The following is a 45,810-nucleotide window of genomic DNA, read 5'->3' on the forward strand; positions in this document are numbered from 1 at the left end:
AGTGGTGGGTGCCATAGAGCAGCAACAGGTAACATAGCAATTTTTGTTGGTGGAGAAAGAAAAGCTTTTGAAAAAATTTTACCCGCTCTTTCATCAATGGGGAGAAAAATACTTCACACAGGGGAATTAGGAAGTGCTTCAATACTTAAAGTAATAACAAATTATCTTGCATCTACGCATTTAGCTGCGTTGGGAGAGGCATGGGCGGTTGCAAAAAAATCAAAATTAGATCTTACCAAAACCTTCAAAGGTATAGCAGTATCCTCAGGAAATTCTTTTGTACATGAAACAGAAAGCCAAGTTATTTTAAATGGATCATATAATATAAACTTTACAATGGATTTGGTTGAAAAGGATGTTGGTTTGTTTAATCAATTGGCAAAAAAATTGGAGACAAATTTAGAAATTTCACCTTTAGTACTGGATATTTTTAAAGATGCAAAAAAAAAATATGGTTCTAGAGCTTGGTCTTCTATGGTTGTTAAAAGATTTGAGGATAAATTAGGTATTAATTTTAGAGCATCAAATTTTCCTGAAGAACTAATTGATAATGAAAAAGAAGAAAAAGGTTACGAAATATAATTGCTAACATGTTGGACAGAAAAAAATTTTATATTGATGGCAAATGGGTAGATCCAAATAAAGATAATGATTTTGATGTTATCAACCCATCAAATGAGGAATGTTTTGCAAAAATTTCTCTAGGATCAAAAGAAGATGTTGATAAAGCAGTTATAGCTGCAAAAAATGCGTTCGAAAGTTGGAGAGATGTACCAAAAGATAAAAAGATTAATTTGCTTGAGACGCTACTAGCAATTTATAAAAAAAAATTTGATATTATGTCTGAGGCTATATCAACTGAAATGGGTGCTCCAATTGATTGGGCAAAAGAAGTTCAAACTGCATCTGGTCAAGCACATCTTGAAGACTTTATTTTAAGATTAAAAAATTTTAATTTTGATAAGCAATTTGATAAAAAATCTAATAACCATATCTGTTATGAGCCAATAGGTGTTTGTGGATTAATAACTCCTTGGAACTGGCCAATAAACCAAATTGCACTCAAAGTAATTCCAGCTCTTGCAACAGGTTGCACAATGATACTTAAGCCCTCTGAAATATCTCCTTTATCGGCAATGGTCTTTGCAGAAATGATTGACGAAGCTAAATTTCCAAAAGGTGTATTTAATTTAATTAATGGAGATGGTGCTGGAGTAGGAACTCAATTATCTGGTCATCCTGATATAGATATGATTTCATTTACTGGTTCTACAAGAGCTGGGAGACTTATTTCAAAGAATGCAGCTGATACTATTAAAAAAGTTTGTTTAGAGCTTGGTGGAAAGGGAGGCAATATAGTTTTTGCAGATGCATATCCAAACGCTGTGCGGGATGGAATTAGAAATGTAATGAGTAACTCTGGTCAATCATGTGATGCCCCTACAAGAATGTTAGTAGAAAAATCTATTTATAAAAAAGCTGTTGATGAAGCAATTGATGAAGCAAATAAAATCAAAGTAGATTTAGCTTCAAAAAAGGGAGATCACATAGGACCTGTAGTATCTAAAATTCAATACGATAAAATTATTAAGTTAATTAAAAGTGGCATTGAGGAAGGTGCAACACTTTCAGCAGGTGGGCCAGAATTACCCAATGGGTTAAATAAAGGCTACTTTATAAAACCAACTATATTCACTAATGTTACAAATGAAATGACAATTGCAAAAGAAGAAATTTTTGGTCCAGTGTTATCAATTATTCCATTTAACACTGAAGATGAGGCTATTAAAATTGTAAATGATACCTCTTATGGTTTAGGAAACTACTTACAAACTGAAGACAAAGAAAAAGCAAAAAGAGTTGCAAAAAAATTAAGATCTGGCTGTGTATATATAAACGGTAAAAGCGCTGATGCTGGTACACCTTTTGGTGGATACAAACAATCCGGAAATGGTCGAGAGGGGGGCGTTTGGGGTCTTGAGGAGTTTTTAGAAGTAAAAACAGTTACTGGTTGGAATTAGGTTTATTTTTTAAATATTTTAATCTTCCTATAATTTCATCTCTATCCATATAATATCCCTGCAAATGTCGATGACCAGAATTTGGATCATATTCAGTTCTTCCATGTAATAATCGTCTATTATTAAAAGAAAAAATATCTCCTGGTTCTAACCTAAACTTTATTTGAAACTTATCATCGTGCAAAAGATTACCAAATCTATGATGTGCTTTATAAACTTTATCCATCAAATCTGGATGGCAATCTAATGCATCCATTGTTGCAACACTAAATCTAATATCATGATAATCCTTATCTTTAGTAAGCGATACAGCAGGAGCATAATAACTTCTAACTGACTCTTGTGTATAATCCATATCTCTAAACTTTAGATGAACATTTATTAAAGTATCAAATATATCTTGCTCATTTTTTCTGAGATAATCAGCAACTGCGAAACCATCAACCGCTGATGACTCTCCACCTTCTGCTGAATTTATTAAACAATGTAAGAACTGGTAACCCGGGGGGGTTTCAAACCATGGTAAATCCATATGGTTTCTCAAAGCATGAGCTGTATAAGCAGAGTTGTTTGGTTTTGGAATATTAATCACCTCAAATGGTGTTTTGAAAAAAGTTTCACGTGTGTGGCTTATCCTATTTAATACTTTAAAACCTGATTTTTTTTCAACAGGTGCATTTTTAACGATTGCGATACCTGTATGATGAAGGAGTTCTAACCATTTTACTAAGCCAGCCTCAGAATTCATTATTTCTTCATGCTCAATTTCAATCGATTTAAGATTTTGTTGAAGAGAGTTATCCCAGAGTTTGTATGGTGAAATATACTGAGAATTATTTTTAATAGTATAGCAATTTTCTCTCAGCCAGTTTTGATCATAATAACTTGTGTGATTTCCCTCACTCCACTCAATTTCTAATTTACCCGCACTATTTATAGAATATTTCTTTGGATTAATTTGGTTTGATACCTTTAGGATATTAAACATTCTATGTCGTGAATCTTTATCATGAGCTGTGGGGCAATTATCTCTTAACCACATGTAATTAAATTTACTTTTTTTTCCATCGTCCCAAAGAACTTCAAGGCAATTTGAGTTCTTTGTTATATTTTTAATAGTAAAATTTTGCATTAAGTTTTATAATTTGATTTCTCTCTATCTAGTTTTCTTAAAAGTGCAGCCCATTCTGTTTTGCCATCATAATTATAATCATCAGATTTGTCCATATTCTCCCAAAAGAAGGCTGCCTTTTGCTTGTCGATTTCGTGAACTTTTAATCCCATAGATAAATTTTTTACCTGAACTGTGCATGCTTGTTCTAAATAATATGCCCTAAAAAAAGCTTCAGATGCGGTTTTGCCAACAGTATAATATCCATGGTTCCTTGTAATTAATATATCGTGTTGCTTTATTAAAGACATAAATTTATTTCCGTAGTCTTTATCCTCAACAAATTCATAGTCCACGTATCCAATTAAATGATTAAGATAGACTGCAGCTTGCGATAAATACATTAATCCTTCTTTAGTTCCACCAACTGCCATTACATCGTTTGCATGTCCATGGACATAAAAATTTACATCTTGCCTTGCATTGAATATCCATTTTGCAAGATTATTACATCCATCGTTAAGCCAGGGATTATCATTTTCAATTGCTTTGCCTTCTTTATTAATTTTAACAAGTGATGACGCTGTTATTTCCTCATAAAACATTCCATAAGGATGAACAAAAGAGTTATCTTTATTTTCAATTGAACGAGCACCGGCACATTGATTAGCAAGATCTGTCATGCCATACATGTGAAGAATTCTGTAAAGAGCAGCTAATTCACATCTAACATTAAAATCTTTATCACTCATGTTTGTAAAATTATTATATTTTTAACTAAAATAAATTGAAAAAATTATATTTCAATTAAAAGTTGTATTTATTTATTTTGTATCACTCTCCTCAAGCTGTTAAATATTGTGTGAAAATGTCGAAGATTGAAATTAATAATGTTTATAAAATTTTTGGTAGCAATCCAAAGTCAGTTCTACCAATGGTTAAAGAAGGATCATCAAAAGAGGAAATTTTAGAAAAAACTGGCCATACAGTTGGCTTGGATAATGTTTCCATGAAGATTGAAGAAGGCGAAATATTTGTTTGTATGGGTTTATCTGGCTCTGGTAAATCTACTCTGATCAGACATTTAAATAGATTAATTGATCCAACTGAGGGTGAAATTTTAGTTGAAGGTACTGATGTAATGACTTTAAGCCAACAAAAACTAATTGATTTTAGAAGGCATAAAATGAGCATGGTTTTTCAAAGATTTGGTTTATTTCCTCATAAAACTGTAATTCAAAATGTCGGGTATGGTCTAGAGATACAAGGTATTTCTGACGAGGAAAGAAAAAAAATTTGTATGAACAAAATTGAGGCTGTTGGGCTTAGTGGATTTGAGAATCAATATCCTAATCAATTATCTGGTGGAATGCAGCAAAGAGTTGGATTAGCAAGAGCTTTAGCAACTGATACTGATATTATGTTAATGGATGAAGCATTTTCTGCTTTAGACCCATTAATAAGAAGTGATATGCAGAAACAATTATTAGATTTACAAGAACAGTTAAAAAAAACTATTGTCTTTATTACTCATGATTTAGACGAGTCACTTAGATTAGGTGATCATATTGGAATACTTAATGCTGGAAAACTTGTTCAGGTTGGTAGTCCGGTTGATATAATAATGAATCCTGCAGATGAATATGTTGCTGCATTTGTCAAAGATGTGAATAGAGCCAAAGTTATAAAAGCTAAGGTTATCATGACTCCAAAAGAAAAAGTTAATGGTATTGATAAATCTAACCTTTTAAAAGTTCAAGAAGATCAATTTATTGAAGAATTTTTACCACAAGTTGTTTGCACTAATGCAAATTGTGAAGTCGTGGATAAGAAAGGTAACATTAAAGGCTATATTACAAACAAGGAATTAAAAGACTCTCTAACAAAAGGTAAGTAAAAATTTATACTTTTAATTTCTTATCTTCTATATCCATAAAAGGGAAATGAGAATTTTCATAAAAAATATTAATTGCTTTTTTTAAAATAGTAATATCATCGAGCAATCCAGCATATAAATAATATTTATTCCATTTTTCTACATAAGTGAGTACAGGAGCAGCACACTTTTTACAAAAATGTTTTTTTATTTTTTTTTCACTTCCGCCATTATGCTCATAAATCGATAATTTGCTCATCTCTATATCAATAGCATTCTCTCGTAATTCAATAATTGAAATCATCCCACCTATTTTTTTTCTACAATCTTGGCAGTGGCAGTTAAAAACTCTTGGTATTTCATCAAGTTTAACTGTGAAATTAATTGCTCCACAAATACAACTCCCTTTTTTATTTACAAATATTTTTTCTGCCATTGATATATAGTCTCATATAATTTTATTTTTTAAAATAAAAAAAGTGGTAATTTAAATAATGAGCGCTCAAAATAATAATCCAAGAGGTATAGTACTTGTCATTATTGCAATGTCTTTATTTGCTATGCAAGACGCACTTATCAAGTTTGTTTTTGAAAAATCAGCTTTATATGAAATATTTTTTGGTAGATATGTTGTTGCATCCTTTTTATTATTTTGTTTTGTGGTAATTGCCAAAAAAAAGGTTTCTCTTAAAACTCAATATCCTTTTTTAACAATTTTAAGAGTTGTTCTGCACTTTCTAGCTTTTTCTGCATTTTTTATATCTTTAACTTTTATGCCTCTTGCAACTGCAAACGCATTATTTTTTTCAAGCCCTTTCTTTGTTTCAATATTTGCAAAATTTTTTTTAAAGGAATTTATAGGTATAAGAAGATGGTCAGCAATTGTATTTGGATTTATTGGTGTATACGTGGTTCTAAATCCAAACTTTTCAGAATTTGAATATAAAAATTTACTTCCGGTTTTGAGCGCATTTTTATATGCATCTTCTATGGTTATAACAAAATACACATCAGTAAAAGATGATGTATATACTCAATTATTTTATTTTTATTTAATCTCTATATCAATTTTAATAGTTATATTTTTAATAATGGGACAAGGGCAATTTAATAATTCGAGTTATGATCCAACAATGCAATTTATATTCAGAGATTGGTTTTCAAACTTTGATTATACATGGAAATTTATTTTATTTTTTGGTGTTGCTGCTTCTGTTGCGTTTATATGTATTTTTTCAGCATATATAGTTGCATCTCCATCAGTCGTTTCTTTATTTGAATATTCACTGATAATTATGTCAATGATACCTGGTTACTTGTTATTCAATGAAATACCATCAGTAAGAACTTTTATTGGTGTAGCTTGTATTATAAGCGCTGGTGTTTATATTTATTTCAGAGAAAAAGTTAGAGATCAGTATATTGCTACTGAAACTCCAGTAAGAAGATGAAAAAAAATTATATACCCACAATTAATATTTCAGCTTTATTGAGTGGAAATTTTAAAAATAAAAAAGAGATGAAAATTTTGAAAGAAATTGAAAAAGCATCCATTAATGTTGGTTTTTTTCAAATAGTTGGACATGGAATAAGTAAGAAAAGTATTAAAAATATTACTGCAGTTGGGAAAAATTTTTTTGCTTCAACTAAAATAAATAAAATGAAATTAGCTCCTAAGAAATGGAATAAATCTAATAAAAATTTATATAGGGGATACTTTCCAAACGATGTTAATGGTAAAGAAGGTTTGGATATTGGAGATCTGAAAGTTTCAAAAAAATATGCCTCAAAAATTAATAATCAATATATTGAGTACCTAAATTTAAATAAATCTTTAAGTAAAAGCTCAATTAATGTTTTGAAAGACTATTATGATGATATATTTAATCTAGGCGAAACATTATTCAAAAGTATTATTAAAATTTATAATCTTGATATTAGAAATTCAAAAGTTGCTTTTAAGAGACAAAAAACACTTAGTACTTTAAGATTTAATTATTACCCAAATCAATCTAAGCCTGTTGAAATATCTAAGCAAGATGGTGTAGCGCTTGGATGTGAAACCCATGTTGATAGTGGAATTTTTACAATTCTCTATCAAGATAAGAAAGGTGGTCTTCAGGTTCAGAATAGACGAAATAAAAAATGGTATGATGTACCATTCAATAAAAATGCATTAATAGTAAACACTGGTCTTGCATTGGAATATTTAAGTAAAGGAAAATTTAAAGCCACTAATCACCGAGTATTATGGAATAAAACGAAAAGACTTTCTATTCCATTTTTCTTTGAGCCTTCATATGACTTTAAAATGAATAAATCTTTTTTCACTAAAAAACCAAATAACACAACTGGAATTATATTTGAAAAATTTTTAAATAAATCCTTAAAAAAATTTGTTGAATATCAAAGATAATTATCAAATCTTATTAGCTGTATCAGTTACGACCTGTAATAATTTTTTTCTTTTCTCATCAGAAACAAATGGTACTGAAAAAAATCTTTTATAAGTAATATCGGAAATACCACATAAATTAAAAACACCTCTTTTCAATCGTTTAGTTGGCATATTTAAAAAGAAAGTTCTAATAGCAAATTGAGGGGAGCCATAAGTACAAAATATAATTGCTTTTTTTCCTTTTAAGTTACCAACTGGATATCCATAGTTGCCAACTAGTTTTTTAAAAGTAAAAGCCCAAGGTGGTGCAAGAACTTTATCTATCCAACCTTCTGCTATTGCCGGAAGTCTGAAATTCCAGATTGGAGCTATCATTGTAATAATATCACTTTTTTCAATTCTTTTTCTATGATCTAAAACAACTTTGTCTGGTTTTTCTCCAGCAAAAACAGGATCAAATTTTTCCTTATACAAATCTACACAATCTACTTCGTGGCCTTTTTCTTTAAGACATTTAATAAAAGTATCTCTTATAGCAGCATTAAAAGATTGATCGTTATAATGACTGTAAACTAAAAATATTTTTTTCATTTTCCCCAAATACTATCTAGCTTTTTTTCTCGTCCACATCCTTTTTTATATAATAAATAATTTACAAAGTTTTCTTGATAATAATTTTGATGACTGTCTTCACCTTTATAAAATTTATCATATTTTCTAACATACGTTACCACTTTTTTATCAAAATCCTTTTCAATCTTTTTAAGACTTTCAATTATTTGTTTTTTTTGTAAATCATTCTTATAGAAAGCAACCGATCTGTAGCTATATCCTTTATCACAAAACTGTCCTTGCGAGTCAAAAGGATCAACATTTATCCAAAAAATTTTTAATAACTCTTCAAAATTAGTTAATGATTTATCATAAATAATTTCAACAGTTTCAAAGTGACCAGTATCCCCATAGGTTACCTCTTTATAAGTTGGGTTTGTTGTGGTTCCCCCTGAGTACCCAGATATAACTTCAATTACACCATCTACTTTTTCAAATGATTCTTCCATACACCAAAAACAACCTCCACCAAAATACGCTTTATCAATCTCTTTGCTAGTTGAATTTGTACTAATTAAAATTGCAAATAAAAAAATTAAAATCTTCCTAAGCATTTTATTACAATTATTTTTTAAGAACTGGAAAAACTGGGTTCATTTTTTCAAAAATTTTTTGATACTCCTGTTTAATGCATAAATTTTCAAAATAGTTCATATTATTTTCAGATGCAATTTTTTTTGCTTCCCTGTGCTGTATCCCGTATTGTAACCAGAGTGTTTTTGCACCTATTTGAGCTGCTTGTTTTGCAATTTCGGGAGACTCGTTTGATGGACGGAAAACATCGACAATATCAACCTCAATTTTTATATCTTTTAAATCTCCGACAACTTTTTCTCCATGAATAATCTCATCTTTTGCAAAAGGGTTTACTGGAATTACTTTGTATCCAAAATCTTGCATATATTTCATAACTATGGTTGATGGCTTTCTTTTTAGATTTTTTGGATCTTCTTTTTTTTTTAAAGAACTAACACCGATCATTGCGATTGTTTTAGAATTTTTTAAAACTGTCTCAATATTTTCCATTTTATTTATTTTTCCAATTTGGTTTTCTTTTTTCAATAAATGCTGAAATTCCTTCTTTGGCATCTCTTGCCATCATGTTAAGTGTCATCATCTTGCTAGTGAATGAATATGCTTTGCTCAGTGGCATCTCTAATTGTTTATAAAATGCTCTTTTACCAATTTTAATTGTTAAATTTGACTTTGAGGCAATTTTTTTTGCAATTTTTAAAATTTCTTGATTAAGTTTATTTTTAGGAAAACAATCATTTATTAATCCAATTTCTTTTGCATAATTTGCTTTTATTGGGTCACCAGTTAAAAGCATTTTCATCATTACTTTTCTATTTACTTTACGACTTACAGCAACCATTGGAGTACTGCAAAATAATCCAATATTTACACCCGGTGTTGCAAAAATTGCATCTTTTGTACTAAATGCTAAATCACAACTTGCTACTAATTGACAACCTGCTGCAAAAGCCGCTCCATGAACTTTCGCGATAACTGGTTTTCTTCCTTCAACTATTTGAACCATTAATTTTGAACAAAGATTAAATAATTTTAAATATTTATCTCTTTTTTTTAAACCTCTTACCTCTTTTAAATTATGACCAGCACTAAAACCTTTTCCTAAACCTTCAAGAATAATAACTTTCGTTGAATTATCTTTATCCAACATTTTAAAAACTGCTAATAAGGAATTAAGAGTATAAAATGATAAAGAATTGTATGTCTTAGGATCGTTAATAGATACCAAACTGATACCACTTTGAATTTTTTTTAATTTAACTGTTGTAAATTTTTTCATTTAAATTTTTTTACCATCAAAAATTGGAATTGTTTTCAATTTAAAACAATCAACCTTATCAATACATCCTAAGTTAATACAATATTTATTAGGACTAGTAAAAGATCTATGGTGTGTATAAATCCCACAGCTTGAACAAAAATAATGTTTTGCTTGATTTTTACCGAATTTATAGAGCGATAAATTATTTTCGCCACTAAGAATTTTTAAATTCTCAATTAAAATTACACCCATTACTGCCCCTCTTTTAATACAAAATGAGCAATCACATCTAGTATAGTCTTCTAGAACGTCTTTGGTATTTATTTGAATTTTAACTTTTTTGCAGTGGCACTCTAAAATATACATATTTTATTTTAAATCACCATCTTCCCTCATCTTAGCTCTTATTTTTGTTGCTGAAATTTTTTGGATTTCCTCAGGTAGAACTATTTCCTCAATTTTATAACCAACTCCTCTTCCATAACAAATATTTGTTATATTAGGAACTAACATCACTTTAAATCTACCCTCAAATTCAGGATTTAGTCTTTCCTCTATTTTTTTTTTAACAGTGTCAAAGTCAAAAGGATTATCATCTACACCCTGAACATCTCTTATTTGAATACAAACCTGGCCAGTCTTTTTAATGATTTCTTTAAACAGTGCGTAGTGACCATCATGAAATGGTTGCCAACGTCCTAACATTTGTGCAGTTGGTTTTTTATTGTCCCATTTGTAACCCATAAATAGATACTCCTTTAAATTATCTTATTCTTAATTACTTAAATTAAAAGACTTTATTTAGTTCAATATAAGCTTCTCTAGCATCACCAAATCGAGTTAAATCATCATTTAAATTAAAAATTAAATCAAAGCCATTAATATCTTTTTTAATTTCAAATTCTGACATTAAGTTTTCAGATCCATTTATAGTAAATGCAATTTCAGTATCTTTATGAGGTAAATACCCTAAAGCCACATATAGGTTATCAGTATGTCCTGTTTCAAACGCTTGGTTTCTCTCGTAAATTATAAAAATACTATAGTGCTCTGGAAAGATTATATCTACACCAACTTCAGCATTTAAATTATGTAATGCTCCTGTGTGTAATGTATCGTTAAATTTTACACTTTTATCTTCAACATAAGTATATTTAAAGTTTGATGAGCGATCTAATTCAGCTTTATACTCTATTTTTCCATGCCTTTTAAAAGAATAGTTTTTTTTAGATAAATCTTCTACTGCTGCAATAGCTGCTCTAAAATTTCTTGTTCTAACGTGTTGATCATTAACTATTATAGCTGCATTGCCAGACTCTTGATAACCTTTTAAAATTGTATGCGCAAAATCGAACTGACCGGAAGGAATAAGAGTTAATTTACCTTTTATAAATTCATCCTTTAGTTTTACTGTTCCATAAATTTGATTTCCCGTTCTATCAGCGGTTATTCTTGATCCATCTACAATAGTAAGTAAATTAGATCTAATTTTTCCAATTCCAAAAATTTTATCAATCATCTTTGTATCATCTTGAACTGGTGATGTGCTGTAATATGTAATGTTATAAGTATTAGAATCTAACCTACTTCCAGAATTTCCAACATCAACATTGTCATCTCCAAATCTAAAAGCAAATCCTTTAAGACTATAATCATCTGTAAATTTATCAAAACCAAATGTTAAGGCTTCTGTTTTTGCTTTTTTTATTGATGAAAGACTTGTTTCTCCAACTCTTCCAAGAGAAATACTTCCCTCACTCCAGTAGAAATAATTTTTATTATTATTATTACTGTTTTCTGATGATGATATTTTTTTAAAAGATGAAATTGGTAATTCTTTTAAAGATGAGAGTAAATTATTTGAAAAATTTAATTTAATATTTTGATTTGATAAATTTTGTTTATCTTTATTTCTTCTAATCCATTTCAGTCTGTTCAATGCTGAGTTTGTTGATAGTTTCACTGTTCTATTCGCAAGCTCTATTTGGGCCTCTGCCATTCCCATTCTATCGTTATCTTCTGCTATCGAAGCACATGTTCCTCCAAAAAGATTAAAAGGACACGCTAAATTAAACTCATAGATTGCTTCTGTTATTGAAGCATCTCCGTTGTGATCATCGGATACAAACATTTTAAAACCTTTAGCACTAAATGCAATTGCTCTTCCTTGTGTGAGAGATTTATCTGAGACTAAATCATTTACATTTAGTGCTCCATCTAAGTTAAAGTCAGTCGTATCATATGGTGATGACAATGAATATTGTTCAACTATTGCATCACTACCATTTGTTCCATGATAAACTATAAATATTCTTTTTCCATCTGCACTTAAAGAAAGAGCATCAGGATTCGAGGAAGGCGTAGAATTTGGAAGAAGAATTCCTGCGCTATCAACATGGGTAAGAGTGCTTATATCATAAGGTGTTGAAAGACTATATTCTCTGATACCACTTTTGCCGCTTGCAGCTCCAGAACCGGTACCGTTAAAGCTTATAAATATTTTTGTTCCATCAGGGCTAATAGCTACACCTTGTGCATGATGTCTTTTAGAATTAGTATCAATGGATCCAGATCTCCAACCATTAATCTCTACTCCAGTTTGATCAGGATCTATTTCTTGAGCCAATGTACAAGTTGAAACATCATAAGGTTCAGTTAAATCGTATCTGTACAAAGCATCGTCATTGGCACCGTTAGTACCTCTATTAATAACAAATATCTGCATACCATTGCTACTGAAAGACATATCCCCTGCATTTTTTGGTATCTGATGCGATCCAGAATCATAACCATTAGCTAAATTACATCGCTCACTATCACCTCTATAAGTGTGTGTAGAAATATCAAACGGTGTTGAAAGATCGTACTCATTTATAAAGTCAATTTGGTTATCATTGCCAGAAGCAACCGAATAAATTGTGAACATTTTTGTTCCATTAGAATTAAATTCTATACCAGTTAAAAAATTAGAACCAGAACCCCCATCTCGAAAAGTTTGGTCATCAATATGAGTGACGTTTGCAAGAACGTTCGAAATTGGAAATAAAAATATTAAAATTATTAAAGCTTTACTGAATAATTTCATAAGCGCCTTTTATATCCAAAATTTAATGCGGATTAAAAGGTAAATTTATAAGAAAAATTACCTGAAAAGCTTGTTAATTCTTGTGTACTGGTTGTGCTATCTAAATTAAATTTTAAAAAATGTTGGTCTGATATTTTTTTTTCATATCCTATATTGGTCGCTAAGGTTACTTCCTCAGTTAAATCATCATCTTGTTTATATGTAGCGCCTGTATTGTTTACTTCAAAGTCTTGATCTTTTGCGGTAACCATTTTTCTAAGATCCAAAATCCAACCTAAGTTTATACTATTATTGCTGCCAAAATTAAATTTATAATCATCGTCAAAGTAAAAAGATAAATTTCCAATATTTTTTGCATCCCATTCATAAAAATTACTTTCTGAGTGAGCGGGGGTATGTGAAAAACCAAATGTTAATCCTAAATTTGGTATAAAATAATTATTATTAATCTTTGTCCCAGCAATTAATTCATACGTTTCGTAATTGTCTTTAATATCAAGCCTACCTGAGGCCGTTGTGTTAGTTAATATTTGTCTATCACTATTGTGTAAAGTTAATCCAGCTAATAAAAAACTTTCATTACCAATATTATTAAATAAAGATCTATTTGGAAAATAAAAACCTGAGCTTATTGAATAACGATTAATTGTATGATCTTTTGTAAAATTTTGCTTACTTGTTTCAATTGATAAAATAAAATCTTTATCTTTACTATATGGATTGATTAAATTTATGCCTACACCAGCATAGTTAAAACCTAAAGATAAACTTTGATTATTTTGTTTTCTATTAAATGAAGCAAAATTAATTTCTCCCCAACCCTTTTTACTTTTAGATTCGTTTGTTGTACTTTTATATTTTGTTAATGATTTACGGATATTTAATGACTTGTAACCTAAGAGCTCATCAAGAATTTCATTTCCTCCCTGGCCCACTGAACCTGCTGAACCTTGAACAATTGGATTGCCATCTAAATCTTGCAAAGTTTCAAAATCTGTTCCAGTAGTTTCGTAATAATAACCTTGTCCAGCTCCGTGTTGTATCTTTAAAGTGTTTCTATTTTTATTATTTTTTATTTTACCAATAATAATACCACCATTTTTTAATACAACAGTACTGTCTGCTCCATCAACGGTAATTGCTACCTTATCAATTTTTTTATTCTCTATTTTTCCACTGTTTGTTAAAGTTGTAGTCTTACCAATAGTAATAGTTGCAGCAGTACTTTCATTATATATGTGACCGCCTGCATTGTTAGTAACAGTACTATTTGTAGAGTTCGAATGAAGTAATATAGTATTTGTGCTTGCGTTAGTTGAATAGATTGTTCCTGAATTTGTAATATTAATATTGTCAGGTGTAGTTCCACTTTTAGAAACAGAAATTGTATTCGTCTTTGCTCGGATTGTACCGCCGCTATTATTTGTAATTGTAGCATTAATCGAATCTAATAAATTTATACCTTTTGAATTATTAGCTCGGATTGTTCCTGAATTTGTAACTGTTAACCCATCAGTATCATCTCCTGCAACAGCATTAGCAGTTCCAAGTATAGATGCACCAGACTCAACAATTACAGTAGATCTTGCCTTTTCATTAATATGTGCTGGTTTTGTCATTGATAAAGTACCTAGTGTCTCGTTTTCTGATATTGTCAAAGTTAAATCAGTATCATTAAATTTTTGCTGCACGTTGCCAGCTGCATTTTCAGAATCAAATGTTTTATCTGAAGTAAATGTCTCTGCTTTTGAATGAATAATTAAAGAGAAATAAACTAATAACAAAATTAGCGTATAACTTGGTTTACTCACAATAGAATTCATTTTAAAACTTATTAATTTTTTTATGATCTTTTTAGTTTATTTTTTCAAATCTTTAAATATTTTTGGTGCCCAATTTTTGGCATCCTGAGAGGTTACATGGAAGTCGAATTTATCAGGTTTAACAAACATTTTATTAGTATCATCGAATCTTCCCTCTTTTATTGTATCAACCCACACTACGTAATCAGCTGGAAATAAGCTTCTTGCCTCTGGTGTTGGACAGATAAAATCAGCAACGACATAATTTCCCTCTTCTTTAAGTTTGATAGCAAAATCTGCCATTCTCTTTGCTTGTCTTTTTCTTCCCTCCTCAGAAAAATCCCAGTCGTCAGCTGCCTTCCTAACTTCGTCAGCATTTAATCGTTTTGCATTAATCATTGGAGCAAGTTCATTTGCTAATGTTGTTTTGCCAGCACCAGGCAAGCCCATTATTAAAATAATTTTCATTAGATTTTTTCTAAAGGATGATGTGACATCAGCTCTAAACCATTTTGGCCGACTAGATATTGTTGTTCGAGTTTAACACCTTCTTTGCCACCAACTTTTCCAATATAACTTTCAAGGGTAATTGTCATATTTTTTTCAAAAGATCCACCTTGTTCGCCTCCATCAGTTGGATATTTTATTTGTGGCCACTCATCACATAAACCAATTCCATGAACCATACATGAATATCTATTTCCATAATACTCTTCTGGAAGCACCCACGATTTTTTTACAAATTCTTTAAATGTCATTCCAGATTTAATTAATCGAAAATTATGATCTATTTGATCCATAGCCATTGAATAAAGTTTTTTTTGTTCATCATTAAATTTATGTCCAACAACAAAAGCTCTCGATATATCTGCACAATATCCATAGGGACCAACCATGTCGGTATCAAAAGATACAATTTCACCATTTTGAATTACTTTATTACTACTCTCTTGCATCCATGGATTAGTTCTTTCGCCAGATGAAAGAATTCTACATTCAATCCATTCTCCCCCATGTTCAATATTTGTTTTATGTAAAATAGACCAAAGCTCATCCTCTGTCATACCAGCTTTCATCTCTTCCCTCATTTTAGCAACTCCTATTTCTGCAACTTCTAGAGCTGCTTTCATACATTTCAATTCCTCAGCTGATTTTATTACTCTTGCTTGTTCTAAAATAAGTTTAGCATCTACAACTTGTATCCCTGAATTATTTAATGCTGTTACTGCTGGTCCATTTAAAACGTCAATGGCAACTTTTTTACTTTTAAAATAATTTTTTGAGAGATCTTCAATTTCATTTACCCATTTTTTTAATTGTGCATTTGCTTGATCGCCATTACTAAAATAATCCCAAGTTATTGCAGGTCTAATTTCATCTATTAAATTTAAATGTTTGGATAAAATTTCACAGTTAAAATATTCATATAAGATTGTAGGTCCATCAACCGGTACAAAACAATATCTAGTCAGATTATGCATATTATAAACACTCATATTAACTGTATCCAATGCATAACGAACATTCACTGGATCAAACAATATGCAAGCTTCTAAATTATTTTTTTCAAGTTCTTTTTTAACTCGATCTAGTCGATACGATCTTAATTTACTAAAATTAATTTCATCCTCTCTTAATCTTTTTTTTGTAATAAACTTTGGTGAGGATTTTATTTCTGGAGCAATTTTTCTTTTAAATTTCATTTTAAATTAAATTTTGTGCTACCCATTTATGAAAATGATGAGTTGGATTATCCATAACTGGAGAAAAATTACCACCATTATAAACTGGCGAATTTCTTCCAATTTGCATACCTTGTATAATATCAACATCTTCCTTTTGAATATCTTCCCATTGTTTATGGTTTTGTTTTCTTAATGACTCGAATTTTTTTGAATTAGCTGCTTCTTCTCCAACATAATACAATTCCATATGTTCAAGTGTGAATTCATGATTAATTGGTTCTAACCAATAAGCGTAATAATGATCTTTATGAATACCTAGCATTACGTTTGGAAATAAAGCTACATACTCTGCAATGTTTTCTTTATTTTTTGGCCAATTAGGAAAACACGGAAATTTTTCTTTTCCCTCAAATCTTGGATTATAAACAACTGTTCCTTGTCCCGCAAAACGATTTGGCAACCCTTGAATATGATAATGATCTTCTATTTTAGAATATGAATTTAAGCCTGGATGTACCCATGGCAAATGATAGCTTTCACAATAATTTTCAATTGCAAACTTCCAATTACAATTTGCATTTAATTTAAAATATCCAAAGTCATTTGAGTGGTTAATGAGCTCTCTATCTTTGATTGGCCAAAATTCCTCCCATCGATCACTGAGAGGTTTGATATATTCTTCAAAAGACATTTCATTATTATTTATATTAATCATTATTAAATCTAGCCAAATATATGATCGTATTTCTTTAAGATTACTTTTAGATCTTTCAAAATCTTTTGTTTGGTGGATATTCATGCCACCAATATGTGGTGTTGCAACTAATTCACCATCAAAATTATAAGACCAAGAATGATAAGGACATCTAATAACGTTTTTAATATTTCCTGGTTTGGTTACTAATTTAAGTCCTCTATGGCTACAAACATTATGGAAGACTCTTATTTTTTTATCTTTACCTCTAACAAGAAGTATTGGCATACCTAGAATATCTACTGGTTTTGCGTCTCCAACATTTGGTAAAGAGCTTGCAACCCCTATTACCATCCATTTATCTTCAAATAACTTTTTTCTCTCAATTAAAGTATATTCTTTACTAGTGTAACACTCATTTGGAAGTCCGTGAGCGTCTTTAATAGGCTTACTTACAATATCAAGTTTTTCTTTATTTATAATATTATAAATATCAGACATGACTTATTTTATCACTTCATACAACCCAAGCCAAGCGTTTACGTCCTTACTGGCAATATAATCTGATTTGAAAAATTCAATCTCTTTCCATTTATTATCTTTGTTTAGTTGATCAATTTTTTTATCAAAACCATATTCTTCGTGAATTCCCTCATTTATCGTGAAACAAATTAACCCTTTATCTTTTGTAATTCTTATAAATTCATCTAAAGCAGGCGGTTTAACGTGACCGAAAGTGAAAGTACCCACACACATTACGGCATCAAAAGAATTGTCTCTTTCATTAATGGGCTTATTTAAATCAACTTTATCTAATTTGTGATAAAGACCTTTTGGTACTAAGTCTAAAAGTTTTTGTGATAAATCTGCTCCATAAAAATTAGAAAAACCATGCTTTTTCAGTTCAACACCTACTAAACCTGTGCCGCATCCAGCATCATAAATTTTTGAATTTTTATTTTTCTCGTACTTTATATAAACTTCGGTTGTTTCTTTTGGACCAGTATAATTCCAATCAACCATATCTTTGTCATATTTATTTCCTTCTCCCCATTCATCGTAATATTTCATAACTTCATCTGTTTTTTTTAATTTATATATGGGTACTTTGTTACCGACATCTTTTTGAGACATAGTTATTTTTTTCCTAAATTAATTGAGATTAAACAAATTATTTCAAACATTACTGAAGCAGCAACCATTGCTGTAATTTGATTTGGACTATCTTTTGTCGGCATTAAGCAAACTACATCCCCACCTATTACATTTTTACCTTTTAAACTTTGTAAAAGTTTTCTAACTTCATCCATATTAAAACCATTGTAAGCTGGCTCTATATTGGCAACACCTGGGGCGACACTAGGATCCAAACAGTCTAAATCAAAAGTAATATAAATTGGATTATCACCAAATTTATCTATTATCATTTCAGAACATTTTTTTTGTCCAAGAGATCTAAATTCATCCATTGTAATCACTTGATATCCAACATCGTAACTTGCCTGAAGCCAATCTAAAGTCCTTGGATTTCCCCTAATGCCAATTTGAGTACTTGTATGGGGATCAACGTTACCTTGTTTGACTAAATATGAAGCCCAGTGAGCTGCTGATTTTTTTGCTCCTAAAAAATGATCTAGTTTCTCAAAACAATCAGTGTGAGCATCAAAATGCACTAAAGTAATTTTTTTTCCTTTGGTTAGCTTTGAATTTTTTTTTGCTAAGCTTTGAATTATTCCTCCAGTAATTGAGTGATCTCCTCCAATAGAAACAACTGGTTTTTCTGCCTGCTCAATAAAGTCATAAAATTTAGAAATTCTTTCTATACATTTCTCATTATCATTTGCCTCCGGTAATGGAACATCTCCAAGATCGTTAATTTTATTTGTTTTCCAAGGATCAATTTTATAATCAAAATGTGATCGTCTTAACATTGCAGATATATTTCTTACTGCTCTTGGACCTAAATGTTGGTCTCTTTCTGTTGTTCCGTTTCCAGTGCTATGGGGAATGCCTACTAATGCAATATCACAATTTTTTGGATCTGGATCATTTTTGCATCTAAATAAAGTTGGAATACCCCACCAATAAAGGGTTTCCATCATTATTTTATCTTCATCAGAAATCATTTAACTTCTCATTTTTGATCCGCTTGGATCATAAAGTGGTTCTTTAATTAAATTGCAATTAAATAAGTCTCCGTTAATTTCTACTTGAATTCCTTTTCCTGAATTTAATTTATTTGTATCTAAATAACTGAACGCAACACTTTTATTTACAAAATGGGCAAAACCCCCTGAAGTTACATATCCTATCGCCTTATCATCTTTTAATACAGCTTCATTATAAGTTACATCGATTTCGTTTGTCTCAACTACCATAGGTGTAAGTTTGTTTGAGCTTTTATCTTCTTTGGCATATTTTTTACCAATAAACTCTTTATCCCAATTAATAAAAGCGTCTAATCCTGTTTCTTTAGCTGTAAAATCGGGCCTGTAGTCTAATGTCCATGCACCCCAATTTTTTTCTAATCTCATCGACATTAAAGCTCTTAATCCAAATGGTTTAATATTAAATTCTTTTCCAGCCTCAGTTAATTCTTCATACAATTTTATTTGATAGTGAGGAGCAACATATATTTCGTAACCCAGTTCTCCCGTAAAGGAAATTCTATTGACTATAGCTGGCACTCCCGCAACATACATTCTTCTAGAGTCTCTAAATTTAAATTTTTCATTAGATACATTATCTCTTACAACTTTTTGCAGTACTTCCCTAGATTTTGGACCTGAAATAGCTAGTCCATGAAAATCATCAGATCTATTTTTATATTCTAGATTAAACTTACCTATATGGCTTTCAAACCATCTTCTATGCATCTCTTGAGCTGCACCAGATCCAAATATCATAAATTCATTATCATCCATGCAAGCAACTGTTAAATCACCATATAATTTTCCTTTCCTAGTTAGCATTGGGCTTAGGGAAATTCTTCCAGGTTTTGGCAGTTTTCCTGCCATAACGTAATCAAGAAATTTTTTGGCATCTGGCCCTTTAAATTCGTGTTTTGAAAAATTCGCAAGTTCCATCACCCCAACATTTTCTCTAACATTTATTACTTCCTTGGATACATAATTATGTGATCTTGATCTTTTTATTGTTGGTTCCTCGTATGCATCTTTTTTATCATTAGCAAACCACAAAACACTTTCTAAACCAAAACCGTCTCCCATTACTGCACCTTGATTAACAAAACGATCGTATAGAGCTGTGGTTTTTTTGTTTTCTACCTTTTGGTAAAGTTTCATTGGGAAAGGTCATAATAAATCTTCTCTCATAATTTTCAGAAGATTTTATTGTTCCATATTGAGGTGTTGCATATTCTCCAAATCTTGCAACATCCATAGCCCATACATCAATTGATGGTTCGCCATCTATAATCCACTCTGCTATACATTTGCCAACTCCACCACCTTGGCAAAATCCTGCCATAACTCCAACCGCTACCCAATAATTTTTCATACCAGGAACTGGTCCAATTAATGGGCTACCATCTGGCCCAAAAGTAAAAGGTCCATTTACAATATTTTTAATACCAGCTCTTTCTAAAGCAGGCATTCTTTTAAAACCAATTGCTAATCTATCTTGAATGTTTTCTAATTTTGGCTCTAAAAGTTCATGGCCAAAATTCATTGGAGTGCCCTCCACTTTCCATGGTGTTGATTTAGGTTCATAAGTTCCCAACAACATTCCTTTTGCTTCTTGTCGAAAATAAATATTTCCTTCAAAATCTGTTCCAATAGGTAATCTTTGATCACCCATTGCCTCTATTTCTGGAATTGTCTCAGTAATTAAATAGTGATGCTCCATTGGCTGAACAGGAAGATCTACACCTGATAGATGCCCAACTTCTCTAGCCCATAATCCTCCAGCATTAATAACGATTTCTGCATTGATATTTCCTTTGTCTGTAAATACATCCCACGAACCATCTGGCTTTTGCTTCGTATCCTTCACCACTGTATGAGTATAATATTTGCCACCATGAACTTTTGCAGCTTTTGCAAAAGCATACGTAACACCAGATGGATCTACCTCTCCATCAATTGGATCCCATAATGCTAATAAATACTTTTTTGGATCAATTAAGGGATGTTTTTTTTTAACTTCTTCTAGAGATATAAATTCTTGATCTAAACCCATATATCTTGCTTTAGATCTTTCTCTTTTTAAATATTCAGCCCACACATCATTTGAAGCTAAATAAAAACCACCGCTAGGTTTAAAACCAACTGAATGCCCAGATTCTTTCTCAATCTCTTTATAAAGACCTATAGTATATGCCATCATTCTTGAGATATTTGGATCAGAGGAAATAACGTGGACATTTCCAGCTGCATGCCAAGATGATCCTGAAGTTAATTCATTTCTCTCAAGTAAAATACAATCTTTTAATCCAAATTTAGATAAATGATAAAGAATTGAGCATCCAACTACTCCGCCACCGATAATTACTACTTTGGCGTTTTTTTCCATTAATATTTATCTTTCATTTTAGTATTAAGCTCTAAAAATGATTTATCCTTTCCATGAAGCCAGTGTCTACTCATGTCAGGATAATATTTGTAAGCAATTGGTTTTCTGCCAAGAGCTACAGACATTTCTCTAACATGATGAGGTTCTGCACCACAGCAAATTCCAATTAGATTTATATTTTGTTTCAGACAATCTTTAGCAAATTCAGCCATTTCAAATCTATTGCAGTACAAATTATCTAAAGCTACAGGAAAAGCATTCCCACCTGGTATACAATCACATCCTGGATCTTTTTGATTTAAAAAACCAGGTTGTTCTTCAGTGGTTCTGTATGGAACTGGTAATGCAGCAACGTGACAAGAAACTTTTTTTCTAATTTCTGGCAGAAGTTTCATTGTCATTGCAGGTCCTCTATAACAATTAAGACCAACAACATCTGCGCCCAAATCTTCCATAATTTTACATGCATCGCCTGGGGTATGACCTTCTCTTGTTTTGTCACCTTTTTTAATTGAGAAGTTTGTCACAGCTATCATGCCTGCATCTTTTATTGCCTTTAAAGCAATTTTCATTTCTTCAGTCCAATTAATTGTTTCAGCTACTATAAAATCAACGCCTGCTTCTTTTGCCCAGCCAACTTGCTCTTCGTACATTTTTTGACACTCAATATGACTTTTTTTGTCATCTGGATTGTAAATATTAGTATTTGCAACATCACCGCAAACTAATAGATCCAAATCTTTAAACTCATCTCTTGCGTCTTTTGCAATTTGAAGAGCATTTTTTTGAAGTGGTTCCAGCAAATCTTCTTTACCAATCAGTCTAAGCTTTTCTCTGTGACCATAATAAGTAAAAGCTTGAACAATATCAGTGCCTGCTCTAATAAATTCTCTATGTAATTGAGAAACTACTTCAGGATGCTCCAATACCACTTCAGGTACAAATGCACCTGCCGATAAATATCCTCTTCTTTCCATTGCAAATAAATATCCCTCTGCAAAAAGAACAGGTCCTTCATTTAATCTTGTTATTAAATCTTTTGTCATTAATCCTCCTTAATAATTTTATTATTTAAATTAAATTTAATAAAATTAATGACTCTGAAAATAATTTGAATGTAATCTGAAATAAAATCTATTTAGGTATAGATCATCAAAAGAAAAATACCCTAGAACTCTAAATTTTTTAAGACAGTCACATTTTTCCTTAGACATAAATTAAGACTACATCTAGAAATTATGCTTTGCAAAACAATTTATCTACAACTCGAAGTTGAGTTAAATTTGCTTTTTATTTTTCTATATGTTCTCATTAAGCACTTTAATTAATTAAGGGGAAATATAATGAAAATAAAAAACATACTTGTTTCCGCACTTGTAATATTGGGTTTCACTTCTTTTAGTGGGATTGCAAATGCATCATGTGGAAAATTAGTTATTGCTGAACAGAACTGGGCTTCTGCTGAGTTAATGGCTAACGTAGATAAAATTATCCTTGAAAAAGGTTACGGTTGCGAGGTTGAGCTTATACCTGGTGCAACTATGCCAACTTTTACTTCAATGGATGAAAAAGGTGAGCCAGACATGAACCCAGAACAATGGGCAAATGCTGTTTACACACCATTAAAAAAAGCAGTTTCAGAGAAAAGATTAATCATTGCTAACCAAGCTCCAATTACTGGTCTTGGTGAAGGTTGGTGGATTACTCCAGGAACTGTTGAAAAACATCCAGAGATTAAAGGGATGACAGCAATGGAAATTTTAGAGCACCCAGAGTGGTTTCCATCAAAAGAAGATCCTTCAAAAGGAGCTTTTGTTGGTTGTCCAGCAGGTTGGGGATGTCAATTAGCTAATGCAAACCTTTTCAGAGCATTTGAAATGGAGAAAAAAGGTTGGGTATTAATCGATCCAGGTTCAGCTGCTGGTTTAGATGGAACAATATCTAAAGCTGCTGACTCAGGTAGCCCATGGTTTGGTTACTATTGGAACCCAACATCAATGGTTGGAAAATATGGTTTGATATCAGTCGACTTTGGTGTGAAGTTTCACAGCAGAGATAACTGGGATAACTGTATTACTTTAGCTGAACAAGATTGTGCAGATCCAAAACCAACTGCTTGGACTAAATCAGAGGTAAACTCTATCGTTACTGCAAACTTTGCAAAAACTGGAGGAAAAGACGCTTTGAAATATGTTAAAAAGCGAACTTATCCAGGTGACGTTATGAACTCTATGTTAGTTTATATGGCTGATAACCAAGCTAAAGGTTCGGATGCTGCAGTTGAGTTTTTAAAGCAGCATGAAGGTGTTTGGGGTAAATGGGTATCTTCAGCAGCTAAGAAAAAAATCAAAGCTGGTCTGTAATTTATAAATTTATTAACGAGCCTATTTAATTATAGGCTCGTTAATCTTTAAGTTTGATATGGATTTTTTAACGAAATTTCCTGTTATGGAACGATCTTCTCTCATGGAGTTGAGAAAAGGAATTGATTTCGCTTTTAGGGATTTTTCAAGATCATATGGTGACTCCATCGAAGCGTTTTTCGATCCATTGTTATTTTTTTTAATTAAATTAGAAAAGTTATTATTAGCAACACCTTGGCCAATAATCTTATTAGTTCTTGGTGCTTTAGCATGGTTGGGTTCAAGAAGCTGGAAACTAGTTATAGGAAGTGTTGTTGCATTTATGTTAATCGGCTACTTCGGCATGTGGAAAGATTGCATGGCAACAGTAGCTATAATTACAGTTTGTACAATTATGTGTATAGCGGTTGGTATTCCAATTGGGGTTCTGATGGCAAGATCAGATAGAGTTGAAAGAGCAATGCTTCCAGTTTTAGACATGATGCAAACAATACCAAGCTTTGTATATTTGATACCGATATTAATGTTATTAGGTATTGGGAAAATTCCAGGTTTAATTGCAGTATGTATTTATGCAATCCCACCCGTGATAAGACTTACTAACTTAGGAATTAGAGAGGTGGATAAAGAAACAATTGAAGCTAGTGAAGCTTTTGGTGCAACAAAATTACAAAAATTAAGAACAGTGCAAATACCTCTTGCATTGCCTACAGTGTTTGCTGGAGTTAACCAAACTATAATGATGGCATTAGCTATGGTTGTAATAGCCTCTATGATCGGGGTAAAAGGACTTGGGGTTCCAATTTTAAGAGCTATATCTAACCAATATTTAGCATTAGGTTTATTTAATGGACTTGCAATCGTGGCTTTGGCGATAATTTTTGATAGAATTACTCAAGAATACGGCCGAAGAATTCAAAAACACCGAGGCACAAAAAGATAGTTTTCTTATCCCATATCAAGCGATTTTTATAGACAGAAATTTCAAAATAAATAAATATCCAGTTATGAAATTTTCTGTTGAAATTGGTCCCAAAACAGACCTAGAAACCTTACCTAATCTTAAAGATGTTTATATTACAATGCTACCTGGAGGAGACTATAAAGAGACAGCCCAGCAAGCAATAAATCTTGTTAAAAAAGGGTATAATCCAATCCCTCACTTTCCAGCAAGATCAATTGAAAATAATAATCAACTTAAAGAATATGTGTCCATGTGCAAGGACGGGGGCGTAAAGCAAGTTTTAGTTATAGGTGGGGGTCGTGAGCCAGCAGGAAAATTTGATAGCTCGTTTCAACTTTTAGAGACTGGTTATTTTGAGAAGATGAAGATAGGAATTGCTGGACATCCTGAGGGGAGTCCTGATATATCCGATTCAGATTTAGAAAAAGCTATGATAGATAAAAAGCCTTATGCTGATTATATCGTAACCCAGTGGTTATTAGATCCTCAGCCAATCGTAGATTTTATTTCTAAACAAAGCGTGCCAGTGCATGTTGGAATTACTGGACCTCTAAAAATATCAAGCTTAATTAAATTTGCGAATATTGTTGGAGCAAAAAATTCCTTAAATTTTCTTAAATCTAATTTTAGTAAGGCGTTAGATTTATTAAAACCTAAAGACCCAAATGAATTAATTGAGAAATTAAAAATGCACACCGATTTTTTTCACATTTATACATTCGGCGGCTTGAAGGAAACTAACAAGTGGTTGAAGGAGAATAAATATGTCTAAAGAGTTTGATTATTCAAGACTAAAGCATGAAACATCTGTAAATCAATCAGATCGACATGTTCCATATAATTTAAGACAAAGCGGTCCAACAAAAGTTGAATTATTAATATCGACAAGAGTGAGAAAATCACCCTACTGGCATTTATCAATGAGAGCAGGATGTTGGAGAGCAACAGTTTATAATCGTATTTACCATCCAAGAGGATATGTAAAAGGCAAAAATGGAGCAATGGTAGAATATAAATCAATTAAAAATGATGTAACAATGTGGAATGTTGCTGTTGAGAGACAAATTAGAGTTAAAGGTAGAGATGCTGAAAAATTTGTTAACTATGTAATTACTAGAGACGCAACAAAAATTTCTCCAATGAGAGCAAGGTATGTAATTCTTTGTAACTATAAAGGTGGAGTTTTGAACGATCCTATTTTGTTAAGAGTAGCAAAAGATGAATTTTGGTTTAGTTTGTCTGATAGTGATATTGGATTATACCTCCAAGGAGTTAATGCTAACAAAAAGTTTAAGTGCGAAATAGATGAAATAGATGCATGTCCGGTTCAAATACAAGGGCCTAAATCTAAAGCTTTAATGAAAGATTTAATAGGAAGACAAGTGGATTTAGATAACATGCCATATTATGGATTAGCAAAAGCCAGAGTTGGTGGAAGAGAATGCATTATTTCTCAATCAGGTTTTTCTGGAGAAGCTGGTTATGAAATATATTTAAAGAATGCAACTAAATACGCTGATGATATGTGGAATGCTGTTCTGAAAGCTGGAAAAAAACATAAATTAAGAGTGATCGCTCCAGCACACCACAGAAGAATTCAAGCAGGAATTTTATCTTGGGGTCAAGATCTAGATCATGAGCACAATCCTTTTCAGTGTAATCTTGGTTATCAGGTTTCACTTTCAGGAAAAGGTGAGTGGAAAAAGAAAGCTAATTATATTGGTAAAGCTGCATTAGAAAAAATGAAATCTCAACTTAAGTCTGGTAAGAAACCTTATAAACTTCAGTTGGTTGGTTTAGAACTTGGTGGTAAACCGATAACTGAATATGCTCCAGATTTTTGGTTAATTTCAAAAGCCAGTGGAGGTAAGCCTGTTGGTTTTGTAACATCTCCTTGGTATCATCCTGAAAAGGGAACAAATATAGCAATGGGATATGTTCCATACGATGGCACAAAAAATCCCAATGGTTTTCCAAAAGGTAGAGTTGGAACCAGGTATAAAGTGCATTTGCCAAGAAAATACTCATTAAAACCGGGTAAGCCAGTAGATGCTGTGGTTGTAGATATACCTTTTACTGAATCTTACCATGCTAATACAAGAGAAGTTGTAAAAGGCTAAATAATTTTTGGGGGGATTTTATCCCCCCATAAGAATGACCAAATTATTTTTAATTGGTGTTTGCATAATCATAACAATTGTTTTAATACTTTTTCCACTTTTGGTGTCTTACAAGGCACAAAAAAAACGAAATAAAAAATAATATGTTTGCTTTTTTTTTAGATATAATTTTTAAATCAATTAAATTAGATAAATCTTTATATACTAACAGCAGGTATTTTGGTGAGGCTGGAATTTATTTTGCTGGTTTGATTATGATATTAGATGGAGTTGCTGGTGCAATTGCCGCAAATACAGTAATCAAAACATCAATAGGAGTTTCGGGAATAACAGCAATCTTCGCTTGGTTCTTTTGGTCAATTTTAATTTACGTCATTGGTGTCAAACTATTTCCTGATAAAAACACTAAAGCTTCATTCAAAAATATTCTAGTTGGAGTGGGATACGCGCATGCACCTGGCTTGCTCAGGTTTTTTGCTGTAGTTCCTGAAATGGTATTTCCTATAATTTTTTTAACGCAATTTTGGATATTTGCATCTTTAATTATCTCTATGAAACAGGTGCTTAACCTGAAATCAAATTTTAAATCGTTTGGTATAATATTTTTATCCTTTTTAATTATTGCTTTTTTATCAGTCTCTTTTGTAATGAGTAAAATGAATGTACTTCCAGCTGGGAATATTACTTAAATTGGAAATATAGTTTTTGAAGTTCTGCAGGACTTACATAATTTAAAACCTGTTAGAATTAAATTTTGCCTTACACTTTCGTCTTCTTTTTTACATTCCTCACAAACATTGTTTAATTCCTCAATTGGATCATTTTTATCAGGTTTTATAAAAGATTTTTTAATCATTATCCGTTAATCCAGCTCCTGCTGCACTTTTTTTAAGCTCATCTGTTTCCTCAACAAAGGTGTTTGTAGATAACTTATATAAATTATCCCATTCATTTTGATCAAATGTATTTGAATTTTTGATAAAAGAAATTTGAATTAAATCTGCATGTTTTAATATTTCATTAGCAAAATAATTTGAATATATATTTTGATTAAAATTTAATAAAAAAATTTTTTCATCAATTTTAAGCGATATTTTTTTTCCAACTATTTCTGAAGCTCTACTTAAAAAGGGTAAAAATAAAATTGGATAAGACATATTTTCAATTTTAATATTAACCAAATCTTTAAGCTCATCGATTTGATCTAGAAAACTTGTACCAGCTATAATTGGACAATAAGGTATTTTAGACTGATTTTCAGTTGATATGTGAGTAAGGTGTTGAAATTTTTTTGATTTTAATGAGTTAAAATAATCATTTAAGTTTTTTAAACCAGATAAACCATAAGTTTCTAATAGTTTAATATTTTTTCCAACTTCTTCTGCAATTCCCCAGCTATAACCGACACCCTTGCTAGCTCTTTTAACAATTGTATCTATTTCACTTAAACTTCTCATCAATTTAAAGAATTATAAACCCAATGATCATTAAAAGAATTTAAATCCTCTGGGAGAGGAGCGCCTTGAAACATGGAAATTCTCAACCATTTATCAGATCGTGGATCAAATTTAACTGCGCCAAAAAAAGACAATTTCAGTCTTAACATGTCAATTGCAACTAATTCTGATCCAATTGTGTTATCCTGAATCTCTGCGTAAGGAAATTTTTCAATTATAAATGCTCTTCTTACTACATGTCTAAGATCATTATTTTCTAAAAGGAATTTACCAACCTTTAAACTATTTTTCACATTAGAAATCCTTGAATATAATTCATTAATATCTCTGGCTATTGCTAAGGGCTGTTCTAATTCAGAACCATTATCATGAAATCTATCAGCAAGCCTTGGCTCCTCTTTATTTTTAGATATGAACCAAAAATTTTGATTGCTCTCTTTTTTTGAGAAGTCAATTTTAAGTATATCGGAATATTTTTCTTCTAAAATTCTTCTTAAATCATGAATAGTACGACTTGCTGGTATTGTAAAAAACTTATCTTCTTCAGAGCTCATTTTATAAACATATGGCTCAACAATTTCATCAAAAGGTTCCATCATCATCGAAACAATATATTCGATACACTCATCTTTGAGGTTTTTCTCGCTCCATAAGTAAATCTCATTGAAAGGATATTGATTTTGAAATAAAGAATTCTCGTCTAAAAATTTTGTAAATTTTATTAAATCCTCATTTAAACTTAAAATTTTTTTCTTTTGAAACTCACTGTCAGTTGTCCATGAAGATATATTTTTCAAAGATTTTTTGAGACAATTTTTAAAGATATCCTCACTTTTTTTTTCAACTACTTTGATCTCTCTAATTTTTTTTAGTACGTTTTCTCTTGCTGCTATCCAATTATTTAATAGCGTTGGATGATTTACAATAAAAGGTGCCATACCTAAACCTGTTGAGTTTCCAATTCCTAAATTTCTACAAATATCATTATCTAACTTTATAGCTTTTTTTGGATTTTTATATTTTGCAATATGATTAACTTGGTCAAATGTAAATTGTCTTACTAGGTAAACTAACATCATTTCCAATCTAAATGGACCAAAAATTTCATTTCTATTTTTAATTCTAAAGCGATCAGCTAAACCAAATTTTCCTGAGCCATAAACAGCTGTTGTTCTATATAAATAACCAACTTCTGAAATTTTGGACTTATCTGGTTGTCTTCCATTCGAAAGACTATCAACCACGTGGTCAAAAATTCTTACTGATTTGTTTGCTCTTGATAAAGTTAGTTCTTTGTAAGACATTCTACCAACTTCTTGTTTAGGAACATTTTCACTTAAGCGATCTAAATCATTTTTACTAGGAATACCATCGTGTAAAGTAAATGCTGCGTCCCATTTCGTTGCGATAACTCTATCAGATCTTTCTTTGTCATCTATTTTATTAGCAAAACATATTAATGAATAAATTCTTTTGTTTTTGCTAAATGAATAAACTGCTCTTCCAAATCCATTTTCGTCCAAATCAAATAAATCTCTATTATATTTCCAGGTTTTAAATTCTTTTAAAAATGAACGTAGGAAAGATAATTTGGATTGATGAAAACATCCAAGTTTTGATAATTTCATTATTTTCTTTGGATCTCTAAGATTAATTTTCATCAATTAATACCTTTATAAAAATTATACCAATTATTACCTAAAATTTTATTTGTATCCTCGTTGTTAAAACCTATATTTTTTAATCCTGTTTCTAAATTTTTAAAACCTCTGGCATCCAAAAACCAATCTGGTTGTTGAGGAAATCCAGGTTTATTTTTTGAACCCTCTCCGAAATTTTTTGTTTTTGTCCATGTTCCATTTCTCATCCATTCAACAACAGAATCAGGTTGATTTAAACAAAGGTCTGAGCCTATACCTACATTGTTTATTCCCATTATATCAACTGTTCTTGCAGCCATTTCACAAAAACTTTCTAGTTTACAGTTTGTACTATCTTTAAGATGGTGAGCATACAATGATAAACCTAACATTCCATTGCTACTTGCCAGTGCTTTTAAAAGATCATCTGATTTGTTTCTTAAAGCTTTATGCCAAAAATTTGGATTAGCATGGGTTATGGCAATTGGTTTTTTGCTTAAATCAATTGCATCGAAAGTACTTTTTTCAGCTGAGTGAGACATGTCAACTACAATACCTAATCTATTCATTTCTTTTATAGCTTCTTTTCCAAAATTTGTAACACCGCTATCAGTTTTTTCATAACATCCTGTAGCTAGTAATGATTGATTGTTGTAAGTAAGTTGCATGAATCTACATCCTTTTTCATGAACTTTTTCAATTAAACCAATGTCATCCTCAATTGGGGAGCAATTTTGAAAACCAAAGAAAATAGCGGTCTTATTTTCCTTTCTTGCTCTTTCAATATCCTTAAAGTTTTTTCCAAGAAAAATTAAATCTGAATTTTCTTTAAAATGATTATCCCACTCTTTTACTCTATCTAAAAACTCATCATAATCTTCATGATAAACAACTGTTACATGAACTGCATCAAGTTCTGCTTCTCTATTTATTTGAAATACCTCTCTTGACCAATTACAGTATTGAAGATTATCAATTTTATAATTCATATAAATACATATATAATAGTGTTAAAATTTTTGATATTAAAACATGCGGATGATTAAGAATAAAAACCATAAAGTCGCAATTGTGATGGGTAGTCAATCTGATTATTCAACTATGAAATATGCTGTGAACGTACTCAAATTACTTAAAATTAAACATGAGATTAAGATAGTCTCAGCCCACAGAACTCCAAAAAGAATGTTTGATTTTGCAAAAAGTGCTGAGAAAAATAATTTTTCCGTAATTATTGCTGGTGCTGGTGGATCGGCTCACTTGCCGGGTATGATTGCTTCTTTAACAAGTTTACCAGTATTAGGAGTACCAATAGAAAGTAAAAAACTGAAAGGTCTTGATAGTTTATTATCAATTGTTCAGATGCCAAAAGGAGTTCCTGTAGGTACGGTGGCTATAGGAGTTGATGGGGCAATTAATGCTGCTCTTTTATCTGCATCTATAATTTCCCTTTCTGATAAAAAACTAAAAAAACGTCTTAATAATTGGAAGACAAAACAAACTAAATCTGTAAAAAAAAAGCCTAAATAGATGACCAAAGTTAATCTTGGAATATTAGGCGGAGGTCAATTAGGTAGTTTATTAGCAATAGCTGCCAAAAAGCTAGAGATTAAAACTATAATTTTTTGTAACGATAAAGATGCTCCAGCAAAACATTATTGTGATGATTTTATCTTTGGAGATTATAAAGATTTAAAATGTATTGAAGAATTTGTAAATAAAGTTGATTTAGTTACTTTTGAGTTTGAAAATATTCCTTTTGAAACGCTAGATCAAATAAATAAACAAAAAAAAGTTTATCCTAAACCTGAGATTAATAAAGTAATTCAAAATAGATTATTAGAGAAAAATTTTATTAATAATTTAAATATCAAAACAACCAGCTACAAATCTATAAAAAGTAAGATTGAAATAGAAAGTAATAAAAATCTAATTCCTGGTCTTTTGAAGACTTGTACTTTGGGGTACGATGGAAAAGGCCAATTCAAAATTGACTCGATAAATGATTTAAAAGATTTAAAATTAGAAACCAATAATGAATTTATTTTAGAGAAATTTATTGATTTAAAAAAAGAAATTTCAATTATTTTAACAAGATTTAAAAAAAACAGTTATGAAATTTATGAGCCTATTGAAAATGTACACAAAGACCAGATATTAAAAACTTCAAAGATACCCGCTGAAATAAATGATAAACTTAAAACGTTATCTAAGGAATGGGCAGTTTCTATTTCGGAGTCCTTGGATTACATAGGAACTTTATGTGTTGAATTTTTTATTGATAAAAAAGATAATCTTTATGTAAATGAGATTGCTCCAAGAGTCCATAATTCAGGACATCTTACCATTAACTCTCATAATGTTAGCCAATTTGAAAACCATTTAAGAGCAGTTTGTCAATTTGAAAAAATAAACACTGAAAAAATGTTTAATGCGGAAATGATAAATTTAATTGGTGATGATATTTTAGAATACAGAGATAAAAAACTTAAAGATAATGAATTTTTCTTTGATTATAAAAAAAAATCAATAAAGCCAAAAAGAAAAATGGGTCATCTTACAAGAATAATTAAATAGCATAATGAAAATTAATTTAATAATTTTTATTGTGCTAATTTGTGCTATTAACATTCAAGGAATTACAATGGAAAATAAACTCTATCATCATTTACCAGATGGAAAATTTAGAAATCCAGAGGGGTCTCCTGAGCGTAAAGAAAATGTAAATTGGTCTTTTAGGACGTTTAATAAAGAAAAGAAAAAACTAGATATGTCATTACCCAGTGACCATTCAATAAAAAAAGAGGTGGTTCTAAAAAATCTGATAAAAAATCAAAATAATGATTTTATCGGGTGGATTGGTCATGCAACATTTTTAATAAAATTGGGTGACACAACAATAATTACAGATCCAGTTTTTTCAAGAAATGCTGGTCCATTATTTTTTGGACCCAAAAGATATGTTGACCCAGCTTTAAATTTAAATGAATTACCAAAAATTGATTTATTTTTACTTACGCATAATCATTACGATCACTTAGACATAAAAACTATAAGAAAATTTCCGTTTAAAGATGCAAAAGTTTTGACAGCTTTAAAATTAGGAAAATATTTTACCAATAATAGGTTTAAAAACGTAAAAGAGTTAGATTGGTACGATGAAGTAAAAATAAATGATTTAAAAATAACATTTTTGCCTGCCGTGCATTGGTCTAAAAGAAGCCTAACAGACACTAATAAGACTCTTTGGGGTAATTTTTTAATTGAGTATAAAGGAAAAAAAATATTTTTTGCATGTGATACTGGATATGGAGAAGTTTATAAAAAATTGGGTAAAGACTACGGGCCAATTGATTTGACAATGATTAATATTGGTGCGTATGATTTTAGACCTATGTTTGAAAAATCCATTTATCATACTACGCCAGAGGAAGCACTAGAAGTCGCAAAAGACCTAAAAAGCAAAAGGGTTTTAGGCACTCATTGGGGTACGTTTGTACTATCGTTAGAGCCTATATTAGAACCTCCAAAAAGATTTAAAAGAAATGCCAAGAGTTTTGGGTTTAATGAAGATGATGCTTTAATATTCAAAATTGGTCAAATTGAAAATTTAAATGATATTTTAAAATAATTAAATTTCTAAACTCATATAACAAGAGTTTGGATCTTTTTTGTAATGTGCAAATGGATCACATTCAACAAAACCAAGTTTTTTAAATAAAGCTCTAGCAGGAATAAAAAAGTCACCGGAGCCTGTTTCAAGACTTAGTTTTTTGATTTTAAGTTTTTTTGCCTCTGTTATTAGGTGTTCTAAAATTTTAATACCATAACCTTTTTTTCTAAACTCATCCACAACCCTTATGGATTTAAATTCACCATGGTTCTCTTCTAAAAATTTCAAAGCACCACAACCAATAAGCTTGTTCTCCTCCCAAAGACTCCAGAATTTTATACTTTCAACTTTTAAACCTGGAATATCAAGGACATGAGCACTACCTTCGGGTGAAACAGATCTTAGTTCTTTAAAGTGTTTCTCAAGAAGAGTATTTACCTCAGGATTTTCAAAATTACCTTCAATTGAATTCATAAATTACCTGTAGGTATATTATAAAATTTTTATAAGCTAAATGATTTTATGAATTAAATTATCAATCGATAAAATATTCAGGGATTTTTTCAATATTTGACTTTACTGAAGTAAAAAACTCGACTGAGCTAATTTTGATATTATTTGTTCTTCTATTTGAGTAATTTTTCAATTTATTTTTACCTTGTTGATGATAGTTTTTAGTGTTTTCTAATAACAACTTAGCATGATCAATAGTCGATTTGCCTGTTGTTCTTTGTAATGTTTCATTAAGACCATAACTTAATCCTGCTTGGTAGATGTTTCCAGATGAACCAATAGTGTAGGCAGGTCCAATAAGTGAGGCTGTAGACTGGAGACACCCTGTCAGAAATAATAGTGCAAAAATTTTAATATATTTTCCCATGATTCAAATAAAATCTGTGGGTACTGATATTTAGAATTTTTACAAGGTGCTAGAAAATAGTTATCCACATATGTTCATAATGAGATCGATCAAATTGCTTTATAACCATACTCGAGACAAGCATCTGTGACAGAATGGTAGAGCGACTCACCAAAACTTCTTAAAGATATAATTCTTATTTGATTTGTACTATCTTCGATATTGTCAATTGTAATGGTGATTCCATTATAGACTGTATTAGTACAATTATTTTTTTTTAAGCTCTCAATATCAAATGGTGATCCTTTTTTAATTACCTCTAGTACATCTGAGCCTTGAAGCTCAATTATAGATCTTGAATGAGAAATATCTGTAACTGCAAATTCAGTAGTGGAAAACTTTTCATTGAGTTCATTTAAAAGATTATTTGAGGAAATAACTAACCAGTTCTCTGGTCCCATCCATAAGATTCGTGTTTGATCATTTGAGTTTACTTTAAGTACTTCAGGAAAATTGAGATTATCAACTATTATCTCAGTGTTATTTTTTTTTGAATTTTTAAATTTTACAACTTGATATATAAAAATATTTTTAATTTCTTTTATTTTTATTAATTGATTTTCATCTTTATTTTCAAAATTGCCATATTGACCTAAGTGATGGACTTTATTTAATGAAGAAATACTTGTCATGACCTAACTCTTTCTCCTTTTGGATCTACATAATGAGAAGAAACAATTTCAACAGGAATTGATTTATTTTTCAGTGGTGATAGTGCAAATAGTTTTTGACCTATCATGTTTTTTCCATCTTTAATTATTGCAAGAGAAAAAGGATTATTATATTCAACGCTCCAACAAGATGCTGAAACATGACCTAGCTTTGGATTGGGTAATTTCGCATTTGCATCTCTAACAATGTATGACCCCTCTGGAATACTTGTTTTTTTATCTAGAGGTACAACACCAACTATTTTTTCTCTATCAGGTGAAATAAATGCCTCTTTTTGCAAAGATCTCTTTCCAATAAAATCTTTCTTTTTGCTTAACAAACCTTCTAGAGAGTTATCAAATGGAGTAGTTCTACCATCAAGTTCTGAGCCAGCTACATGCCCCATCTCAATTCTTAAAGTTGATAAAGCCTCAGTGCCATAAGGTTGTATCTTAAATTCTTCTCCTAATTCAATTATTTTTTCCCACATAAAATTTCCATTATCTGACTCAACATTTACCTCGTATGCAAGTTCTCCTGAAAAGGAAATTCTAAAAATTCTAGCGTAAACACCAAATAATTTCGTTTCGATAAATCCCATGAAAGGTAAACCTTCATTTGAGCAATCTGTTTCAGGAAAAAGTTTTTGAAGAAGATCTCTTGATTTAGGTCCAGCAATTGCAGCTCCAGCCCATTGCTCTGTTGTTGATACTACATTTACATTTAATTCGGGCCAAACTATTTGAAGATAATATTCTAAATGAGATAGAACATTTGCAGCTTGAGCAGTTGTTGTTGTCATATGGTAATGATTTTCTGATACTCTTGTTGTAGTTCCATCATCCATTACTATTCCATCCTCTCTTAACATTACTCCGTATCTTGCTTTACCAACAGGAAGTTTTAACCATGCATTAGTATAAACTCTGTTTAAAAACTCTGCAGCATCTGGACCCTTCACGTCAATTTTCCCTAGGGTAGTCACATCACATACCCCAACATTTTTTCTAACATTTTCTGCTTCTCTTTTTGAAGCATCAAATAATGTTTCATTTCCTTTTTTGTAATATCTTGGCCTCAACCAAAGTCCTGCATCAACAAATACAGCATTATTTTTTTCATGCCATGAGTGCATTGGAGATTTTCTAGTTGGTTTAGAGTGTTTGCCAACCTCTCGACCTACAATCGCACCAATAGATACTGGGGTGTAAGGTGGTCTAAAAGTTGTATGACCAACCTCAGGTACTACTTTGTTTTCAATGTTTGAAACCAATTGTAAACCATTTAAATTACTAGTTTTACCTTGATCAGTAGCCATCCCTAATGTTGTATATCTTTTTACATGCTCAATTGATCTGTAACCTTCTCTTAATGCTAATTCTATATCTGAAACCGCTACATCATTTTGAAAATCTAAAAATCTTTTATACTTTTTACCTTTTGGTAACGGGACACACCAAAATTTATCATGTTTTGAATTTTTTTTCTCAACAACTGCGGGCACAGATAATTTATTTTCTTTGCTAGTAATTTTTTTTGATAGTTCGTATCCTGCTTCAAAAGAATTTTTTAGTGTATCATTCAAATTAAATATCCCATTTGCAGATCCAACTGTTGTTTCATTCTGTTTAGATTGACTTGGAATAAATGCATCAATATCTTTATTGAATTTTGTCTTACCTCCTGATTGAGATGCTAAATGAATTGTAGGTGTCCAAAATCCTGATACACATATACAATCACAAGCAATATTCTCAATTTTTCCAAGATTAGTTTTATCTTCAGAGATCTTAGCAATATCTGCAGATTTAACTTTTCTATAACCATTTGCATTTACTACTACATGTTCAAATTTAATATCTATACCCAAATTCTTTGCCTCAGTTATTAAATCAGAATTTAACTCTTTTCTAGAATCAAGAACTATCGGATTAATTCCATTTTTTTTAAACTCTATCGCTGTCTCATAGGCGCTGTCATTATTTGTAAAGATTAAAGGTTTTTTACCAACCAAGACTCCATATACTTTCATATATTCCTTTGCAGCTGATGAAAGAAGAATACCTGGGGTATCATTATTTCCAAAAACTATAGGTCTCTCAATCGAGCCTGAGGATATTACTACTTCTTTTGCTCTTATGTACCATAACTTCTGCTTTGGCATAAATTTTTCAGTTTTTGGCATGTGCTCAGAAATTCTTTCAGACATGACAAGCATATTGTGATCGTAATAACCAAACACTTGTGCTCTATTTTTTACTACAACATTTGGCATCTCTTTAAGCTCAGTTACTATTTTGTCTGCCCATTCTTTTCCTGTTTGATTTCCAATTGTAACTTCACTAGTTAAAAGGCTTCCACCAAATCTCGGTTTATCTTCGGCTAGAATTACTTTAGCGCCATTTTTAGCTGCTGAATAAGCGCTTGCTAAACCTGATGGACCTGATCCTGTAACCAACAAATCACAATACTCATATTTATGTTCATATCTTTCTTTATCGTGCTCATGAGTTACAACTCCAAAGCCAGCTGCCTTTCTAATAAATGGCTCATATATTCTATACCAGAAACTTTTTGGCCACATAAACGTTTTGTAATAAAAACCGGCAGGTAAAAAAATTCTTAAAAAATTATTAATTCCACCTATGTCAAAATTAACATTTGGCCAACAATTCACACTCTTAGCCTCAAGCCCTTCAAATAATTCTTGCTCTGTTGCTTTAATATTTGGAATGGTCTCATTATTTCTTATTAGCTGAACAAGAGCATAAGGGTCGTCAACTCCAGCACCATAAAAGCCTCTTGGCCTATGATATTTAAAACTTCTACCAACTAGATGAACGCCATTTGCTATAAGAGCGGACGCTAAGGTATCTCCCTCATATCCAAAATATTTTTTTCCATTAAATTTAAATGAAATTTTTTTGGATCTATCAATTAATCCCTCATCTTTTAATCTAAATTCTTGTGTCATTATCAAAGCTCTTCGTGAGGTTTTAAAGTTTTAAATATTTCATGAGTAGCTGTATCTCTATGAACTTTAAACCATTGTCTACAACCTGAGATGTGATGCCAAAACTCTAAATGTTTTCCTCTGGGACTTTTTCTATTGTAAACAAAATCATCCCATTCTTTATCAGAAATTTCCTTGTTAAGTTCTGGTCTTTTTACTGTGGCATCACCACCATAAGCAAATTCATTTTGAGATCTTATTCCACAATATGGGCATTTTATAAATAGCATTTAAGATATCCAAGTTTTTGTTCCAAGACCTTTCTCGTCTAATAAATATCCCTTGCTAAATCTATTTAAACTATAATCTGCATTTAATTTATGTACTTTGTCTTGTGCAATAGTGTGTGCAAACGTCCAACCAGATGCGGGAGTTGATTTAAAACCACCATAACACCAACCACAGTTTAAATATAATCCTTCAATATGTGTTTTATCAATTATAGGTGAGCCATCCATTGACATATCCATTATACCACCCCATGTCCTCAACATTTTTAATTTACTTAAAAATGGGAACATTGCTATTCCTTCAGTTAATACATGTTGTAAAGTTGGTAAGTTTCCTCTTTGAGCATAACTATTATAACCGTCAAGGTCACCTCCCATAACCATTTCGCCTTTGTCTGACTGACTGCAATAAAAATGTCCTGCACCAAATGTAACTACATGATCCAATAGAGGTTTAATAGGCTCAGATACACATGCTTGTAAAAGATGTGTCTCAATTGGAAGTGTCATATTTAATTTTTCAGCGAGAATTGATGTGCTGCCAGCAACACATAGTCCTATTTTGTTTGCCTTAATATCACCTTTTGAAGTTCTTACTCCTTTTATTTTTCCACCAACCACATCAAAACCAATTACTTCGCAATTTTGAATTATATCAACACCCATTGAATCTGCTTGTCTTGCATAACCCCAAGCAACTGCGTCGTGCCTTGCTGTTCCAGCGCTGGGCTGCATCAATCCCCCAAATATTGGAAATCTTACATCTTCAGAAAAATCTGCCATAGGAATTAGTTTTTTTACTTGTTCCCTATTTAATAAAACTGCATCGATACCGTTTAATCTCATTGAGTTTCCTCTTCTTGCGTAAGCATTCATTTGAGCATCAGAATGTGCAAGGTTAATAATTCCTCTTGGAGAGAACATTACATTGAAGTTCAGTTCCTGACTCATGTTTCTCCATAGATCCATAGAGAATTCGTTAAATCTTCCATTGGCATCGTGCATAAAATTGGATCTTATAATTGTAGTATTTCTTCCAACATTACCTCCCCCTATCCAACCTTTTTCTATGATAGCAACATTTGTAATATTATGTTCTTTAGCTAGATAATATGCGGTAGCGAGCCCATGTCCTCCACCTCCAATTATAATTACATCATAACTTTTTTTTGGAGTTGGGTCTTTCCAGGCAACTTCCCAATTTTCATGACTAGAGAAGGCGTTCTTTATGAGGTTAAATACTGAATACTTTTGCATAATTAATAATACACTTAATTTATTTCTTTCAAAATTAAATAATAAAGTATAGAAATCTCGAGCATAATATAAAGTTCTAAAGGAGACAAAATGGGCGCAGTCAAGTCTGACATTGAGATAGCAAGAAGTGCCAAAATGCAGCCTATACAAGATATTTTAGCAAAAATTAACGTTCCAAATAAAATTGAGGCTTTCAGTCCAATGGGTCCTCATATAGCAAAAATCAACCTGGAGTATCTAGATAGTATTAAAGATAATAAAAATAGTAAGCTAGTATTAGTAACTGCAATTACTCCTACTCCAGCAGGAGAAGGTAAGACTACAACATCAGTTGGACTTAATGATGGACTAAATAAAATTGGAAAAAAATCTATTGTATGTTTAAGAGAACCCAGTCTAGGACCGTCATTTGGAATGAAAGGTGGGGCTGCAGGTGGTGGTTATGCTCAAGTTGTGCCAATGGAACAAATCAATTTACATTTCACGGGAGATTTTCATGCAATAACATCTGCTCACAATTTATTGTCAGCATTAATTGATAATCACATTTATTGGGGAAATAAATTAAACATAGATGTTAGAAGAGTTGTTTGGAAAAGAGTTATAGATATGAATGATAGATCCCTTAGATCAATAAATATTAATCTTGGAGGTGTCGCTAATGGTTATCCAAGACAAGATGGTTTTGATATTACTGTAGCTTCAGAGATAATGGCAATCTTTTGCTTGGCAAACAATCTTGAAGATTTAGAAAAAAGAATTGGTAATATAACTATTGCGTATACAAGAGAAAAGAAACCTATTTACGCAAAAGACCTAAATGCACAAGGTCCTATGACAGTTTTATTAAAAGATGCAATCAAACCAAATATTACACAAACTTTAGAAAATAATCCTGCAATTATTCATGGTGGACCATTTGCAAATATTGCTCATGGATGTAACTCCGTAATAGCCACAAAGGCAGGTCTTAAATTAGCAGATTATGTTGTGACTGAAGCAGGTTTTGGTGCAGATCTAGGTGCTGAAAAGTTTTTGGATATTAAATGTAGAAAATCAGGATTAAAACCTGATTGTGTTGTCATAGTTGCAACTATTAGGGCTTTGAAAATGCATGGAGGTGTAGAGAAAGCAGATTTGAAAAAAGAAAATGTCGATGCAGTTAAAAAAGGTTTAGTAAATTTAGAAAGACACATAAATAATGTAAGGAAATTTGGATTACCAGTAACTGTTGCTATAAATAAATTTATTTTAGATACAGAAAATGAGTCAAAAGCATTATTAGATTTTTGCAAAAAGTTGGATGTAAAAGCCTCGATGTGTACTCATTGGGCAGATGGAGGAAATGGTACAAAAGAACTTGCGCAAACTGTTGTGAATATATGTGAAAATGAAAAAAATAATTTTAATTATTTATATGAGGATAAATTAACTTTATTTAAAAAAATTGAAAAAATAGCAGTTGAAATTTATCGTGCAAGTGAAGTAGTTGCAGATACTAAAATCAGACAACAATTAAAAGATTTTGAAGAAAAAGGATTTGGTAATTTACCTGTTTGTATTGCAAAAACACAATATAGTTTTTCAACTGATCCTAGCCTTAAAGGTGCTCCTTCAGATCATGTGCTTCCTGTTAGAGAAGTAAGACTATCCTCTGGGGCTGAATTTGTAGTCATTGTATGTGGAGAAATAATGACAATGCCTGGACTTCCAAAAGTTCCAGCTGCAGATTCTATAAAGCTAAATAAAAAAGGTGAGATAGAAGGTTTATTTTAATTTTTCTACCTCTTTCCAAAAGAATTGGGCGAGATTTATATTAGTTAGATTTCTATATTGGGGCAAACCAGTTGGAGATGTTACGTTTATGTCTCCGATTAAGTAACCACCTACTAAGTCTATACCTGCAAAAAAAATATTTTCCTTTTTTAAACTTTTGGCAACCAATTTTGATATCTTAAGCTCTCTTAAATTTAATTTAGTTTTAATAGCAACACCCCCTTGTGAGATATTCGATAAAATTGAGCCTTTCTTAGGTAATCTTCTTATCGCTCCTTTTACTTTGCCATTAATGATAAAAACTCTTTTGTCTCCATCCTTTACTTTTTCTAAATATCTTTGAACCATAACATGATCAAATTTTTTGATATATTTTTTTAAATAATCAACTTTAACTTTTTTTTCAAAAAATAAGATATTTTTACCCGCATAACCATGAATAGGCTTTATAACTATTTTTTTATGTTTTTTTTTAAAAGAAATAATTTGTTTAATATTTTTAGTAATAATTGTTTCTGGCATATATTTTAAAAATCGAGTGGAAAAGAATTTTTCAGAAACATTTCTAACAGCTGTTGGGTCGTTTATAATTCGCGTAGATTTAAGATTATTTAAAAAATGAGTTGAGTTTATGTAGTCCATATTAAAGGGAGGGTTTTGTCTTATAAGTACAAATTTCGCTTCGTCTAAATTAAATTTAACAAAACTTAAGATTTTATAGAAATTTTTTTTTCTATCAAAAAACCTAACCTTAATTCCATTAATATATATTTTGGAATTAATGAGATTAAGATCTTTTGTTTCATACCAAATAATTTGATATCCTTTTTTTTGAGCCTCTAAAGCTAGCAAAAAAGTAGTGTCAGTCTCTATATTTATCTCATTTAATTTATTTGATTGAATGGCTATTATTTTTTTCATTTCTGTAGATCTGCAAGCACTTGCTCAGCTTTTGTAAGATTTTTTGACAAAATATTTTCTATATTTTTTAAATATATTCTTTCGTCATTATTTTTTGTGGTAACAAATGATCTATTTTCGAGTCCTCTTTTAGATATATTTAACAATTCTTTTGACCAAAATAATAAATCTTTATTGTTAATAATTGTTTTTAATCCATCTTTATAAGATGTGGTGTAAGCCTTCAATATATCTTCTTTATTCCAATTTTTAATAATCTCAAAAGTCTCATTCAAATTTCCGTATAATAATCCTATAAAAAATGCTGGACCAGCACAATGACAATCCCATTCACAAGCATCAATCGATCTTAACTCAATGTATTTTTTTAATCTTACTTCAGTAAAAATTGTCGATAAATGAAGCTGGAAATTTTCATAATTTGCTTTTCCTTCTTCCATCAAATCTCTGAAAGATTTTCCAATTGGCGAAATATATTCATTATTATCGTGTAAAAATAATAATTTAAAATCTAAACTAAAATCAGCATACTTTTCAAAATCCATATTTTCTAAAAAAACTTTTGGTAAACCTCCTCTTGAAGTATTTTGCCAAACCTTTGATCTATATGATAAGAAGCCTGTGGGTTTTGATTTTTTAATTGCTGAGTTAGAAAATAAAGCTATTGTTAATGGTGTTAAATAAGAAATTACTTTAAATTTTTTTATAAAGTCTTGCTCCGAAGTATAATCCAAATTAATTTGTGTTCCGCAAGTCTGATACATCATTTCTAAACTTAATTCCCCATTTTTCGGCATTTCTCTTGTCATAACTTTATATCTTTTTTTTGGATTATTGGGGACGTCAGCAATATCCGTTGTTGGATCATAACCAATTGATAAAGTTTTCAAATTAAATTTTTTACAAGCCTCGTCCAATTGTTTTTGAAAATTGTAAGATTCAGAACAAACCTCGTGTATATTATTACATAATGCTCCAGCTAATTCGATTTGATTTCCAGGTTCAAGAGTTATTGATTGGCCATCTTTATTTAATCCGATAATATTTTTGTCTTCAAGAATTTCTTCCCATCCAAATTTCTTTAAGTAGTTTAAGATATTTTTAATTTGTTCATAATTTGCTCGTTTGCTTGTATCTTTTTCAAGCAAAAATTTTTCATTTTCAACACCTATCAATAAGCTTTTTTTGTAACCGCTTTGAAAATAATTTATAATATCCTCTTTAGTGTTAATTTTCATTTATATGATGAAGCCAGTTTTCAAGCTCTTGCATTCTTGATCGTTCACTAGTTTTTTTCTTTTCAATTTCGATATTTTTAATATGGGAGTCAATATCATTTTCATTTTTAAAAACTTTTCTAAAATTAATTAATCTGTCTCGTCTAAAGTTTATTAAATTTATCATTTTTTCATAAGTTATCTCTGGGTGATATTGTATCCCCCAGATATTACTAACACCTATTTGAAATTCTAATCCTTGAACCTTGTTTATTGGATTTGAAGCAAGTAATTTTGCTCCATCTGGTGGAGTTACAACCTCATCAAAGTTAAAGGCAGGAGTATTAAAAATTGGATCTTTATTTTTATAAATTGGGTGTTTTAATCCATAAGAATTAATATTGATATTTTTTGCTATTCCAATGTGTGCCCCTTTTTTAGATTTTTTAACAACTCCTCCAGCTGCAGTTACTGCGACTTGCATACCCCAGCAAATAGCTAAAATATTTCTAACTTTATGGAAACATTCTTTCATAAAAAAAATTTGTTTTCTTATTTCAGGCGTATCATTATAAATATTTAAACTACTGCCACCCCAGACAATTCCGTCATAATTTTCTAATTTGTTAATAACATTATTAAAGTTTTCTGTTGATGATGGATTTAAGACTTCATAGCTTACTTCTGTGTGGTAGTTGGCAATACTATCTTTTAAACTTTCGGTATGAGTTTGTATTCCTGCTTTTTTAAAATTTATATTTTCACTTTGTAAGTTTCCTTCTACAATTAATATTTTTAGATTTTTCATTAGAACAATTTACCTTCAAGACTATGTTCATATAATTTTTTGAAATCTTCTTTTGATAATATAGATGGATTTGTTGCTGTTGATGGATCCTCTAGGGCCATTTGTGATAACTCTTCAATTTCTTCATCTTTAATTTGTATCACGTCTGATAAGGTGTGTGGAATATTTAGCTTATTTCTTAAATCTAATATCCAATTTAAAAAACTTTCAAAATTATCTTTCAATCCTATAAAGCTACTTAGAGAAGAAATTTTTTTTTCAATATGTTTTTTATTAAATGTGAGAACGTATGGCATAAAAATTGCATTGGATAGTCCATGATGTACATTATATCTTGCATTAATTGGATGACTTAAAGAATGTATCGCACCTAGCCCTTTTTGGAATGCTGTTGATCCCATTGAAGATGCCGCTAATAAATTTTGTCTTGCTTCTAAATTTGTACCATCTTCAAAAGCGGTTACTAATGAGTCTTTTATTAATCTAATTCCCTCAAGCGCGATGCCATCAGCCATTGGATGAAACCCAGGTGCACAAATGGCTTCTAGGTTATGTGCTAATGCATCCATTCCAGTTGCTGCTGTTAATCTTGGAGGCAGCTCCAAGGTTAAAAGTGGATCTAATATTACAATTGTAGGTAAAAATTTCGGGTGAAAAATTATTTTTTTTACTCCTGTTTTTTTATTTATAATTGCTGATGCTCTTCCTGTCTCCGATCCAGTTCCTGCAGTTGTAGGAACTCCTATTATTGGAGCAATATTTTTATCATTTGCTCTTTTCCAATAGTCTCCAATATCCTCAAAATCCCAGATTAGTCTTGTTTGGCATGACATGAAGGCAATTGCCTTTCCTACATCTAGTGCACTCCCGCCACCTATTGCGATTACTCCATCACAATTATTATTTTTGAATTCTTTGACACCTTGATCAACATTTTCACCAACGGGGTTTCCTGTAAAATCGCAAAAGATACTGACTTGTTTAATATTTTTTTTTAACTCTTGTAAAACATTTTTAATAACTTGAAGCTCAATAAGATCCTTATCTGTAACAAACAAAGGTTTTTTTATATTTAAATTTTCGCATGCAATTGATAAATCGTTAATTCTATTTTTTCCAACCCAGATTGTTGTTGGATAATTCCAATTAGATTTCATATTTTAATTGTATCAATTTATATTAATTTTTTTATTTTTTAATATTGCATTAATAAAATTGATCATTAAAGGAGTTTTCTTTTTATTTATTT

The 45,810-nt window shown here is 30.9% G+C and carries 45 protein-coding genes and 1 pseudogene; 14 read left to right on the forward strand and 32 right to left on the reverse strand.

Features of this window, described 5'->3' with window-relative positions; genetic code table 11:
* Both AMN73_RS03395 and AMN73_RS03400 read left to right on the forward strand, forming a co-directional pair.
* The coding region (locus AMN73_RS03395; protein ID WP_143323195.1) for an NAD(P)-dependent oxidoreductase at positions 1-582 on the forward strand (582 nt) is incomplete at its 5' end.
* An 8-nt stretch (positions 583-590) separates the two neighbouring features.
* On the forward strand, positions 591-2,021 hold the full coding sequence (locus tag AMN73_RS03400) for an aldehyde dehydrogenase family protein (protein WP_075534879.1): 1,431 nt from the start codon (positions 591-593) through the stop codon (positions 2,019-2,021).
* Here AMN73_RS03400 and AMN73_RS03405 read toward each other — a convergent pair.
* Entirely contained in the window at positions 2,005-3,153 is a 1,149-nt protein-coding gene (locus tag AMN73_RS03405) for a TauD/TfdA family dioxygenase (RefSeq protein WP_075534880.1), read from the reverse strand. The two genes, AMN73_RS03400 and AMN73_RS03405, sit on opposite strands and share 17 nt — an antisense overlap.
* Complete coding sequence (locus AMN73_RS03410; protein WP_075534881.1) at positions 3,153-3,884, reverse strand: class II aldolase/adducin family protein; 732 nt, start codon at positions 3,882-3,884, stop codon at positions 3,153-3,155. The genes AMN73_RS03405 and AMN73_RS03410 overlap by 1 nt, the downstream gene beginning before the upstream one ends.
* A gap of 116 nt (positions 3,885-4,000) precedes the next feature.
* Here AMN73_RS03410 and AMN73_RS03415 point away from each other — a divergent pair, with 116 nt between their 5' ends.
* Complete coding sequence (locus AMN73_RS03415; RefSeq protein WP_075534882.1) at positions 4,001-5,029, forward strand: quaternary amine ABC transporter ATP-binding protein; 1,029 nt, start codon at positions 4,001-4,003, stop codon at positions 5,027-5,029.
* A 4-nt stretch (positions 5,030-5,033) separates the two neighbouring features.
* On the opposite strand, the gene AMN73_RS03420 is transcribed toward AMN73_RS03415, so the two are convergent.
* Positions 5,034-5,444, reverse strand: a complete 411-nt coding sequence (locus AMN73_RS03420; protein ID WP_075534883.1) for a GFA family protein — start codon at positions 5,442-5,444, stop codon at positions 5,034-5,036.
* A 58-nt stretch (positions 5,445-5,502) separates the two neighbouring features.
* Between AMN73_RS03420 and AMN73_RS03425 the strand changes: the two genes are divergently transcribed.
* A complete protein-coding gene (locus tag AMN73_RS03425) occupies positions 5,503-6,459 on the forward strand; it encodes a DMT family transporter (protein WP_075534884.1) in 957 nt (318 codons plus the stop codon).
* On the forward strand, positions 6,456-7,424 hold the full coding sequence (locus AMN73_RS03430; RefSeq protein ID WP_075534885.1) for a 2OG-Fe(II) oxygenase family protein: 969 nt from the start codon (positions 6,456-6,458) through the stop codon (positions 7,422-7,424). The genes AMN73_RS03425 and AMN73_RS03430 overlap by 4 nt, the downstream gene beginning before the upstream one ends.
* A 3-nt stretch (positions 7,425-7,427) precedes the next feature.
* On the opposite strand, the gene AMN73_RS03435 is transcribed toward AMN73_RS03430, so the two are convergent.
* The 15 genes and pseudogenes from AMN73_RS03435 to AMN73_RS03505 all read right to left on the reverse strand — a co-directional run bounded on the left by AMN73_RS03435 (position 7,428) and on the right by AMN73_RS03505 (position 22,658).
* A complete protein-coding gene (locus tag AMN73_RS03435; protein WP_075534886.1) occupies positions 7,428-7,997 on the reverse strand; it encodes an NAD(P)H-dependent oxidoreductase in 570 nt (189 codons plus the stop codon).
* On the reverse strand, positions 7,994-8,572 hold the full coding sequence (msrA, locus tag AMN73_RS03440; RefSeq protein ID WP_075534887.1) for a peptide-methionine (S)-S-oxide reductase MsrA: 579 nt from the start codon (positions 8,570-8,572) through the stop codon (positions 7,994-7,996). The genes AMN73_RS03435 and msrA overlap by 4 nt, the downstream gene beginning before the upstream one ends.
* A gap of 10 nt (positions 8,573-8,582) precedes the next feature.
* Complete coding sequence (locus AMN73_RS03445; protein WP_256997838.1) at positions 8,583-9,080, reverse strand: CoA-binding protein; 498 nt, start codon at positions 9,078-9,080, stop codon at positions 8,583-8,585.
* A complete protein-coding gene (locus tag AMN73_RS03450) occupies positions 9,046-9,831 on the reverse strand; it encodes an enoyl-CoA hydratase (RefSeq protein ID WP_075534888.1) in 786 nt (261 codons plus the stop codon). Before AMN73_RS03450 ends, AMN73_RS03445 begins: the two co-directional genes overlap by 35 nt.
* Complete coding sequence (locus AMN73_RS03455) at positions 9,832-10,179, reverse strand: GFA family protein (protein WP_075534889.1); 348 nt, start codon at positions 10,177-10,179, stop codon at positions 9,832-9,834.
* Between the two features lie 3 nt (positions 10,180-10,182).
* Positions 10,183-10,557, reverse strand: a complete 375-nt coding sequence (locus AMN73_RS03460; protein WP_075534890.1) for a cytidyltransferase — start codon at positions 10,555-10,557, stop codon at positions 10,183-10,185.
* Positions 10,558-10,600: 43 nt separating this feature from the next.
* Positions 10,601-12,898, reverse strand: coding sequence for an autotransporter outer membrane beta-barrel domain-containing protein (locus tag AMN73_RS03465; protein WP_075534891.1), 2,298 nt, complete (start codon positions 12,896-12,898; stop codon positions 10,601-10,603).
* A gap of 32 nt (positions 12,899-12,930) precedes the next feature.
* Positions 12,931-14,721 carry a hypothetical protein gene (locus AMN73_RS03470; protein ID WP_075534892.1) on the reverse strand — a complete coding sequence of 597 codons (1,791 nt, stop codon included), beginning with the start codon at positions 14,719-14,721 and terminating at the stop codon, positions 12,931-12,933.
* 36 nt (positions 14,722-14,757) lie between these two features.
* Complete coding sequence (locus AMN73_RS03475) at positions 14,758-15,168, reverse strand: P-loop nucleotide/nucleoside kinase family protein (RefSeq protein ID WP_075534893.1); 411 nt, start codon at positions 15,166-15,168, stop codon at positions 14,758-14,760.
* Positions 15,168-16,403: a M24 family metallopeptidase gene (locus AMN73_RS03480; protein ID WP_075534894.1), complete on the reverse strand. Its 1,236-nt coding sequence runs from the start codon at positions 16,401-16,403 to the stop codon at positions 15,168-15,170. Before AMN73_RS03480 ends, AMN73_RS03475 begins: the two co-directional genes overlap by 1 nt.
* A 1-nt stretch (position 16,404) precedes the next feature.
* Entirely contained in the window at positions 16,405-17,580 is a 1,176-nt protein-coding gene (locus tag AMN73_RS03485) for an aromatic ring-hydroxylating oxygenase subunit alpha (protein WP_075534895.1), read from the reverse strand.
* A gap of 3 nt (positions 17,581-17,583) precedes the next feature.
* On the reverse strand, positions 17,584-18,213 hold the full coding sequence (locus AMN73_RS03490) for a class I SAM-dependent DNA methyltransferase (RefSeq protein WP_075534896.1): 630 nt from the start codon (positions 18,211-18,213) through the stop codon (positions 17,584-17,586).
* 2 nt (positions 18,214-18,215) lie between these two features.
* Complete coding sequence (locus tag AMN73_RS03495) at positions 18,216-19,205, reverse strand: arginase family protein (RefSeq protein WP_075534897.1); 990 nt, start codon at positions 19,203-19,205, stop codon at positions 18,216-18,218.
* Positions 19,206-21,612 (reverse strand): annotated as a pseudogene (locus AMN73_RS04625) (GcvT family protein).
* Complete coding sequence (locus tag AMN73_RS03505) at positions 21,612-22,658, reverse strand: homocysteine S-methyltransferase family protein (protein WP_075534898.1); 1,047 nt, start codon at positions 22,656-22,658, stop codon at positions 21,612-21,614. Before AMN73_RS03505 ends, AMN73_RS04625 begins: the two are co-directional and overlap by 1 nt.
* Positions 22,659-22,955: 297 nt before the next feature.
* Here AMN73_RS03505 and AMN73_RS03510 point away from each other — a divergent pair, with 297 nt between their 5' ends.
* From AMN73_RS03510 to AMN73_RS03530, 5 genes are all read left to right on the forward strand, one after another.
* Entirely contained in the window at positions 22,956-23,975 is a 1,020-nt protein-coding gene (locus tag AMN73_RS03510) for a glycine betaine ABC transporter substrate-binding protein (RefSeq protein WP_075534899.1), read from the forward strand.
* A gap of 58 nt (positions 23,976-24,033) precedes the next feature.
* Positions 24,034-24,918, forward strand: coding sequence for an ABC transporter permease (locus AMN73_RS03515; RefSeq protein ID WP_075534900.1), 885 nt, complete (start codon positions 24,034-24,036; stop codon positions 24,916-24,918).
* Between the two features lie 64 nt (positions 24,919-24,982).
* Positions 24,983-25,711 carry a methylenetetrahydrofolate reductase gene (locus AMN73_RS03520; protein ID WP_075534901.1) on the forward strand — a complete coding sequence of 243 codons (729 nt, stop codon included), beginning with the start codon at positions 24,983-24,985 and terminating at the stop codon, positions 25,709-25,711.
* Entirely contained in the window at positions 25,704-27,059 is a 1,356-nt protein-coding gene (locus AMN73_RS03525; RefSeq protein ID WP_075534902.1) for a glycine cleavage T C-terminal barrel domain-containing protein, read from the forward strand. Before AMN73_RS03520 ends, AMN73_RS03525 begins: the two co-directional genes overlap by 8 nt.
* Positions 27,060-27,202: 143 nt before the next feature.
* Positions 27,203-27,748: a hypothetical protein gene (locus tag AMN73_RS03530; protein WP_075534903.1), complete on the forward strand. Its 546-nt coding sequence runs from the start codon at positions 27,203-27,205 to the stop codon at positions 27,746-27,748.
* Here AMN73_RS03530 and AMN73_RS04430 read toward each other — a convergent pair.
* From AMN73_RS04430 to AMN73_RS03545, 4 genes are read right to left on the reverse strand one after another with little or no spacing between them, the layout of a single operon-like run.
* On the reverse strand, positions 27,745-27,915 hold the full coding sequence (locus AMN73_RS04430; RefSeq protein WP_179850075.1) for a hypothetical protein: 171 nt from the start codon (positions 27,913-27,915) through the stop codon (positions 27,745-27,747). The genes AMN73_RS03530 and AMN73_RS04430 overlap by 4 nt on opposite strands.
* The gene (locus AMN73_RS03535; RefSeq protein ID WP_075534904.1) at positions 27,908-28,516 is read right to left on the reverse strand and encodes a DUF3726 domain-containing protein; all 609 of its coding nucleotides are present in this window, start codon (positions 28,514-28,516) and stop codon (positions 27,908-27,910) included. The genes AMN73_RS04430 and AMN73_RS03535 overlap by 8 nt, the downstream gene beginning before the upstream one ends.
* Positions 28,516-30,177, reverse strand: coding sequence for a hypothetical protein (locus AMN73_RS03540; RefSeq protein ID WP_075534905.1), 1,662 nt, complete (start codon positions 30,175-30,177; stop codon positions 28,516-28,518). Before AMN73_RS03540 ends, AMN73_RS03535 begins: the two co-directional genes overlap by 1 nt.
* Positions 30,177-31,145: a membrane dipeptidase gene (locus AMN73_RS03545; protein ID WP_075534906.1), complete on the reverse strand. Its 969-nt coding sequence runs from the start codon at positions 31,143-31,145 to the stop codon at positions 30,177-30,179. Before AMN73_RS03545 ends, AMN73_RS03540 begins: the two co-directional genes overlap by 1 nt.
* Positions 31,146-31,194: 49 nt before the next feature.
* Between AMN73_RS03545 and purE the strand changes: the two genes are divergently transcribed.
* The 3 genes from purE (at position 31,195) to AMN73_RS03560 (ending at position 33,787) form a co-directional block, all read left to right on the forward strand.
* A complete protein-coding gene (gene purE, locus AMN73_RS03550) occupies positions 31,195-31,686 on the forward strand; it encodes a 5-(carboxyamino)imidazole ribonucleotide mutase (RefSeq protein ID WP_075534907.1) in 492 nt (163 codons plus the stop codon).
* Positions 31,687-32,733: a 5-(carboxyamino)imidazole ribonucleotide synthase gene (locus tag AMN73_RS03555; protein WP_075534908.1), complete on the forward strand. Its 1,047-nt coding sequence runs from the start codon at positions 31,687-31,689 to the stop codon at positions 32,731-32,733.
* Positions 32,734-32,800: 67 nt separating this feature from the next.
* The gene (locus tag AMN73_RS03560; RefSeq protein ID WP_075534921.1) at positions 32,801-33,787 is read left to right on the forward strand and encodes an MBL fold metallo-hydrolase; all 987 of its coding nucleotides are present in this window, start codon (positions 32,801-32,803) and stop codon (positions 33,785-33,787) included.
* Here AMN73_RS03560 and AMN73_RS03565 read toward each other — a convergent pair whose 3' ends face one another.
* From AMN73_RS03565 to AMN73_RS03590, 6 genes are all read right to left on the reverse strand, one after another.
* Entirely contained in the window at positions 33,788-34,243 is a 456-nt protein-coding gene (locus AMN73_RS03565; RefSeq protein ID WP_075534909.1) for a GNAT family N-acetyltransferase, read from the reverse strand. It abuts the gene before it with no gap.
* A 61-nt stretch (positions 34,244-34,304) separates the two neighbouring features.
* Complete coding sequence (locus AMN73_RS03570) at positions 34,305-34,649, reverse strand: hypothetical protein (protein WP_075534910.1); 345 nt, start codon at positions 34,647-34,649, stop codon at positions 34,305-34,307.
* Between the two features lie 89 nt (positions 34,650-34,738).
* Complete coding sequence (locus AMN73_RS03575) at positions 34,739-35,320, reverse strand: sarcosine oxidase subunit gamma (RefSeq protein ID WP_075534911.1); 582 nt, start codon at positions 35,318-35,320, stop codon at positions 34,739-34,741.
* On the reverse strand, positions 35,317-38,313 hold the full coding sequence (locus AMN73_RS03580; RefSeq protein ID WP_075534912.1) for a sarcosine oxidase subunit alpha family protein: 2,997 nt from the start codon (positions 38,311-38,313) through the stop codon (positions 35,317-35,319). The genes AMN73_RS03575 and AMN73_RS03580 overlap by 4 nt, the downstream gene beginning before the upstream one ends.
* A gap of 2 nt (positions 38,314-38,315) precedes the next feature.
* Entirely contained in the window at positions 38,316-38,582 is a 267-nt protein-coding gene (locus AMN73_RS03585; protein ID WP_075534913.1) for a sarcosine oxidase subunit delta, read from the reverse strand.
* A complete protein-coding gene (locus tag AMN73_RS03590) occupies positions 38,583-39,839 on the reverse strand; it encodes a sarcosine oxidase subunit beta family protein (protein WP_075534914.1) in 1,257 nt (418 codons plus the stop codon).
* Between the two features lie 90 nt (positions 39,840-39,929).
* Here AMN73_RS03590 and AMN73_RS03595 point away from each other — a divergent pair, with 90 nt between their 5' ends.
* Positions 39,930-41,615 (forward strand): formate--tetrahydrofolate ligase, encoded by a 1,686-nt coding sequence (locus tag AMN73_RS03595; RefSeq protein ID WP_075534915.1) that lies wholly within the window; start codon positions 39,930-39,932, stop codon positions 41,613-41,615.
* On the opposite strand, the gene gshB is transcribed toward AMN73_RS03595, so the two are convergent.
* The 4 genes from gshB to AMN73_RS03615 are packed head-to-tail and all read right to left on the reverse strand — an operon-like array spanning position 41,607 to position 45,718.
* The gene (gshB, locus tag AMN73_RS03600) at positions 41,607-42,536 is read right to left on the reverse strand and encodes a glutathione synthase (RefSeq protein WP_075534916.1); all 930 of its coding nucleotides are present in this window, start codon (positions 42,534-42,536) and stop codon (positions 41,607-41,609) included. The genes AMN73_RS03595 and gshB overlap by 9 nt on opposite strands.
* A complete protein-coding gene (locus AMN73_RS03605) occupies positions 42,533-43,774 on the reverse strand; it encodes a glutamate--cysteine ligase (RefSeq protein WP_075534917.1) in 1,242 nt (413 codons plus the stop codon). Before AMN73_RS03605 ends, gshB begins: the two co-directional genes overlap by 4 nt.
* The gene (locus AMN73_RS03610; protein ID WP_075534918.1) at positions 43,764-44,561 is read right to left on the reverse strand and encodes a type 1 glutamine amidotransferase; all 798 of its coding nucleotides are present in this window, start codon (positions 44,559-44,561) and stop codon (positions 43,764-43,766) included. Before AMN73_RS03610 ends, AMN73_RS03605 begins: the two co-directional genes overlap by 11 nt.
* Positions 44,561-45,718, reverse strand: a complete 1,158-nt coding sequence (locus AMN73_RS03615; RefSeq protein WP_075534919.1) for an iron-containing alcohol dehydrogenase — start codon at positions 45,716-45,718, stop codon at positions 44,561-44,563. Before AMN73_RS03615 ends, AMN73_RS03610 begins: the two co-directional genes overlap by 1 nt.
* Between the last annotated feature and the right edge of the window lie 92 nt (positions 45,719-45,810).

The sequence above is a fragment of the Candidatus Pelagibacter communis genome (assembly GCF_001179965.1).
Classification (GTDB): Bacteria; Pseudomonadota; Alphaproteobacteria; order Pelagibacterales; family Pelagibacteraceae; genus Pelagibacter.

Excerpts from the sequence above, each read along its gene's own strand:
- AMN73_RS03400 (WP_075534879.1), top strand. The coding sequence starts at position 591 with ATGTTGGACAGAAAAAAATTTTATATTGATGGCAAATGGGTAGATCCA.
- AMN73_RS03405 (WP_075534880.1), bottom strand. The coding sequence starts at position 3,153 with ATGCAAAATTTTACTATTAAAAATATAACAAAGAACTCAAATTGCCTT.
- AMN73_RS03410 (WP_075534881.1), bottom strand. The coding sequence starts at position 3,884 with ATGAGTGATAAAGATTTTAATGTTAGATGTGAATTAGCTGCTCTTTAC.
- AMN73_RS03415 (WP_075534882.1), top strand. The coding sequence starts at position 4,001 with ATGTCGAAGATTGAAATTAATAATGTTTATAAAATTTTTGGTAGCAAT.
- AMN73_RS03420 (WP_075534883.1), bottom strand. The coding sequence starts at position 5,444 with ATGGCAGAAAAAATATTTGTAAATAAAAAAGGGAGTTGTATTTGTGGA.
- AMN73_RS03425 (WP_075534884.1), top strand. The coding sequence starts at position 5,503 with ATGAGCGCTCAAAATAATAATCCAAGAGGTATAGTACTTGTCATTATT.
- AMN73_RS03430 (WP_075534885.1), top strand. The coding sequence starts at position 6,456 with ATGAAAAAAAATTATATACCCACAATTAATATTTCAGCTTTATTGAGT.
- AMN73_RS03435 (WP_075534886.1), bottom strand. The coding sequence starts at position 7,997 with ATGAAAAAAATATTTTTAGTTTACAGTCATTATAACGATCAATCTTTT.
- msrA (WP_075534887.1), bottom strand. The coding sequence starts at position 8,572 with ATGCTTAGGAAGATTTTAATTTTTTTATTTGCAATTTTAATTAGTACA.
- AMN73_RS03450 (WP_075534888.1), bottom strand. The coding sequence starts at position 9,831 with ATGAAAAAATTTACAACAGTTAAATTAAAAAAAATTCAAAGTGGTATC.
- AMN73_RS03455 (WP_075534889.1), bottom strand. The coding sequence starts at position 10,179 with ATGTATATTTTAGAGTGCCACTGCAAAAAAGTTAAAATTCAAATAAAT.
- AMN73_RS03460 (WP_075534890.1), bottom strand. The coding sequence starts at position 10,557 with ATGGGTTACAAATGGGACAATAAAAAACCAACTGCACAAATGTTAGGA.
- AMN73_RS03465 (WP_075534891.1), bottom strand. The coding sequence starts at position 12,898 with ATGAAATTATTCAGTAAAGCTTTAATAATTTTAATATTTTTATTTCCA.
- AMN73_RS03470 (WP_075534892.1), bottom strand. The coding sequence starts at position 14,721 with ATGAATTCTATTGTGAGTAAACCAAGTTATACGCTAATTTTGTTATTA.
- AMN73_RS03475 (WP_075534893.1), bottom strand. The coding sequence starts at position 15,168 with ATGAAAATTATTTTAATAATGGGCTTGCCTGGTGCTGGCAAAACAACA.
- AMN73_RS03480 (WP_075534894.1), bottom strand. The coding sequence starts at position 16,403 with ATGAAATTTAAAAGAAAAATTGCTCCAGAAATAAAATCCTCACCAAAG.
- AMN73_RS03485 (WP_075534895.1), bottom strand. The coding sequence starts at position 17,580 with ATGTCTGATATTTATAATATTATAAATAAAGAAAAACTTGATATTGTA.
- AMN73_RS03490 (WP_075534896.1), bottom strand. The coding sequence starts at position 18,213 with ATGTCTCAAAAAGATGTCGGTAACAAAGTACCCATATATAAATTAAAA.
- AMN73_RS03495 (WP_075534897.1), bottom strand. The coding sequence starts at position 19,205 with ATGATTTCTGATGAAGATAAAATAATGATGGAAACCCTTTATTGGTGG.
- AMN73_RS03505 (WP_075534898.1), bottom strand. The coding sequence starts at position 22,658 with ATGACAAAAGATTTAATAACAAGATTAAATGAAGGACCTGTTCTTTTT.
- AMN73_RS03510 (WP_075534899.1), top strand. The coding sequence starts at position 22,956 with ATGAAAATAAAAAACATACTTGTTTCCGCACTTGTAATATTGGGTTTC.
- AMN73_RS03515 (WP_075534900.1), top strand. The coding sequence starts at position 24,034 with ATGGATTTTTTAACGAAATTTCCTGTTATGGAACGATCTTCTCTCATG.
- AMN73_RS03520 (WP_075534901.1), top strand. The coding sequence starts at position 24,983 with ATGAAATTTTCTGTTGAAATTGGTCCCAAAACAGACCTAGAAACCTTA.
- AMN73_RS03525 (WP_075534902.1), top strand. The coding sequence starts at position 25,704 with ATGTCTAAAGAGTTTGATTATTCAAGACTAAAGCATGAAACATCTGTA.
- AMN73_RS03530 (WP_075534903.1), top strand. The coding sequence starts at position 27,203 with ATGTTTGCTTTTTTTTTAGATATAATTTTTAAATCAATTAAATTAGAT.
- AMN73_RS04430 (WP_179850075.1), bottom strand. The coding sequence starts at position 27,915 with ATGATTAAAAAATCTTTTATAAAACCTGATAAAAATGATCCAATTGAG.
- AMN73_RS03535 (WP_075534904.1), bottom strand. The coding sequence starts at position 28,516 with ATGAGAAGTTTAAGTGAAATAGATACAATTGTTAAAAGAGCTAGCAAG.
- AMN73_RS03540 (WP_075534905.1), bottom strand. The coding sequence starts at position 30,177 with ATGAAAATTAATCTTAGAGATCCAAAGAAAATAATGAAATTATCAAAA.
- AMN73_RS03545 (WP_075534906.1), bottom strand. The coding sequence starts at position 31,145 with ATGAATTATAAAATTGATAATCTTCAATACTGTAATTGGTCAAGAGAG.
- purE (WP_075534907.1), top strand. The coding sequence starts at position 31,195 with ATGATTAAGAATAAAAACCATAAAGTCGCAATTGTGATGGGTAGTCAA.
- AMN73_RS03555 (WP_075534908.1), top strand. The coding sequence starts at position 31,687 with ATGACCAAAGTTAATCTTGGAATATTAGGCGGAGGTCAATTAGGTAGT.
- AMN73_RS03560 (WP_075534921.1), top strand. The coding sequence starts at position 32,801 with ATGGAAAATAAACTCTATCATCATTTACCAGATGGAAAATTTAGAAAT.
- AMN73_RS03565 (WP_075534909.1), bottom strand. The coding sequence starts at position 34,243 with ATGAATTCAATTGAAGGTAATTTTGAAAATCCTGAGGTAAATACTCTT.
- AMN73_RS03570 (WP_075534910.1), bottom strand. The coding sequence starts at position 34,649 with ATGGGAAAATATATTAAAATTTTTGCACTATTATTTCTGACAGGGTGT.
- AMN73_RS03575 (WP_075534911.1), bottom strand. The coding sequence starts at position 35,320 with ATGACAAGTATTTCTTCATTAAATAAAGTCCATCACTTAGGTCAATAT.
- AMN73_RS03580 (WP_075534912.1), bottom strand. The coding sequence starts at position 38,313 with ATGACACAAGAATTTAGATTAAAAGATGAGGGATTAATTGATAGATCC.
- AMN73_RS03585 (WP_075534913.1), bottom strand. The coding sequence starts at position 38,582 with ATGCTATTTATAAAATGCCCATATTGTGGAATAAGATCTCAAAATGAA.
- AMN73_RS03590 (WP_075534914.1), bottom strand. The coding sequence starts at position 39,839 with ATGCAAAAGTATTCAGTATTTAACCTCATAAAGAACGCCTTCTCTAGT.
- AMN73_RS03595 (WP_075534915.1), top strand. The coding sequence starts at position 39,930 with ATGGGCGCAGTCAAGTCTGACATTGAGATAGCAAGAAGTGCCAAAATG.
- gshB (WP_075534916.1), bottom strand. The coding sequence starts at position 42,536 with ATGAAAAAAATAATAGCCATTCAATCAAATAAATTAAATGAGATAAAT.
- AMN73_RS03605 (WP_075534917.1), bottom strand. The coding sequence starts at position 43,774 with ATGAAAATTAACACTAAAGAGGATATTATAAATTATTTTCAAAGCGGT.
- AMN73_RS03610 (WP_075534918.1), bottom strand. The coding sequence starts at position 44,561 with ATGAAAAATCTAAAAATATTAATTGTAGAAGGAAACTTACAAAGTGAA.
- AMN73_RS03615 (WP_075534919.1), bottom strand. The coding sequence starts at position 45,718 with ATGAAATCTAATTGGAATTATCCAACAACAATCTGGGTTGGAAAAAAT.